General features: G+C 38.0%; 46 protein-coding genes (2 of these 46 only partly in view). 9 read left to right on the forward strand and 37 right to left on the reverse strand.

Annotated elements, in window-relative coordinates; all coding sequences use genetic code 11:
- From folC to fabB, 7 genes are all read right to left on the reverse strand, one after another.
- Positions 1–1,018 carry the 5' portion of a bifunctional tetrahydrofolate synthase/dihydrofolate synthase gene (gene folC, locus CZ809_RS12705; protein WP_080157999.1) on the reverse strand. Its footprint begins 245 nt before the window's first position, so only the first 1,018 of its 1,263 coding nucleotides appear in the window; the start codon lies at positions 1,016–1,018; the stop codon falls past the left edge of the window.
- A 198-nt stretch (positions 1,019–1,216) separates the two neighbouring features.
- On the reverse strand, positions 1,217–2,140 hold the full coding sequence (accD, locus tag CZ809_RS12710) for an acetyl-CoA carboxylase, carboxyltransferase subunit beta (protein ID WP_080158000.1): 924 nt from the start codon (positions 2,138–2,140) through the stop codon (positions 1,217–1,219).
- Between the two features lie 225 nt (positions 2,141–2,365).
- Positions 2,366–3,145, reverse strand: a complete 780-nt coding sequence (gene truA / locus CZ809_RS12715; protein WP_080158001.1) for a tRNA pseudouridine(38-40) synthase TruA — start codon at positions 3,143–3,145, stop codon at positions 2,366–2,368.
- Positions 3,146–4,765: 1,620 nt separating this feature from the next.
- Positions 4,766–7,882 carry a FimV/HubP family polar landmark protein gene (locus CZ809_RS12720; protein ID WP_080158002.1) on the reverse strand — a complete coding sequence of 1,039 codons (3,117 nt, stop codon included), beginning with the start codon at positions 7,880–7,882 and terminating at the stop codon, positions 4,766–4,768.
- A 313-nt stretch (positions 7,883–8,195) separates the two neighbouring features.
- Positions 8,196–9,209: an aspartate-semialdehyde dehydrogenase gene (locus CZ809_RS12725; protein ID WP_080158003.1), complete on the reverse strand. Its 1,014-nt coding sequence runs from the start codon at positions 9,207–9,209 to the stop codon at positions 8,196–8,198.
- The gene (locus CZ809_RS12730; RefSeq protein WP_080158004.1) at positions 9,206–10,381 is read right to left on the reverse strand and encodes a 4-phosphoerythronate dehydrogenase; all 1,176 of its coding nucleotides are present in this window, start codon (positions 10,379–10,381) and stop codon (positions 9,206–9,208) included. The genes CZ809_RS12725 and CZ809_RS12730 overlap by 4 nt, the downstream gene beginning before the upstream one ends.
- 751 nt (positions 10,382–11,132) lie before the next feature.
- Positions 11,133–12,347, reverse strand: a complete 1,215-nt coding sequence (fabB, locus tag CZ809_RS12735) for a beta-ketoacyl-ACP synthase I (protein WP_080158005.1) — start codon at positions 12,345–12,347, stop codon at positions 11,133–11,135.
- Between the two features lie 394 nt (positions 12,348–12,741).
- Between fabB and mnmC the strand changes: the two genes are divergently transcribed.
- Positions 12,742–14,886 carry a bifunctional tRNA (5-methylaminomethyl-2-thiouridine)(34)-methyltransferase MnmC2/FAD-dependent 5-carboxymethylaminomethyl-2-thiouridine(34) oxidoreductase MnmC1 gene (gene mnmC / locus CZ809_RS12740; RefSeq protein ID WP_080158006.1) on the forward strand — a complete coding sequence of 715 codons (2,145 nt, stop codon included), beginning with the start codon at positions 12,742–12,744 and terminating at the stop codon, positions 14,884–14,886.
- 156 nt (positions 14,887–15,042) lie between these two features.
- On the opposite strand, the gene CZ809_RS12745 is transcribed toward mnmC, so the two are convergent.
- The 3 genes from CZ809_RS12745 to CZ809_RS12755 form a co-directional block, all read right to left on the reverse strand.
- A complete protein-coding gene (locus CZ809_RS12745; protein WP_080158007.1) occupies positions 15,043–15,333 on the reverse strand; it encodes a type II toxin-antitoxin system RelE/ParE family toxin in 291 nt (96 codons plus the stop codon).
- Complete coding sequence (locus CZ809_RS12750) at positions 15,326–15,547, reverse strand: TA system antitoxin ParD family protein (protein WP_080158008.1); 222 nt, start codon at positions 15,545–15,547, stop codon at positions 15,326–15,328. The genes CZ809_RS12745 and CZ809_RS12750 overlap by 8 nt, the downstream gene beginning before the upstream one ends.
- Before the next feature lie 137 nt (positions 15,548–15,684).
- A complete protein-coding gene (locus CZ809_RS12755; protein WP_080158009.1) occupies positions 15,685–17,058 on the reverse strand; it encodes an MBL fold metallo-hydrolase RNA specificity domain-containing protein in 1,374 nt (457 codons plus the stop codon).
- 230 nt (positions 17,059–17,288) lie between these two features.
- On the opposite strand from CZ809_RS12755, the gene CZ809_RS12760 reads away from it, so the two are divergent.
- Entirely contained in the window at positions 17,289–18,164 is an 876-nt protein-coding gene (locus CZ809_RS12760) for an alpha/beta hydrolase (protein WP_080158010.1), read from the forward strand.
- On the forward strand, positions 18,161–18,790 hold the full coding sequence (locus CZ809_RS12765) for an N-acetylmuramoyl-L-alanine amidase (protein ID WP_162841604.1): 630 nt from the start codon (positions 18,161–18,163) through the stop codon (positions 18,788–18,790). The genes CZ809_RS12760 and CZ809_RS12765 overlap by 4 nt, the downstream gene beginning before the upstream one ends.
- 136 nt (positions 18,791–18,926) lie before the next feature.
- Here CZ809_RS12765 and rfbB (CZ809_RS12770) read toward each other — a convergent pair whose 3' ends face one another.
- From rfbB (CZ809_RS12770) to CZ809_RS21480, 3 genes are all read right to left on the reverse strand, one after another.
- Entirely contained in the window at positions 18,927–19,970 is a 1,044-nt protein-coding gene (gene rfbB / locus CZ809_RS12770) for a dTDP-glucose 4,6-dehydratase (protein WP_080158012.1), read from the reverse strand.
- Between the two features lie 26 nt (positions 19,971–19,996).
- Positions 19,997–21,070, reverse strand: a complete 1,074-nt coding sequence (gene wecA, locus CZ809_RS12775; RefSeq protein ID WP_080158013.1) for a UDP-N-acetylglucosamine--undecaprenyl-phosphate N-acetylglucosaminephosphotransferase — start codon at positions 21,068–21,070, stop codon at positions 19,997–19,999.
- 519 nt (positions 21,071–21,589) lie between these two features.
- On the reverse strand, positions 21,590–21,724 hold the full coding sequence (locus tag CZ809_RS21480; protein ID WP_255418394.1) for a hypothetical protein: 135 nt from the start codon (positions 21,722–21,724) through the stop codon (positions 21,590–21,592).
- A gap of 386 nt (positions 21,725–22,110) precedes the next feature.
- On the opposite strand from CZ809_RS21480, the gene CZ809_RS12780 reads away from it, so the two are divergent.
- Positions 22,111–22,791, forward strand: a complete 681-nt coding sequence (locus tag CZ809_RS12780) for a Crp/Fnr family transcriptional regulator (protein WP_080158014.1) — start codon at positions 22,111–22,113, stop codon at positions 22,789–22,791.
- Positions 22,792–22,843: 52 nt separating this feature from the next.
- Here CZ809_RS12780 and tsgA read toward each other — a convergent pair whose 3' ends face one another.
- The 21 genes from tsgA to CZ809_RS12885 all read right to left on the reverse strand — a co-directional run bounded on the left by tsgA (position 22,844) and on the right by CZ809_RS12885 (position 49,016).
- Positions 22,844–24,010: an MFS transporter TsgA gene (tsgA, locus tag CZ809_RS12785; RefSeq protein ID WP_080158015.1), complete on the reverse strand. Its 1,167-nt coding sequence runs from the start codon at positions 24,008–24,010 to the stop codon at positions 22,844–22,846.
- A 74-nt stretch (positions 24,011–24,084) separates the two neighbouring features.
- Positions 24,085–24,795 (reverse strand): purine-nucleoside phosphorylase, encoded by a 711-nt coding sequence (deoD, locus tag CZ809_RS12790; protein WP_235865955.1) that lies wholly within the window; start codon positions 24,793–24,795, stop codon positions 24,085–24,087.
- 611 nt (positions 24,796–25,406) lie between these two features.
- The gene (locus CZ809_RS12795; RefSeq protein WP_080158017.1) at positions 25,407–27,350 is read right to left on the reverse strand and encodes a nucleoside-diphosphate sugar epimerase/dehydratase; all 1,944 of its coding nucleotides are present in this window, start codon (positions 27,348–27,350) and stop codon (positions 25,407–25,409) included.
- Between the two features lie 300 nt (positions 27,351–27,650).
- Positions 27,651–28,202, reverse strand: a complete 552-nt coding sequence (locus CZ809_RS12800; protein WP_080158018.1) for a sugar transferase — start codon at positions 28,200–28,202, stop codon at positions 27,651–27,653.
- Positions 28,199–29,119, reverse strand: coding sequence for an NAD-dependent epimerase/dehydratase family protein (locus tag CZ809_RS12805; RefSeq protein WP_080158019.1), 921 nt, complete (start codon positions 29,117–29,119; stop codon positions 28,199–28,201). Before CZ809_RS12805 ends, CZ809_RS12800 begins: the two co-directional genes overlap by 4 nt.
- A complete protein-coding gene (locus tag CZ809_RS12810) occupies positions 29,109–30,029 on the reverse strand; it encodes a glycosyltransferase (RefSeq protein WP_080158020.1) in 921 nt (306 codons plus the stop codon). Before CZ809_RS12810 ends, CZ809_RS12805 begins: the two co-directional genes overlap by 11 nt.
- A 15-nt stretch (positions 30,030–30,044) precedes the next feature.
- Positions 30,045–30,896, reverse strand: coding sequence for a glycosyltransferase family 2 protein (locus CZ809_RS12815; protein WP_080158021.1), 852 nt, complete (start codon positions 30,894–30,896; stop codon positions 30,045–30,047).
- Entirely contained in the window at positions 30,893–32,191 is a 1,299-nt protein-coding gene (locus tag CZ809_RS12820; protein WP_080158022.1) for an O-antigen polymerase, read from the reverse strand. The genes CZ809_RS12815 and CZ809_RS12820 overlap by 4 nt, the downstream gene beginning before the upstream one ends.
- Positions 32,172–33,023: a glycosyltransferase family 2 protein gene (locus CZ809_RS12825; protein WP_080158023.1), complete on the reverse strand. Its 852-nt coding sequence runs from the start codon at positions 33,021–33,023 to the stop codon at positions 32,172–32,174. The genes CZ809_RS12820 and CZ809_RS12825 overlap by 20 nt, the downstream gene beginning before the upstream one ends.
- Before the next feature lies 1 nt (position 33,024).
- Positions 33,025–34,119, reverse strand: a complete 1,095-nt coding sequence (locus tag CZ809_RS12830; protein ID WP_159447951.1) for a polysaccharide pyruvyl transferase family protein — start codon at positions 34,117–34,119, stop codon at positions 33,025–33,027.
- 263 nt (positions 34,120–34,382) lie between these two features.
- Positions 34,383–36,119: a thiamine pyrophosphate-binding protein gene (locus tag CZ809_RS12835; RefSeq protein WP_080158025.1), complete on the reverse strand. Its 1,737-nt coding sequence runs from the start codon at positions 36,117–36,119 to the stop codon at positions 34,383–34,385.
- Positions 36,120–36,136: 17 nt separating this feature from the next.
- Complete coding sequence (locus tag CZ809_RS12840; RefSeq protein ID WP_080158026.1) at positions 36,137–37,198, reverse strand: NAD-dependent epimerase/dehydratase family protein; 1,062 nt, start codon at positions 37,196–37,198, stop codon at positions 36,137–36,139.
- A gap of 495 nt (positions 37,199–37,693) precedes the next feature.
- Positions 37,694–38,683 carry a glycosyltransferase family A protein gene (locus CZ809_RS12845; RefSeq protein WP_080158027.1) on the reverse strand — a complete coding sequence of 330 codons (990 nt, stop codon included), beginning with the start codon at positions 38,681–38,683 and terminating at the stop codon, positions 37,694–37,696.
- Complete coding sequence (locus tag CZ809_RS12850) at positions 38,671–40,206, reverse strand: lipopolysaccharide biosynthesis protein (RefSeq protein ID WP_080158028.1); 1,536 nt, start codon at positions 40,204–40,206, stop codon at positions 38,671–38,673. Before CZ809_RS12850 ends, CZ809_RS12845 begins: the two co-directional genes overlap by 13 nt.
- Positions 40,207–40,393: 187 nt before the next feature.
- On the reverse strand, positions 40,394–40,942 hold the full coding sequence (rfbC, locus tag CZ809_RS12855) for a dTDP-4-dehydrorhamnose 3,5-epimerase (protein ID WP_080158029.1): 549 nt from the start codon (positions 40,940–40,942) through the stop codon (positions 40,394–40,396).
- A 20-nt stretch (positions 40,943–40,962) separates the two neighbouring features.
- On the reverse strand, positions 40,963–41,856 hold the full coding sequence (gene rfbD / locus CZ809_RS12860) for a dTDP-4-dehydrorhamnose reductase (RefSeq protein WP_080158030.1): 894 nt from the start codon (positions 41,854–41,856) through the stop codon (positions 40,963–40,965).
- Between the two features lie 19 nt (positions 41,857–41,875).
- Positions 41,876–42,748 carry a glucose-1-phosphate thymidylyltransferase RfbA gene (rfbA, locus tag CZ809_RS12865; RefSeq protein ID WP_080158031.1) on the reverse strand — a complete coding sequence of 291 codons (873 nt, stop codon included), beginning with the start codon at positions 42,746–42,748 and terminating at the stop codon, positions 41,876–41,878.
- A 1-nt stretch (position 42,749) separates the two neighbouring features.
- The gene (gene rfbB, locus CZ809_RS12870; RefSeq protein ID WP_080158032.1) at positions 42,750–43,829 is read right to left on the reverse strand and encodes a dTDP-glucose 4,6-dehydratase; all 1,080 of its coding nucleotides are present in this window, start codon (positions 43,827–43,829) and stop codon (positions 42,750–42,752) included.
- A 546-nt stretch (positions 43,830–44,375) separates the two neighbouring features.
- On the reverse strand, positions 44,376–46,553 hold the full coding sequence (locus CZ809_RS12875) for a polysaccharide biosynthesis tyrosine autokinase (protein ID WP_080158033.1): 2,178 nt from the start codon (positions 46,551–46,553) through the stop codon (positions 44,376–44,378).
- Positions 46,554–47,197: 644 nt separating this feature from the next.
- Positions 47,198–47,638, reverse strand: coding sequence for an arsenate reductase/protein-tyrosine-phosphatase family protein (locus CZ809_RS12880; protein WP_080158034.1), 441 nt, complete (start codon positions 47,636–47,638; stop codon positions 47,198–47,200).
- A 235-nt stretch (positions 47,639–47,873) separates the two neighbouring features.
- Positions 47,874–49,016 (reverse strand): polysaccharide export protein, encoded by a 1,143-nt coding sequence (locus CZ809_RS12885; protein ID WP_080158035.1) that lies wholly within the window; start codon positions 49,014–49,016, stop codon positions 47,874–47,876.
- Between the two features lie 559 nt (positions 49,017–49,575).
- On the opposite strand from CZ809_RS12885, the gene CZ809_RS12890 reads away from it, so the two are divergent.
- The 5 genes from CZ809_RS12890 (at position 49,576) to CZ809_RS12910 (ending at position 55,072) form a co-directional block, all read left to right on the forward strand.
- Positions 49,576–49,866: a hypothetical protein gene (locus CZ809_RS12890; protein WP_080158036.1), complete on the forward strand. Its 291-nt coding sequence runs from the start codon at positions 49,576–49,578 to the stop codon at positions 49,864–49,866.
- A 134-nt stretch (positions 49,867–50,000) separates the two neighbouring features.
- A complete protein-coding gene (locus tag CZ809_RS12895; RefSeq protein WP_080158037.1) occupies positions 50,001–50,738 on the forward strand; it encodes a YjbF family lipoprotein in 738 nt (245 codons plus the stop codon).
- A gap of 25 nt (positions 50,739–50,763) precedes the next feature.
- Positions 50,764–51,522 (forward strand): capsule biosynthesis GfcC family protein, encoded by a 759-nt coding sequence (locus tag CZ809_RS12900; RefSeq protein WP_159447952.1) that lies wholly within the window; start codon positions 50,764–50,766, stop codon positions 51,520–51,522.
- Positions 51,522–53,747 carry a YjbH domain-containing protein gene (locus CZ809_RS12905; protein WP_080158039.1) on the forward strand — a complete coding sequence of 742 codons (2,226 nt, stop codon included), beginning with the start codon at positions 51,522–51,524 and terminating at the stop codon, positions 53,745–53,747. Before CZ809_RS12900 ends, CZ809_RS12905 begins: the two co-directional genes overlap by 1 nt.
- 353 nt (positions 53,748–54,100) lie before the next feature.
- Positions 54,101–55,072, forward strand: coding sequence for an OmpA family protein (locus tag CZ809_RS12910; protein ID WP_080158040.1), 972 nt, complete (start codon positions 54,101–54,103; stop codon positions 55,070–55,072).
- A 298-nt stretch (positions 55,073–55,370) separates the two neighbouring features.
- Here CZ809_RS12910 and CZ809_RS12915 read toward each other — a convergent pair whose 3' ends face one another.
- The 3 genes in view from CZ809_RS12915 to CZ809_RS12925 are tightly spaced (at most 47 nt apart) and all read right to left on the reverse strand, a layout consistent with a single transcriptional unit that may run on beyond the window.
- A complete protein-coding gene (locus CZ809_RS12915; protein ID WP_080158041.1) occupies positions 55,371–56,597 on the reverse strand; it encodes an exopolysaccharide biosynthesis polyprenyl glycosylphosphotransferase in 1,227 nt (408 codons plus the stop codon).
- A 47-nt stretch (positions 56,598–56,644) separates the two neighbouring features.
- Entirely contained in the window at positions 56,645–57,400 is a 756-nt protein-coding gene (locus tag CZ809_RS12920; RefSeq protein WP_080158042.1) for a glycosyltransferase family 2 protein, read from the reverse strand.
- A gap of 33 nt (positions 57,401–57,433) precedes the next feature.
- A protein-coding gene (locus CZ809_RS12925) for a glycosyltransferase family 2 protein (protein ID WP_080158043.1) crosses the window boundary here: on the reverse strand, positions 57,434–57,671 show its 3' end. The gene runs 527 nt beyond the window's last position; 238 of the gene's 765 nt are visible here — the last part of the coding sequence; the start codon falls outside the window, past its right edge; its stop codon occupies positions 57,434–57,436.

A 57,671-nucleotide genomic window follows, 5' to 3' on the forward strand; every position in this document is an offset into this window, starting at 1 on the left:
CTTTATCATGCAGCATTGCAACCACAGCATGGACTTTGTTTTTACCTTGTTGTGCTTTAATAGTGGCTAGTTGGGTCGCAAAATATTGTGCAGAATGTGGATTATGTGCCACATCCATAATAATTAATGGTTGTTCACTTACCCGCTGCATCCGCCCGGGTAAACGTGCATTACGCAAACCATCAACAATATTTTGATCGCTAATATCGAGCTCAGTGACCGACAACGCCATTAATGCTGTCGCAGCATTGGGTAAAGGTAGTTGTGGTAAAGGCAAGTCCGTCAGCGCAAAAGCACCAGATTGCCACTGCCAACGATCCCCCTCAACATGATAATCAAACTGATAACCCACTTGGTAAAGCTCAGCACCAATATCATCAGCATGTGCAGGCACTGTTGCTGGCGGATGTGGCTGTCCACAAATCGCAGGCTTGCCACCACGAAAGATACCCGCTTTTTCATAACCAATAACATCAATGTTATCGCCAAGCCAATCAACATGATCAATTGCTAAGCTAGTGATCACACATACATCATGATCAACAATATTGGTCGCATCCAAGCGGCCACCTAAACCAACTTCTAATACCACCACATCAACTTGATGCTGCTTAAATAATGTCAGCGCAGATAACGTACCAAATTCAAATAAACTTAAACTGGTTTCACCACGTGCCGCCTCTACACTCGCAAATGCTTGGCAATGTTCACTATCATCAAGTTCTTGGTTGTTAATTCGTACTCGTTCGTTATAACGCACTAAATGAGGCGAACTATAAACCCCGACTTTATAACCAGCAGCCAATAGAATAGCTTCAAGCATGGCGCAGGTTGAGCCTTTACCATTGGTTCCCGCAACGGTGATCACACACGGAGCAGGCTTGATAAGCTCGGCACGTTGCGCGACTAAGCGAACGCGGTCTAGTCCTAAATCAATGGCGCTAGTATGAAGTTGTTCAAGATATTGTAGCCATGTTGAAAGCGCGGCTGTCGCTTGAGGAGGAGTCAATCCTGACATTGAAATCATTCACTTGTAGTAACGAACTGAATCATTAATTTACCACTGAATGCTAAAGAACTTAATCATCAAGGGTAATAAATTGCAGATTCGACCTAGAAAAAAAATGCCACACTAATAATAATTCATTAGGGTGGCATTTATTAACATTAATCGTTGTGATTACTAAACGTAAACCACACTCGATTAAAGGCAATATTAGTCTTCTTTTTCTGCAGCGTTAGCAACAGGTTGAGCCTCAGGCTTACTATCAACAGACACAACCAGCGGTGATGCTTGGTTCATCATTTTAGCCATTAAGCCTGCAATACGTTGACGCATTTCACGGCGGTCAACAATCATATCGATCGCACCATGCTCAAGCAAAAACTCACTACGTTGGAAGCCTTCTGGTAGCTTTTCACGTACGGTTTGCTCAATAACACGCTGGCCAGCAAAACCAATCAGTGCTTTTGGTTCACCAATATTGATATCACCTAGCATAGCAAGAGAAGCTGAAACACCACCCATTGTTGGGTCAGTTAATACAGAGAAGAACGGTAAACCTTTTGCAGATAAACGTTCTAATGCCGCACTGGTTTTCGCCATTTGCATTAATGACATTAGCGCTTCTTGCATACGAGCACCGCCACTGGCTGAGAAACACACCAATGGACAGTTCTTCTCAATAGCAGAATCAACTGCGCGCACAAACTTAGCGCCAACAACCGATCCCATTGAGCCGCCCATAAAAGAGAATTCAAAGGCACAGGCAACAACAGGTAAACCAAGTAACTCACCGTTCATCGCAACTAAAGCATCTTTCTCACCGGTTGCTTTTTGGGCTGCATATAAACGATCTTTGTATTTCTTAGAATCACGGAATTTAAGCTTATCTTGTGGCTCTAATTCTGCTGCGATTTCCACTTGCGTATCAGCATCAAGAAATGTTTCAAGACGGCGACGTGCTTTCATACGCATGTGATGGTCACATTTAGGGCAAACTTCAAGATTGCGCTCGAGATCTGCGTGATACAGTACCTGATCACAAGACGTACATTTCGTCCAGACACCTTCAGGGATTGATACCTTACGCGAAGATACGATATTACTTTTCGTTAGAATCTTTTCAAGCCAGCTCATGAATGACCTTTCTTTTTTATTCTTCCGCCAATAATGACCGAAGAGACAAATTCATTAAATATTATCTACGATTAAAACATAATCTTATTAATCTGTAGATAAAAAACTGGTATTACCTTTATAAGTCACTATGACATTTTGGAATAAAAACATCAAAAATCGTTAATAACAGTCATAACACGGTGAATTATTCACCAACTTTTTAGTCTGTATTAACGGTATCACTTACAAAAATAATGGACCTAAAGCCGAACGCGGCAAATTGTATTCTGCAGGATAATCAACATCGACTAAATACAAACCTGCTGATTTTGCTGTTGGCCCCGCAATTCGACGATCTTTTTGCTCAAGTACCCACTTGATCCAATCAGGTTGCTTCTCACCTTTACCCACTTTAATTAAGCTACCTGCGATGTTACGCACCATGTGGTGCACAAACGCATTAGCTTTAATGTCGATAACGATAAAGTCACCTTTACGGGTTACGGTCAAATGCTCTAATCGACGCCACGGACTGCGTGACTGACATTGGCTGGCACGAAATGAAGTATAGTCATGCTCACCAATTAAATATTGCGCGGCTTCATGCATTTTTGCTTCATCAAGATGACCATGGTAATGGCTAACACCGTGTTGGAAAATAGCCGGACGCACTGAATGATTGTAAATCACATAACGGTAGCGACGAGCGGTAGCAGAGAAACGTGCATGGAAATCTTCATTAACTTCATGTGCCCAACGAACAGCAATATCTTTAGGAAGGTATGCATTCACGCCCATGGTCCACGCGGCCATTTTACGTTCAATATCAACATCGAAGTGAACCACTTGTCCAGTACCATGAACACCAGTATCGGTACGCCCTGCACAAAAAACAGCAATCGGCTGATTAGCAATGTGTGACAACGCTTTTTCTAAACGCTCTTGAACACTATCCACATCGACTTGACGCTGCCAACCACAATATTTAGCACCATCGTATTCTATACCTAACGCTATTCGCATAATCTCACTTCGACTTAATTCAACATAAACACACAGGCGATGTTATTTAAGCGCCTGTTCAAAACAGAGGGTGAAGTATAGGGGATTTCGAGGGGTGAGGAAAGTAGGGACGAGGAAGAGCTAAAGATATCGAGTTTCGAGATTATTAGTGTCGAGATAGCCCAATATACGTCATCTCGGAAGGTGAGGCACGGAACTATCAGAGATCTACTCACCGCGTTATTGAGCCTTAAAGAAACCAGTGAAAATAATAACTCTACAACGCGTGAATAGCAGATTCCCTATCGCCCTCGCGGGCATTCGCTGTAGGGAATGACGGGGTTGGAACGGACATTCACTGTAAGGAATGACGGGGTTATTTCCCGTCATCCCGGAAGGTGAGGTACGAAGCTATCCGGGATCTACTCACCACGTGCTTGAGCTTAAAAGAAACCAATGAAAATAATAACTCCACAACGCGCGAACAGTAGATTCCCTATCGCCCTCGCGGGCATTCGCTGTAGGGAATGACGGGGTTAGGACGGGCATTCACTGTAAAAAATCACGGGGTTATTTCCCGTCATCCCGGAAGTTGAGGCACGAAGCTATCCGGGATCTACTCACCACGAGCTTGAGCCATAAAGACACCAGTGAAAATAATAACTCTACAACGCGTGAATAGTAGATTCCCTATCGCCCTCGCGGGCATTCGCTGTAGGGAATGACGGATTGGGACGGGCATTCACTTAGTCCATTACCCGTCATCCCGGAAGTTGAGGTACGAAACTATCCGGGATCTACTCACCGCGTTATTGAGCCTTAAAGATACCAGTGAAAATAATAACTCTACAACGTGTGAATAGCAGATTCCCTATCGCCCTCGCGGGCATTCGCTGTAGGGAATGACGGATTGGGACGGGCATTCACTTAGTCTATTACCCGTCATCCCGGAAGTTGAGGCACGAAGCTATCTGGGATCTACTCACCGCGTTATTGAGCCTTAAAGAAACCAGTGAATTCAACGACTCCACAACGCGTGAATAGTAGATTCCCTATCGCCCTCGCGGGCATTCACTGTAGGGAATGACGGGGATGGAACGGACATTCACTGTAAGGAATGACGGGGTATTTCCCGTCATCCCGGAAGTTGAGGCACGAAGCTATCCGGGATCTACTCACTGCGTTATTGAGCCTTAAAGAAACCAGTGAAAATAATAACTCCACAACGCGTGAATAGTAGATTCCCTATCGCCCTCGCGGGCATTCGCTGTAGGGAATGACGGGGTTGGGACGGACATTCACTGTAAGGAATGACGGGGTTATTTCCCGTCATCCCGGAAGTTGAGGCACGAAACTATCCGGGATCTACTCACCGCGTTATTGAGCCTTAAAGATACAAGTAAATTCAACGGCTCTACAACGCGCGAATAGTAGATTCCCTATCGCCCTCGCGGGCATTCGCTGTAGGGAATGACGGGGATGGAACGGACATTCACTGTAAGGAATGACGGGGTTGGAACGGACATTCATTGTAAAAAATCACGAGGGTTTAGGCACAAAAAAAGCGACAGGCTTTCACCCATCGCTTTTTATCTCGAAACTCGAAACCTCGTCCCTGCTGTTCCTCGCCCCTAAATACGCCTACTTCTTCGCTTTAAACTTATCTAGCAAGGCATTGGCTTCTGCTTTTGTCTCGCCGTCACCTTTTAAAACGATATCTTGTAGCAAATCAACTGCGCCACCAATATCGTTCATTTCTAGATACGCTTTCGCAAGATCCAACTGCCCTGCATATTCCCCCGCACTATCAACATCAAATTGACGGATATTGGCGAACATATCAGGGAAATCCTTTAAACCCACATCAAGGTTTAACGGTTTTTCATCAGGATCGTCTTGATGATAATTCGGATCATCTGCTAGCAACTCATCAATACTGATGTAGTTTGATAATGTCGATGGCGCTGTTTTAATATCAGCTTGTGCAAGATCAGGCTGTTTAGACCAATCTTCACTCACAAGTTCAGGCTCTGCTGCTACGCCCTTCCAAACTGCCGCTTCATCTTCCGCTAATACATCTTCATTATCAGCAATATCGCTATCAACAGTCGTGGCTAATAACTGATCACGTTCATCATTATTCAGTCCACGCTGCGGTGTTATTGTTGTTGCATCAGCATCATCAAACAACAACGCATCCATGTCTAAGCCAGCAGAATCAACCCGATCTTGTTTCGCTTCAGGTGATTGATCAACCTCAGCGGCATCATCGGCGCCTGCTTGTGATTTAAAACCACACTCAAGTGCGTATTGCTCTAGCTCATGTTGCTCTTCAAATGATGCAAATAAAGCCTCATTTTCGTCAAACTCAGGTAACGTACTAACATCAATGTTATCAAACGCATATTCCAAATGGCGCGCAGTATCAAACGGAGAGTATTCAGACTCTGTAGTCGTCGTGCTTGCTTCTACTGGTGCAGGTTGACGTTGTTCCGCGGCTTGTGCTGCTTGTTGTAATTGACGCGTAACATTATCGATTGCAACTTGCTCATCAATCTCAGAGCGATCATCCATTTGCTCTAATGGTGAGGCTTGTGGATCATCAAAAGCAGAAGTTTCATCAAACTCAGGTAAGTCATCAAGGCTTAAAGGTGCGTTATGTACCGCATCGGCCGCTGGCAACGCTGACATTTCATCATCATAGTGATCAAACGCGGCTTGCTCATCAAACTCGGGCAAATCATCAAGATTAAATGCGGTTGTTGCGGGATCAGCCGCTAACAGCTCATCTAATAAATCAGTACTATTTTCGTCAAACTTAATGTCAGATGTTACAGCTTGAGCATCACTTTCATCGGCAAGTAATTCATCTAGCAATGCAGTACTGTTTTCAGCTAGCTCAATCTCGCTATCCAATGACTTAGCATCATCATCTGCAACTAAATCATCTAATAATTCAGTGCTATTTTCAGCAAATAATGAGTCGCTGTCGTTAGTTTCTGTTGGTGTCGTTGTTGAAGTAATATCCGGTAAATCATGATTAAATTGGGTAAATAACGCATCCAACTCATCTTGAGAAACAACCGTCGTTCCTTCTAACTCAGCTTCTGACTTCTTAGCATCAGAGCTTGATGCTTGCGCTTGTTGCAGAATCTCATCTAATAACGCTTGATCAGAAAGTTGCTTCTCAGTATCACTATCCTCTGCTGCCACTAAAGCTGTTGAGGATGGCGTTACTTCATCATATTCAGACAAATCAAAATTAGCATTATCTTCTTCGCTTAGGGATTTTTCCCATAACGCAGCCAACGCTTCATCGGCACTTGGCTCAGGCTTGGCATCAAACTCATCCAATGCCCGTTCCATATCTTCTAGACCGATAGCATTATCGTTAGAGACCGAAATAGAACCAAAACTGTTATCAAATGCATCATCATCAAAATCTGTCTTTGGTGACGCATTTACAGCTTGAGAGGCTTCTGTTTCTGCTGTGTTAACAACCTCTGTTGCCGGTGCGACAACGGTATCTTGTTTTTTATCAAGTTGGTTAGGCTCTATATCTGCAAACAAATCATCATCGGCAAATAAATCATCAAGGTCGTCATCATGATCATTACCAACGAAATCTATCGGTGGCACAACAGCGATCGTATTGTCGTTATCATCCGTCGTTGGTGCTGGTAATGATGGCTGTTGAGGCTCATCTTTTTTACGACGGAAGAACAATAATGCTAATAATGCCGCTATCAAACCACCAGGAATAATGCCAGCAGCAGCTAATGCCCATGGATTACTAGTGAAGCGCTCAAGCCATGTTGTTGCGACTGGCGTTTCAAGTTGTTGAGGCTGTTGTTGCTCTAAAAACGACACCATTTTTTGACGAATGCTGTCACTTTCCGTGATTTGATCTTTTAATGCATCCATATCTTGCTGCATAGCGGATAATCGTAACCGTAATGCATGGTTACTTTCTACTAGCGCATTCATTTTAACATCAGTGACATCAACTTGTGGCTGTTGTGGTTTCAAAGGCACAACTGTCGAGTTACCCTCATCAACTTCACTTACATCGGTTAACACTGCATCTTTTACGATAGCGGCCGTGGCAACATTTGCCGCTGTTGATGCTACTTCTGAATCAATATCGGTTTCAGGTGTTGTGTTAGGCTCGGCCTTAACTGGGGTTAACGATGGCTTCGGTGATAACTTAATCACTCGCGGGGCTTTAGCGGCAGCAGCTTGCTGTTTGGCTAATTGTTCTTCAGCTAGACGTCTTTTTTCTAATTCCGTAGCATAAGGCGCACGTAATTGATCTGCCGCTAATTTACGGCTGACTGAACTCACACGTTGTTGTTGGATTTGATCCATTGTCGGTAATTTTAGGTAACTACCCGGCAACAATGAGTGAATATTATTATTTTCAAACGCATCACGATTTAAATTATAAATAGCGCCAATAACTTTAAAAATAGACACGTTTTTATTGGGTAAATGGCGTGAAGCAATGCCCCATAACGTTTCATTTTCATAGGTTGGGCCATAATTACGCGCCATTGACGACGATGTTGAAAACTGTTTTGTCGGTATGGTCAACTGACCCGTAGTCGCATCTCGATTAAGAGTTGCGTACGAGCTATCTTCACTCTCGGGACCGACGATACGTATAGTATTGGCATTCACTACCGGTAAGTAAGAAGAAATAGTAACAAAAGCTACCGGTAGTACCATACGTTTAAGTATTTTTGGGATGTTAGACACTGCCTACATTCCTCTTTGGCAGAGATAAAATTGCCCGAAATCGTCGCATGGCAACAAATTCGAAATAATAGTTTCTGGTGATAACGACCTAATAATAACGACCAATATCAATAAAGCTTGAATAGCTATATTTAATCATAATAAGCGCCATATTATGTCAAGTTATCAGCAAAAGAAAAGCAAGCAGCTAACGAAATAAAAAAGCGACAGGCTTGCACCCATCGCTTTGTTATTGTGTTAGCAAGTTTGTTCGCACTATTCGTGTTGATACACAGTAATAACGCGATCTAGACCTTACTTTTATTGCTGTTAATTACAAATAGTCTGCAATTAATTTTTCAGCAATCTGAACACTGTTAGTTGCCGCGCCTTTACGAACGTTATCAGCCACAATCCACATGTTTAGACCACATGGGTGACTAATATCTTCACGAATACGACCAACCATTACATGATCTTTGCCTACTGCATCGGTAACTTGAGTTGGGTATTCGTTGCCAGGGAAGACTTCGATACCATCAGTATTTTCAAGTAAGTTAATGGCTTCTTCTAATACGATTGGTTGATGTGTTTCAACATGCACCGCTTCGCCATGACCAAAGAATGAAGACACACGCACACAGGTTGGATTCACACGAATACTAGCATCGCCTAAAATCTTTTGTGTTTCCCACACCATTTTCATTTCTTCTTTGGTGTAGCCGTTGTCCATAAACTCATCAATCTGTGGAATACAGTTAAATGCAATTTGCTTATCGTAAGCTTTAGTTTCGATAGGCAAACCATTAAGCAATTTCGCTGTTTGCCCTGCTAGTTCATCGATACCTTTACGACCAGAACCAGAAACTGATTGGTAAGTCGCAACGTTAATACGATCAATACCGTAAGCATCTTGAATCGGCTTCAGTGCAACTAACATTTGAATCGTTGAACAGTTAGGGTTAGCAATAATGTTACGGTTACGGTAATCCGCAATCGCTTCAGGGTTTACTTCTGGAATCACTAACGGTACATCATATTCATAACGGAATTCAGAAGTATTATCGATAACAACTACGCCTTGCTCTGCGGCAATCGGTGCCCAATGGCGTGATGCTTCAGCACCCGCTGAGAACAAAGCAATTTGCACTTGGCTCCAGTCGAAATCTTCTACATTACGAACGCGGGTTGATTTACCTTTAAAACGTAACGCTTTACCTGCGCTACGATCACTTGCCAGCAAGTAAAGATTGCGAACAGGAAAATTGCGTGCTTCTAGCACTTCGACCATAGCTTCGCCTACTGCGCCTGTTGCGCCGAGTATTGCGATATCATATTCCTGACTCATTGAGTGACCTCTACTACTGTAAAACCTAATTTAGCCAGCGACTCTACCGCAAACTCGGCCTTCGCCGCTACTGTAATCGCACTATATTCACGTCGATCCCAGTAATTTTTACGCATTAGATCAAATGCGGTAGCCATTTTGCTGTTATCGTCACCAGCCGCTAACATTTCACGACGGAAAATACCGTCATCTTTACGAACATCATAAACTAATTGGATCAAGCTAAATAACGTCGCTTCATCCCATTTTCGGCTTAATTGCACCTGAGGTACAGGTGCAATCGGTAATAAATCACTCGCTAACGCATGGTGATCATTACTTAAAAACTGACAAAAACGGTTAAACACCATTGTAGTGCCACGTGCTTTGCCTTCAAGGCCGTATCCCGCCACATGGGGAGTAGCAAATGCTAATAACGGTAATAATGCTAAATCAACTAACGGCTCTTGTTCAAATACATCTAATACAGCCGTTAATGCTTTACCACTGCCATCAACTGAAGCTTGTAATGCCTGTTTTAACGCTTGGTTATCCACCACAGGACCACGAGCAGCATTAATTAAAATCGCATTGGGCTGCATTGCCGCTAAAAAGTGAGCATCGATTAAATGATGAGTTGGGTATTCACCACTACGTGTAATCGGGGTATGGGCTGTGATCACATCACACTCAGCCAATAAACGCTCAAGTGAATCAAACTGACGTTCATCACCTTGAGCTTGCTTTAAGGGATCGTTTAATAAATAACGAATACCCAAAGCATCCAAACATTTCGCTAAATACGTTCCCACATTACCAGCACCAATAATGCCAATAGTGCGATCAAAAATTGAAAAATCCTGCTGCTGACCTAGTACCATCAAGCTACTTAACACATATTCAGCCACACCCACTTTGTTACAACCAGGTGCTGCGGTAAATGTAATGCCCTTGGCAGCTAATAAATCCTGATCAACATGATCTTGACCCGCGGTTGCAGTACCCACAAATTTAAGTTTGTCGGCTTTAGCAATCAGATCAGCGTTTACTTTGGTTACAGAACGGATCATTAAAGCATCAATGCCAACTAAATCATCAGCGGTTAATGTACGTCCAGGTTTTGCAATAACGTCGCCTAACTGGCTAAATAATTCCTGAGCATAAGGCATGTTTTCATCGATAAGGATTTTCATATACGTCCTGTAGCAAAAATTCAAAATAAAGGTTCGCGCAGGAGATTATATAGGAGAGAGGAACAGGTGGCGAGAGTTCGAAGTGACGAGTGGTGAGAGTTCGAAGTGGCGAAATTATAGAAGTAAAAGAACAAGCCTAACACTTATTCCTAATTTATCTTAAATGTCATCTGGCATGTTGATAATACTCAAAATAATAAATGAACAACATATAACAAAGTGATTATCAAAAGTGATCAAAATAAAGCAGAAAAATAATATAACTCACTGCATATATCGCACTAAATAATAAAAAAAAGTAAAATATTTTACTGTATATATTTTTTTTAAATGGATAATACAAATAACAACAAGGACAACAAGTCGCGGTTGTAAATAAAAACTTCCCACACTTACGACACGGTTTTAATCTATCCATAACCCATCCCCCGCACAGATAATACTAACAAAACATATACTATTTATTTATACATCATATCCCCATAAAAAAATGTAGAACTATCCGCACTTCATATATCTGAATAAAATAGGCGTTATTATATATACCGTATTACCGTCTTCGGCTCTCCACCAACCCTAAAACCTCGTCTCTGTTTTTGTTTTATTCTCGAAACCTCGCCCCTGCTCTTCCTCGCGCCTCAAAACCCACACATACAAAAAAGCGACAGGCTTTCACCTATCGCTTTTTTATGCTGTGGATTATCAGACACAAAGCCTCGCTACTCGAAACCTCGCCCCTGCTCTTCCTTAATTACGCTTCGTACTTCTTAATCACTAGCGTTGCGTTTGTGCCACCGAAACCAAAGCTGTTAGACATAACAGTCTTAAGTTCAACATCGCGCTTTTCAGTCACGATATCAAGGCCTTTAGCCGCTTCGTCTAGGTTTTCAATGTTGATACTTGGCGCAACAAAACCATGCTCAAGCATTAGCGTTGAGTAGATAGCTTCGTGAACACCAGCCGCACCTAGTGCGTGACCAGTCATTGCTTTAGTTGCAGAGATAGCAGGGCTGTGATCGCTAAATAGCTCTTGAATAGCACCAAGCTCTTTTAGATCGCCAACAGGTGTTGATGTACCGTGAGTGTTGATGTAGTCAACAGGTGCATCAAGATCTTTCATTGCCATCTTCATACAACGCACTGCGCCTTCACCTGATGGTGCTACCATATCGTAGCCGTCAGATGTTGCGCCATAACCTACGATCTCACCGTAGATTTTTGCGCCACGCGCTAATGCGTGCTCAAGTTCTTCAACAACTACCATGCCGCCGCCGCCAGAGATAACGAAACCGTCACGGTCTGCATCGTAAGTGCGTGATGCTTTTGATGGATCATCGTTATACTTAGTAGACAACGCGCCCATTGCATCAAACATCATGGTTAGTGACCAATCAAGCTCTTCACCGCCACCAGCAAAAACAACATCTTGTTTGCCTAGTTGAATAAGCTCAACCGCGTGACCGATACAGTGTGCAGATGTTGCACATGCAGAACTCATAGTGTAGTTAACACCACGAATTTTAAATGGTGTTGCTAGACATGCAGAAACAGTTGAAGACATAGTACGTGGTACCATGTAAGGACCTACACGCTTAACGCCTTTTTCACGTAGTGTGTCGACTGCATGGTATTGGTTGTATGATGATGCACCACCAGAACCTGCAACTAAACCAGTACGCTCGTTAGATACTTGATCTTCTGCTAGACCAGAATCCGCAACCGCTTGTTCCATAGATAGGTAAGCAAACGCAGCCGCATCACCCATGAAACGCATTTTTTTACGATCAATGTGCTCAGACGGTGTGATTTTTAGATCACCCCAAACATTTGAACGCAATTTCATTTCAGCGAATTGCTCAGAGTAGTTAATACCTGATTTGCCAGTTTTTAGGGATTCTAATACTTCAGCAACGTTGTTACCGATACTAGATACAATACCCATGCCTGTAATTACGGCTCGTTTCATGATGAATTCCTAGTGATATTAATGGAAATACCTACTCATTTTATAGAACAATGACTGCCCTATCTCAATGACTAGAATACGTCCCAAACGGCTTTAAAATCTGCGCTCACATTCCCTATTTCGTTTGCTATAGCGAACGAAAACACGCGATATTAAAGATGTTTGGGCCGATATTGTCTAATTTAACCTTCTTCTTTAAAAATAAACAAAAAAGTTAACGATTGTTTAGTACGAGAACTATAACGGCTTTGCTCCTGAAAAGTGGTCAGCTTTCCTGTATTTCAGGTACAATCTAATCAAAATTGCCCTACAATCGCATTTAGAACCCCTAATTGATGCATTTTTATGCATAAAATGGTGGCAAAATGCTCAGCAGCTAAACAAGAGGTTCGTTTTGTCTCGTCCTACCCCTGCACAGTCTACACTCCGGATTGAAAATGCCATCCTTGATTGGAATGACGTTGGTAGCCCATTATCCACCGACTTTGATGATATCTATTTCTCAAATGACGACGGACTAGAAGAAACACGTTATGTGTTCATCAAACAAAATGGTTTACCTGAGCGCTGGCATGATTTTGATCGACGTCGATTTGTCGTTGCAGAAACAGGGTTTGGTACTGGACTTAATTTTTTTGCACTGTGGCAAACATTTAAAGCCTTTCGTGAGCAACACCCAGACGCAACCGTCAAAGAATTACACTTTATTAGCTTTGAAAAAGCCCCAATTACTAAACAAGATCTCCTCAAAGCACACCAAGTATGGCCAGAACTAGCCGAGTTCACTCAAAAGCTTGATCAACATTATCCCCCCGCAGTTGCAGATTGTCACCGTATTGTGCTTGAAAATGGCATGATCACCCTTGATTTATGGTTTGGCGACATTAAAGACTGTATGCCTCAAGTTTGGGTTGGCAATAACGGCCTTGTTGATGCTTGGTTCTTAGATGGTTTTGCACCAAAGAAAAACCCTGAAATGTGGAGTCAAGATCTGTTCAATAATATGGCGAATATGGCGCGCCCAGGGTGTACCGTTGCAACCTTTACTGCGGCAGGTTTTGTCCGTCGAGGCCTCAGTGAAGCGGGCTTTGATATTCAAAAAGCGAAAGGTTTTGGTGTTAAGCGTCACATGACCGTGGGTACAATAATTAAAAACCACCAGCAAGCGAATTTTAAACCGTGGTTTGCTCGTAGTTCACAACAAACCGCGCAATCAGAGCCAACTGACATCGCCATTATTGGTGGTGGTATTGCATCAGCTACAACCGCTATTTCACTGATCCGCCGCGGTCAAACAGTCAGCTTATATTGTGCTGATAGCGAATTAGCCCAAGGCGCATCAGGCAATCGTCAAGGCGCAGTCTACCCGCTTCTTAACGGTAAACATGACGCTCTCTCTCGTTTTTTTGCGCCTGGCTTTATTTATGCACGTCAATTTGTTGAACAAGCGGCTCAATACTGCCAATTTGATCATGATTGGTGTGGCGTCACCCAATTAGCGTGGGATGAGAACGGTAAAAATCTCACTGAAACAGAAAAACAACACGCAATCACAACTAATGATAAAAAACTCGGTCGCCAGACCCAAAAATTAGATTGTATGTTAGCGGGTGGTTTTCCATCATCATTAGTGCAAAGTTTAACTGTTGAACAAACCCTTGCAATCACAGGTGTTGAAACTGATTGTCGCAGTGTTAATTATCCGCTCGGTGGCTGGTTATGCCCACAACAGTTAACCCAAGCATTAATAGAATCTGCCGTTAAAACAGGCAAACTGACATTACACCTTAACCGTGATGTTACGGCACTAGAGCAAATTAAAACCGAATCTAATCACTCACAATGGCAACTAACCTTTGCTGATGGTACTACGGCAGATCACACCACCGTTGTTGTGGCTAATGGTCATCGTTTTAATCAATATCCTCAAACAGCACCGATTCCAACCTCATCAGTACGCGGCCAAGTTAGCCATGTACCAACAAATGCACAATTAACCAAACTGGAAACAGTATTGTGTTACGACGGCTATTTAACGCCAGCTAACACCAATACAGACAGTCATTGCATAGGCGCTAGTTATGCACGTCGTAATTGCGATCTTGATTACAATGAAGTAGACCAACAACAAAACAAGCAACGTTTATTAGACAGTGTTCCTGCAACAACCTCATGGGCGAGTGAGATTGATGTTGACGCATTCGATCAACCCTCACGTGCGCGCATTGGCGTCCGTTGTGCCAGTCGCGATCATTTACCGTTTGTTGGCAATGTGTGTCGCTATGATGATTTGATTAAGCAATATCAGGATCTAAAAGATAACCAGCTTTACGCTCAAAATGTCCCTGTTTATCAAAACTTATTTGCGATTGTTGGTTTAGGCTCGCGCGGGTTAAGTTCAGCACCTTTACTAGGTGAATTATTAGCATCACAAATTTGTGGCGATCCACTACCATTACCACACACAGTGCTAGATGCGCTCCACCCTGGGCGAATGTGGGTGCGAAAATTAGTGCGCGGGAAAGAGGTGAGATCATAGGATTAGAGGGGCGAGATTTTTAGGGGCGAGGAAGAGCAAAATTAAAGATAGCGAGTGTCGATAGATTTAGTACCGAGACTCGTTATCTCGCTACAAAGACTTATAGGGTAGATTTGGTATCCACTCAGTCTATTATCCACCATCAGAATTACAAACTTAATAGATTACCTTTACATCACGATAAAAGTTTTCATGTGCTCCTAACGCTATTAATTCTAAAGTAACCGTTCCATCTTCATAGCTATATCCAAGTAATGTTAATTGTTTTACCATTTTAAACTTGTAAACACGTAAAAATGACAGATCACCTTTTTTCTGTTCTCCGAGGTAAGGATCTGTCAAAAGCTGACGAATAGCATTATCAAGATCCATTTTTTGATTTTTATGTAGTTTCTTCACCGCTTTTTTAAATGTAGGAGTTTGAAGAATTTGAGTAATGTTAATCAAAACTATAACTCTCTAATTTACCTGCTTCTTTTTCTGCTTTTGCAATAATAGCTTGCTTTACAAACTCGTACGGCAAGTCTGGATTATCTTCCATCATTTCACCAATTTTTGCCCAATGCTCAATTTGCTTAGGTGTTGTACGATTAAGTGCTTTCGCGATAATTGTTGCTTTATCAAAAAGTGCTTGGTCAATTCGAACGCTTGCTGTCGCCATTGTTCTATTCCTATTAAATAAATTCTCAACATTAACTGTAGCAAGTTGCTACAGTTGATGCAACTCGCTACTCAAAGGCAGAGACGAGAAGGAGCAACCTCATCCCTGCTTTTCCTCGTCCCTGCCCTTCCTATCTCTTACTCACTCGCGGCAATGATCACCGTTGCCTCAGGCTTAACCTTCCTCAACTCTGCCGCTAATGCCGTCTGTGCTTCAAGATCGCCATGCACCACTTTAATCACTTGTGGGCCTTGCTCAATATCGGCCACAAAACTGACCAGATCCTCTTGTGCAGCATGGGCAGAATAGCCTGATAATTGGTGAATCTGCGCCGCAACATCAATCACCTTATCGTCAATTTTAATCACTTTTTCGCCATCGACTAATGCGCGTCCAGTGGTGCCTTGTGCTTGATAACCTGCAAAAATAACATCGGTACGTTTATCTGCTAACAAAGCTTTTAAATAATTTACCACTCGCCCACCTGAGCACATACCGCTGGCGGCAACAATGATCGCAGGCTCACCTGAATGTTGAAGACGATTAACCAATTCAATATGATCTGCATGACTATCAATGGTAATGCATTGTTCAAATGCTAATGGATGTCGCCCCATATAACGTCGTTGCTTGGCTTCTTTAGCCCATAGCTCATGAAAATGACGATATTGTTCCGTTACCTTTTGTGCCAATGGTGAATCCAATATTACGGGTAATGTTTTCCACACCCTTTTAATGGTTTGATCTTCATTAGGATCAACATCCACTTCTGCAATAATATTTTCGAGATCAAATAACAATTCTTGGGTGCGACCGACACTAAAAGCAGGAATAACAATTGCGCCACCATCTTGCAATGAACGCTCAATGATCTGTTTTAATACCCGTTGTCGATATTCAAGCGGGTGGTGAGGTTTATCGCCATATGTACTTTCAATTACCAATGTATGCGCAGATGTCGGTGGAATAGGATCAGTGAGTAATGGCGTATTTTTAGGTCCAAGATCGCCACTAAAAACCACTATTTCATTGGTCGGCAATTTAATTTCAATATAGGCCGAACCTAAAATATGCCCTGCCGGACGAAAACAAATCTTAACTAACTCACCCGTGGGTAATACAATTTGTGCCCAGCAATCATAAGGTACCGGACGAATACGCTGGTGTATTAATGCCAATGCTTTTTCACATTGCTTATTATTGAGCCCTAACTGAATTTTAAGTCCATCTTCTAACATCAAGGGGACTAAAGCTGCTGTTGCCTCGGTCGCGTAAATAGGCCCAGAAAACCCAGCCGCAAGTAACCACGGCAAGCGGCCTATATGATCAATATGGCTATGAGTCAGTAATAATGCAGCTATATTATTAATATCAAATTCAATATCTAACGTATCACGGGCTTCTTTTCCTTGGAATAAACCACAATCAATTAATAAACTATTATCCCCCATAATAAGCTCATGACATGATCCTGTTACTCCCGTTTTCGCGCCATGATGAACAATATTCACTGCTATCCCCTCTGCTTATAATAAATAAAAGTCCTATAATGCCAGCGTACTGATATTGTTAGAAATGTTAACAGATAGAACTAGGAAGCATCCGCCGTTACAATGTTAATGTAATGTAACAAACATTAAGGAGTACATATTAGATCACAAAAAAACGCCCCAAAATATACAACCAAACACATATCAACTGTAATAGCGCTCTAATCATCAATTAAGAGAGCTTGTCGATTATGTATCCGATCATTATTGCTATTCATGGCAGAGGAAATAAACTGCCGACAACAACGCTAAGTGCGCATTGGCAACAAGCACTTAAACATGGCTTACAACGCTATAACCAATCCCAATTACACCCTCAAATTGATTTTAAAATGGCCTATTATGCTGATCACTTTTACCAACAACCTTTAGTGTTATCAGCAGCCACTACCACCGCGATTGCGCAGATTCACACCATAAAACCGTTACCTACTTATAACCGTCATGACAAAGAGCAGCCAATTCCCCTTCCTACACCGCCATATTGGGCAACTAAAATGGCAGAGTGGATGGAAGATAAATTCAATCTCTTCTCTTTTATCTCTAAGCCATTTTTAAAATCATTACTGCCAGATATCCATTACTATTTTCATGATCCAAGCTATCAGCGAGCTGTCGAACAACCATTAATAAAGCTGCTTAATCAATACCAACATCGACCAATCATTTTACTTAGCCATTCAATGGGCACCGTGATCGCTTATAACGTTCTCCACCAGCTTAGTCGCCAAACTACCCCGCCACAAATCAGCACTTGGTTTACCTTTGGCTCGCCACTGGGTCTTACGAGTGTTAAAGGCTTTTTACCTAAAATCACTCACCAGCCCAGTGTCAAAAAGTTAGCCACGCCTGATTGTGTTACTGAGCAATGGATCAACGTCAGTGATAAAACCGACATCGTGTGTATCGATCATGATTTAAGCGATGATTACCTTGCTAATCGTCATCAAATACAGCCTCAAGATTGTTACATTACCAATCACTATCCGGGTAATTCACACAAATCTTATGGTTATTTATGGAGTGATGTTATCGCGAAATATGGTATTCCAAAGGTGACATTATGAAGCCCTTTATTCTGTTAGATCCCGGTCATGGCGGCATTATTAATGGTATTTATCAAACCGCAGGCAAACGCTCACCATTATGGTCCAACGGTAAACAATTATTTGAAGGGGAATTTAATCGTGCCATCACTCAAGGGATCAGCCAAACACTGACTTTACACGGCATTGAAAATAAAATTATTGTACCAGAGCGAGAAGATATCAGCCTTCGCACTCGCGTTAATCGTGCCAACCATTTAGCAACCCAATACCCTCATCATCAATGTTTATTAATTTCAGTCCATGCCAATGCTGGCGGAGGCAAAGGATTTGAGATTTACACCAGCCGCGGCCAAACCAGCAGCGACATTGTTGCCGATCATATCACCCACGCTTTTACGCAAGTGTTTCCCAATAAACCACTTCGAAGTGATTATAGCGATGGCGACAGCGATAAAGAGCGCGGCTTTTATATGCTCAGAAAAACACACATGGCAGCGGTATTAACTGAAAATTTCTTTATGGATAATGAAATCGAATGTTGTTTGATTTTAATGTCACCGAAAGGCCGACAGAAAATTATTGATTATCATGTGCAGGGGATTTTAGCGTGGGTGGAGGGGGGAAGGCAGGGAAACAAGGGATGAGGAAGAGCAGTAGCGAGTGGCGAGGAAAGGCAAGGAAATAAGGGGCGAGGAGGAGCGGTATCAAGATAAAAGCATCATCTGTTGTGACGCTTTTTTCTTGATACTTAAGTGGCTCTACTTCACGGTGCTATTAATATTAATTATTGTCACACTCTTCCAGCACTGGTTGCCACCACGTGGGATTATTTAAATACCATTCAACGGTTTTACGCAGCCCAGATTCAAATGTCTCTTGCGGATACCAGCCCAATTCGCGTGTAATTTTAGATGCATCAATCGCATAACGAATATCGTGCCCAGGTCTATCTGCAACATAACAAATTAAGTCTTGATAATCATTCACGGCTTGGGGTTTATTAGGGGCTAATTCTTCAAGTAACAGACATATTGTTTTAATAACATCGATATTTGTTTTTTCATTATAACCACCGATATTATACGTCTCACCAACACAACCTTCAGTTAACACACAATATAAAGCCTGTGCATGATCATCAACATATAACCAATCACGCACTTGCAAACCATCACCAAAAATGGGCAATGGCTGACCTGCAAGTGCATTTAATATTATGCGAGGTATCAATTTTTCAGGGTGATGATATGGTCCGTAATTATTAGAGCAATTCGTAATAATTACGGGTAATCCATAAGTACGGCACCATGCGCGAACTAAGTGATCACTCGATGCTTTAGATGCAGAATATGGGCTTGAGGGATTATAAGCCGTATTTTCATTAAATAATAATTTCGAATTAGCTAAATCACCAAACACTTCATCTGTTGAAATATGATGAAACTTAAAGGCTTGTTGGCGTGATGCTGATAATGACTGCCAATAACTACGTGCTACCTCAAGTAAAGTATAGGTACCAATAATATTAGTTGTTATAAATGCAGCGGGTTCATCAATAGAACGATCCACATGGCTTTCTGCAGCTAAATGCATGATTACATCAGGTTGATAAAAAGAGAAAATACGTTCTAATTCACCACGATCACAAATATCAACCTGTTCAAACGTATAGCGTGGATTTGATACAATAGATTCTAATGTAGATAAATTACCTGCATACGTTAGTTTATCCACATTAATAATATTATTTTCTGTATTATCAATAATATGTCGAATAACAGCAGAACCAATAAAACCAGCCCCACCCGTCACCAAAATATTCACGATATGATCCTTTATAATGATATAGCTTACGCTTCGTGTATTGTCGGAAGACCAAATAAGCGCTTAACAACAGCGGTAATACGCCAAATATAATTAATCACCGTAAAGTAACAAACAAACATCACTAAGAAAGCAATAAACATGGTTGATTCATTAATTCTGGCCGTTTCAGCCCAAATACCAATCGCGGCACAATTAATCGCAAGCAGACAAATAACAAACAGTGTTAATCGTGACGATAATCCCATGCGCTGACAAATATGGTGTAAATGTTCACGATCAGGTTTAAACGGTGATTGGCCTTTACGTACTCGACGGATCATTATTGTTGCCATGTCCATCAATGGAATCGCAATTAACCACAATGCAGTAACTGGTTTAAACGCGACGATATTTGTATCTTGCGTACCACGAACCAATAACCATACCACGGTAAATCCGATAAACACACTGCCTGCATCCCCCATAAAGACTTTAAAACGTCGTCCAAAAGGCAACCCAAGGTTCAGCATTATATATGGCACCATTGCCGTTACTAATAAGCCACAGAAAAGAGCTAATTCATTATTACCATTAATATAGAACACATACCCCATGGCGGAGAATGTGACAGAGGCTAATCCCCCCAGCAAGCCATCAATACCATCGACCATATTGAAAGCATTAATCGCTCCAATAAATGCGACCACGGTTATAATGCCACCAATAACAGGAGACAATTGTAGAGTTTCACTGCCCATTAAATAGCCGAGGTTATCTAATGAAAGTCCACCGAAAGTAATCATTGCTAACGCGATACCCGCTTGTACAACTAATCGTATTTTAAAGCTAATATCGAAATAATCATCAACGACACCAACAACCAATAAAATCAAACTACAACCGAGATACAACAAAAGGGTTAAATTAACAGGTAAAATCAATAACGCGGCAATAGAAAACGCAATAAAAACGGAGATACCACCAACTAAAGGTATAACACCTTGATGATGCTTACGTGCATTCGGCTTATCAACTAAACCAATTCTCTTTGCGACCTTACGCATAATAAATAAAGTAACAAACGACAACACAAAAACAAATATATATGAATATTCCATAATTAAATATTTACCTGTGATTTAAAGTAAAATTTATTATCAATTTAAACAAAGATATTCATTTAAATGATAACTTTGAAATTAACTTAATAACAGAAACTACAGGCACCATATTACAGAGAAATTAATAGCTAAAGGAATAAAAACGCAAAACTGTCAAAGCAAGAATCTTTAAGATAAATTAAACATAATAAATAATAAAGAAAAAGAAACAACCAAGAAAAATATATTATAAACAATTGGTTAAATTAATATTTTTATAATCAAATAGCTATTCAGCGCCAATAAAACAAAAGCAATAAAACGCACTTAAAAACAGCAGAAATTAATCCAACAAATAAAGACAGATACACACATACAAATAACATATGGATATTTTAATAAGTATTAAATAACAAACACAAAAAAACCACAATCATTCAATAAGAATATGAATTGTGGTTTCTTAAATATTATATATTAGGCTGTAACTGTTATTGTTGTTTTATAAATTGATATAACAACAAATTAAAATAATGACTACTTTTTCGTTTTTATAAGTTCTGAACTGTAGTCATATTCGCCAAGACGATCTTCACGACGCATTTGCTTTGCTTGCTTATCGTACTCATCAAGTTTGCTTAACCACGCCATAAATTGCTTTAACAGTTGCATATCACTTCACTCTTAAATATATAAATATTCTGAACAACGTCCTGTTCTATTTGCACAGTATATGCACAGCATTAATCATGATCCACACAAAAGAATACATTTAAGGTATATTTGTGACAAAAAGCATAGTCGTCAAAAATATGACGATAATACACAACAGTAGTTATAACTTATTTTTATAGTAAGCATTTTAGTGCTTATTTAATGAGTCAAAAAGGGAACGAGGAGAAAGGTGTCGAGAGGCGAGGTTTTAGGGACGAAGAAGAACAGAATAGTATCTAAAAACATTTTCCATATCGAAACCTCAGCTCTTCCTCTCCCCCTTACTCTATCCCAAACCAAATCAATGCAGTATCATTCATAGGAATAAATAATAGGTATTTGATATGCAACTTAAACCATTACAAAAAGGTCGTTATCAGCAATCTTGGGTTGATGAATATACCAAGATAGAAAAAATAGTCTTAGATTGTATTAGCGAGAAAAGATTTATCGATGAAGGGCAGTTAGTCATGCAACAAGGGCAGCCACTCGGTGCACTGATCTTAGTTAAACAAGGCCGTATAGCATTGAAATATAGCACCCGTAGTGGGCGTACTTTTCAGCTGGGGACAATTTATTGCGATCACCAGATTTTTGGAGAAATGGAGTTTTTTTCTAATTACCGATGTCAGATGGATATCATTGCATCTGAAGCACTCGAAGTGTGGATCATTAACCGTGATAAGCTGCAACAGGCACTGAATCAAAATCCACAACTAGCGTTATTCTTTGCCAGTGCTATCGCTATTGATTATCAAGATACCGTTGAAATTCTAACGCGGCGTTTGCTCTACCCTATTGCTTATAATATTGCCTACGATCTTTATCACCAGCACTTAAATGATCTGCCCATTGATGGCTTTACCAAAGGCTATTTAGAAGCAGAACGCTTTGGTACCTCTGATAGAGTCTATCGTCGTTCAGTACAACAATTGATCACATTAGGCTTAATCAATAAAGAAAAGAAAAAATTAGTGGTTGTGAATATGGATAAGCTCAAAGCCTATTTAGACGCAGAAGAGTAAGCACATAAGTCCTTACTCTTCATTTAATAATCATACTTTTGGTTGTATTAAATTAACGGCATAACATCGCTTGGCGCACTTGGTAACGCTGGCATAGCAATAGCATCACCAAAATAATCGCGTAAATAACCGGAATGGCATACATCACCGTTTGAAGACCGACCACACGCTCAAATACAGAACTGATTGCAGGACTAAACATAGCACCAGCACTGCCACTGACTAAAATGTATGACACATTCTTACTGCTGGCATTGCGAACAAACGACACCCCATAAGCAATAAAAGCATTATAAAGCGCGGCACACACAAAACCGTAGCCATAGGTTAAGTAAGATAACCATGACATCTTATCTGTGGTCACGATAACCGCCGTGATCACCATCGCCAATGAAATCACCACCAATAAGAAATGTTGAATTTTCATGCGCGATACAATCACCGTCGACACCAATGCGCCCACTAACGCAGCAGACCAGTATTGAGTGATAATGCTACCTGCGTCTTCAAATGGAATCGCAAACTTATCTTTAACAAAGATAGGCGCCCAAGTTAAGAAGGTATAAAGCGCAAGCATGCCAAGGAATAAACCAATACCGCCACTAACAATACCAAAATTCCATTCAGACTGTTCTTTCTCGCCATTGATCCCTGAAGTTTCACAAGCTTTAAAGTTAGTGAATACTGCAATAATCGCAGTTGCAATTGCGACCATACCAACAGCTAAGTAACTGTAGCTCCATGATAGACCTTGCGTTAAGGCATAAGTGGTGATCAAAGGGAAGATAACCCCAGCAATGTTAAACGTAGCATCTTGCACCACTAACATTGTACTTTGAATTTTATCTTTCCACACCGATACCACAATGGTACCCGCGATACATAAACCGACACCGCCACAAAAACCAATCGCAGTCATCGCCATCATCACCACCGTTAAACTGGTGGTCAGATGCAAAATAACCGCCGCAATGGCAATCAATGAATAACAGCCCATTGTCATACGTTTAATACCGATTTTTTCAATCAGGAAAAACGCAGCAATCGTACCTGCTAGTGCGCCACCATTGAGTAATGAAAATATCGACGCAACTTCGTTTACATTGGCTGCAAACTTGGTGGCGATAGGTTCAATTAGCATTCCAAATTGAGTGGCAAAACCTGCCATAATAAAATTGGCAAGGAAACTAAGGGCAGTAAGGGTGATTTTATTCTTCATTGATTTCACTCCATGAGTCAGCGGCGAAGCAACGGCTCTTTAATGTTATTCAAAAAAGAGCCATTGCAGAATGATTAAGGCTGTAATGCGGTTTCCAATGCCAATTCAATCATATTATTGAAAGACAATTGACGTTCTTCAGCGGTGGTTTCTTCACCGGTTAGACAGTGATCAGACACCGTTAAAATAGCGAGGGTTTCAATATTAAACTGATGCCCAAGGCCATATAAACCCGCCACTTCCATATCAATCCCTAATACTCCAAAACGTTCTAACGCTGGAATCAAATCTTGATCAGGATCGTAATACATATCACCTGTGAAAATGTTGCCGACCTTTACATCAATGTTTTTCTGTTGCGCTGTCATATAGGCATTGTGTAATAAACCAAAATTGGCTGAGGTTGCCATTTGATAACCACTACTACGTTTAGCATTGGTTGGAGAATCAGTACCCGCCGCTTGTGCTAAAATAATATCGCGCATATGAACATCTTTTTGAGTGGCACCAATGCTGCCAATACGAATAATGCGCTTCACCCCAAAATCATGAATCAGTTCGTGACCATAAAGCACCATTGAGGGAATACCCATACCGTGTCCCATCACCGATACTCGCTGACCTTTGTAATAACCGGTATAGCCCAACATATTACGAACATCAGTGACTAACACTGCATCCGTTAAATAGGTTTCAGCAATAAACTTCGCCCGCAATGGATCGCCTGGCATGATCACAGTTTCAGAAAAGTCACCCGGTTGAGCATTAATATGTGCAGTCATGATATAAACCTTCAAGTGTTTGTCTGCGCTCATAGTAAACAAACACCCTCTCAATATTTCAGGACTAAAGTCCGCTTTTTCGGTTTGATATCTCAATTTTATTATTCTTATTTAAATTGAACTTTTGGGCATATTTACAATAATCTTTCAACTTAGAAATAGTAACAAAAACCAAAATAAAACAATAACATAATCACCAAGCACGAGCTCAAATCATAACAACTCAATAATCAACACATAAAGCGATAAACGCTACCAATACCAACCCCGTCATTCCCTACAGAGAGGTTACGAACGAGATAGGGAATCTACCGTCCTCACGTTGTGGAGTTATTGAATTCACTGATATCTTTAAGGCTCAAGCACGCGGTGAATAGATCCCGGATAGCTTCGTGCCTCACCTTCCGGGATGACGGCTAATAATCCCCCCGTCATTCCCTACAGTGAGGTTACGAACGAGATAGGGAATCTACCGTCCGCGCGTCAAGGCGTAATTATGCTTCAATTGCTCGCCACTCAAAATTTCACAAAAAAAAAGCGATAGATTCTCATCTATCGCTTTTTCTCAAAACTAGCAACCTAGCCCCTGCTCTTCCTCGCCCCTTAATACAACACTATGCACTAATCGGTTGATGTGGAATCACTTCAGCCAATTGTGGACGCGGTTTGATGTTCCACACGATGTCACAAATACCATCAGTAGGAACAAAGCCCGTTGGCGCTTCAAGCAAAATATTACGTACTGTTTCATGTTCAAAATCATGACATGCAGCATCAAGGCGTTGTAATAACGGTTCTAACTGTGACCACGGTAAGTAAATCTCATCCGCCGTCATAATACGCTCATGGCGAGTTTGACCGACATTATCGCCAATCAATAACTCTTCATACAGCTTCTCACCAGGGCGTAAACCTGAATACTGAATTTCAATATCACCGTTAGGGTTTAGTTCATCTTTGACTTCCAAGCCTGATAGCTTAATTAACTTCGCCGCTAATTCTGCAATCTTAACTGGCTCGCCCATGTCTAACACGAACACATCGCCGCCTTTACCCATTGCGCCCGCTTGAATTACCAACTGTGCCGCTTCTGGAATAGTCATAAAGAAACGAATGATATTAGGATCAGTTACCGTAACAGGGCCACCTTCAGCAATTTGACGCTTAAACAGTGGAATAACCGAACCTGATGAACCAAGAACATTACCAAAGCGCACCATACAAAAACGGGTTTTGGTTGATGTTTCTGCCAAGGCTTGCAAAGAAAGCTCAGCCATACGTTTAGTGGTACCCATTACATTGGTTGGGCGTACTGCTTTATCCGTCGAAATCAAAACAAAGGTTTCAACCCCTGCATTCATCGCCGCTTGTGCAGTATATAATGTACCGAAGACGTTATTACGTACCCCTTCGACCACATTAAACTCAACCATCGGCACATGCTTATAAGCCGCAGCATGGTATAAGGTTTGAACTTGAAATGCTTCCATTACTGCTTGCAGACGGTTCTCACGCTGAACACTGCCCAACAACGGATAAATCTCAACCGTTAAACCTTCTTTTTTAACTTTCTCAACCAACTCTTTTTCTATTGCATAAAGGCTATATTCAGACACTTCAAACAAGATTAACTTTGCGGGTTTTTGATTTAAAATCTGACGACAAAGCTCAGAACCAATCGAACCGCCCGCACCTGTTACCATAACTACTTTATCGGTAATGTTGGCGGTAAATAATTCAGCCACAGGCTCAACCGGATCTCGACCTAATAGATCTTCAATCGGCACTTCACGCAATTCATCAATTTTTGATTTACCACTGACAATATCTTCGATATCTGGCACGGTACGTACTTCAATTGATAAATGCTGTAAGTGATTTAAAACCGCTTTACGCTCAGAACGACTAGCATTAGGCAAGGCTAATAACACTTGATCAGCATGATATTTATCCAGCACTACTGCTATTTTATTGGCAGGATAAACGCGCAGCCCCATCATGGTGGTATTACGCAAGCTGTCATCATTATCGACAAACGCTACCGCTTTATAATCATTACTCTGACGCAATGCCAAGCATAATTGACGCCCAGTAGTACCCGCACCATAAATAACCACAGATTTACGTTGGTTTTTAGGATGATTAAAATTGGCGATATAAGTACGCATAATTAAACGCGCACCACCCGCTAATAACGCTAAGAATGCACCATAAATAATTGGTACCGTACGTGGAATACCAACATCTAAATAAAAACCTAATCCTGAAAAGGCAATCGCAGAAAATATAGCCCCTGCACTGACAACCACTAATGCATGGAAAGTTAAATAACGTAATATCGCGCGGTATAAACCTAATTGGACAAAAATAAATAACGTTGCAACAGTGAGAATAACTAAGCATTCCCATAATGCAACATTAAGAAAATAATCATAGTGACCATAACGGACACCAAATGCGCCCCAAAAAGCCACGAAAATAAATAACACATCACAAGCTAAGCTAACAAAGCGCTTGTTACTGCGAGACAGTGAAAAAATAAACTGTTCCACTTTCATAGAGGAGCCTATAAATTAAAAGGGTTAACTAAAGAGGTAATACGAATTAGTACAGTATTTATGGTGTAACGAATTTAAACGATAACATTACACTATCGTTTAAATTTAAATAAATTATTTTCAAATAAATAACTTTAATAATATTTCAATATTACAAAATAAATCATACTGGTATTCTATACCGATATTACTCCATAATAATATATCAGTTGCATATCATCAATACATAATGAGAGCTAGGTATGATTTCCAAAAGACATAATATTAAAGATGTGTTTAATCAGCACTAAAAAGGATAAATTAAGGTTTAACTGCATCACCACTGCCACTTCCCGTAGCAGTCATTAAAATATATTTAAAATAATCTTTAAGCGTTAAACTATCGATCATCTTTTTATCAGTTTCAGCTAATAATTGTGGTGTCGACATATCAATATTTTGAACCTGAGCCAAACCAGTAACACCAGGTAAAACATTATAAACACCTAACTTATCGCGTTCAGCTATTAACTCTTCTTGATTAAATAAATTAGGACGAGGGCCAACTAAACTCATGTCACCTTTTAAAACATTAATTAATTGCGGTAGTTCATCAATTTTTGTTTTTCGCAGAAAAGCACCAAGTTTAGTGATCGATGCATTACTGGCTAAATGACTAGCTATAGACTTAGTATCAACTGACATAGTGCGAAACTTAATTAATTTAAATGGCTGCTTATTTTTACCTACACGAGTTTGAATAAAGACGGGTGATCCAGTATCAAATAAACCAAGAACAACCACAATTAATAATATCGGCCATAAAAATAGTAAACCGAAAAAAGCGGCAAAAAAATCAATTAAACGAATCATTTCATTTCCTTTGATAATAAATTCATAGCTTGTTCCATTGTATAAGGTGGTTTCCATCCCATTACATCAAATGCATTTGATGAATCCACTTCTAAATTATCTAACAATTGTTCAGCCATTGATTGTTTACCTATCAATTTAGCGCCTAAACGCATGATACTTGCAGGCACTGGTAGCTGATAAATTGATTTATTTAACCCTTTTGCAATAGCATTGGTAAACTCTTTAGTAGAGATGGATTTACCATCTGACGCTAAAAAAGTATGTCCGGCAGCATCAGGATGTTTAGCACATGTTAATAACAAATCAGTTAGATTTTGAACAGCAATAAAACTACGCTTATTGTTAACTAGCCCAAAAGGTAATAATGGTAATTTAGTCACTAGTTTAGTTAACAACCCAAAATTACCCGGAGCATTGGGACCATAAACTAATGTTGGTCGAACTATTACAACTTCTAAACCCGTTTCTTTAGCTATCTTTTTTAAACCGATCTCTGCATCTAATTTAGATTTAGCGTAAGTATTATGTGGTTCAACTTCAGAGTAATAACAAAATGGCTTTTCATATTCAGTTGATGAACCATTAACCCCAATAGAACTAACAAAAACGAAGCGTTTAACACCAGCTTTTGCTGCATCACTAGCTAATTTTAAAGTTCCTTGAGTATTAACTGCAATATAATCACTTTCAGAAAAACTATTAGAATGAGCAAGCCCAGCTAGATGAATAATACTATCAATATTATTAAATGCATTATCCCAACAAGTATTTTCAGTTAAACCATCTATTTCATAATTAGGCTTACAATTATCAATTTCATTTTTTCTGATTACTATAGCTAAAATGTCATCAGATTTTTTCAAATAAGAGCCAATAAACCCAGAAGCACCAGTAAGAAGAATTCTATTTACCATGAAGTAGTCGCTTAAAAGCTAAAAGTGAAACCATAATAAAAAAAGCGAATTGCTCAGTCTTTTTTCTTCTACATTGTTTAGCCATCACTGCAAGTAAAAATAAACTTTTCGCTGAATTATCTTTCAATAATTGTATTGGCTTTGATTCTATTTTAATAAAATCAGATTGAGATAAAACTTTTTTAAAAGCATCCTCAGACAAAACTACTTTTACTCTATTAATTATTTTAATAACACCTGAATTTGCACCAACTTCATTGTTTTCATGTTGTCGATACATCATTAATGATTCATTATCTATAAACCATTTATATCCATGAAACCTTGCAAATGAATAACAATACCAATCATGTAACCAAATATTTTTAATACTTTCCTTTCTATCAAATAAAGATGCCTTAAGTGCTAAAGAAAACTCTTTAGTCATAACAAAAGTACATCCAGGTCCTGCTGATTCAAAAAGATAATCGAATTCAACTTGTGGATCATTTTTAACAACTTCTTTTTTCCGTCCATCTTCCCAAAAAGCAGTAACATTTCCAGAATAACAATCAGCATTATTTTTATTTAACGCATTAATTCCTTTTATTATTTTATCGTTATCCCATATATCATCTTGATCAGAAAAAGCCACATAATCATAAGATGAAAAATCAACATCTTTTATTAATCTAAAAAAGTTCTGACCAGCGCTTCCATATTTATTGCCATAAGAAAGTAAATAAATATTTTTGTGTTTTTGAATATATGATTCAATTATATTAATTGTATTATCTGTAGATAAATCGAGACTAATATATATATCATTCTCTATATTATTTTGATTCAATAAACAATTTAGCTGCTCTTCAATATAAATTTCACCATTATATGCAGCCAATAATATTGCAACTTTATGACAACTATTCATATACAAACTCAAACTTCAATTAAAACGAGAAAAAACACCATCGAATAGCCCTCTAAATAAACTTTTTACATATTGATAGCGGAGTCCTTTTGAGAAAAATATAAGAATTATTTGGTGTCCAATTGAAAATATTATCTCTCTAATAGCCATAACTTTAGGTATATAATCACAGCGTAGAAGGTAAAATGAATTTCTTATCCTAAAATAACGTCTAAAAGGACTATGCTTAGTAACATTTAGGCCAAAAAAAGAAAATGACTCATCACCTATAGAATGTATCATTTGAGCTGATGGTACAACAAGAACATTAAATCCAAACTTACTAGCTCTCAAACACCACTCAGTATCAACATAATCAATAAATAAATCATCTATCATTACACCTACATGTTTGAATATATCTACACTTACCATACATCCTGATGAAATAACATTATTAACAAAAAAATTATCATGATTATTCGTCGGGTAATGTTTCGTCCTACTTCCATTTTTATTTATATTAACTATTGGATATGTATATCCTCTTGCTCTATCTTTAAAAATAGGAGCTGTTATTTTTGCCTCATTTTTTAGTAACGGAGAATGTAATTTTTTTATAAACTCAGCATCAGGAATTAATGAATCTTGATCAAAAAAAACAACATATTTAGCACCCATATCAATTGCTCGTTCAATTCCTATATTCTGAGCTTTTGCTATACCTTTATTATTACTTAGCCGAATATTCTCACAGTCATAAAAGTGTTCAACATCACTAGAATTATCAACAACGACAGGAATAACAGATGCTTTCTTTAACTCTACAATTAATTTTTCCACATCCTCAATTACAGGGTTAAACGTTATAATAATAGAAAAAATCATAATTTAGCCTTGCTGCGACTTATTAACAAAAAAGACAATAAAAATACAATCCAAGAAAATAAAGTATTATAGAAATTCGTAAATACAGACATAACCATAATAAATGAAGTCAAACTCCATAGTAATATATATCTTATATTGTCGGAATATATATAATATAAATAAATAAAAGTGTTAATCAAACCATATAGAAAACCAAATAGAGCAGTTCCGACTAATCCGAAGTCAACATACGGATCAGCAATAATAGTCCCTAACCTTGAAAAACCATCTAAATTTTCAGGGTATTCAATATTAAAAAGTTCATCAAATTTAAAAGTTTTTATAATTGGCTTTAATAAATATGAACCGAACCCAAAATCATTAGTAGAGGAAATTATATTATTTAATGTACTGATGTTTTGTGATGCATATAGGTTAAATGTAATATCAAACGTGTTTACATCTCTATCTAATGGTACGCCAGAATATACTTTAAGATACTCTAACTGTGAAACATTATCGTTAATAGACTGGATTCTAATAAATCCTAAAACCATAAAAATTATAGCTGCACCTATAGAAAACCTTACTACATACTTATTAAGATTAAGCTTATTTTCTTTAATATACATATATATAAAGAAAACTAATGACATAATGACAATTTGTCTTGACATTATATTAAGAAGAATAAAAATAGAAATAAAAGATACAAATATAAAATATATTTTAGTTATCCTATTTTTTTTAAATAATGAATAATATACTGCTGGATAAACTGCCACTAGCATTACTAAATAATGTAGAATAGGGACATAATACATATCTGCATATATATTAACCTTATCAAAAAGAGCTATAAAAAAAGGAAAACCTCCAGTGAAATAGCATTCAAATAAGAAAACCCCTAAAGATAAAAATAACATAAAATCTAAAGCTGATTTTTTTATCTCAACATTAATATGTTTATTATTCTTAACTTTACTAGAATTTATCATACAAACGTAAAAACCTATCATATAACAAATTATAAACAAAAATATAGCAGATATTGTCATAAAACTTAAGATTTCTTGCTTACTAGAAATCTTAAATTGATAATAATAAAAACTAAGAACGAATGGAAATAACAGTGATAATGGGTTAACTATTTGACGACAAGAAAACAACATTAAAACAATATAAAACAACAATAAAAATGAGGAAGTCAAAAAAAACAAATCATGAGTTAATGATAACCCATAAAAATAACAACCAATAAAAATCAAAGAAAAAATTATTTTTAACTTAGATTTACTTGCTAATAATTGCATTTTTAATATAACCCAGATAGTTAATTATAGGATATAAACTTCTACACACAAATGTAGCTCGAATAGCTTTCCTTAATCCATATTTATTCATAGATCTAGCTATTTGAATTTCAATCTTTTCTTTCCAAACTAAACCAAACTCTGAACTATAATTATTTAATATCTTTTCTAACCCGATATAGTCATTGTTAGATACTCTATTATTTGAGATGTCATTTTTAACTATATAACTAAATGATTTTAATTTATAAGCGCCACCGAGTTTTAAAGCTCGAATTATAAAATCCCAATCTTCAAGATTCTTATAAGATTGATCAAAACCGTTTAACTCTAAAAAAAAGCTTTTTCTAACCATAAAACCAATATCTATATCATTATGAATATAAATATCTTTAAGATTGATTTTACCAAATAATTGACGCCCAACTATTTCTAATTGAGAATAATTTTCATATTGATAAACTCTACCGGTTGAGATTAAATGTATTCCTTTAGATTCTAACTCAATAAAAGCTAAGTACATTTGTTCTAAACGGCCAGGAAGAATGAAATCATCATCATCTAAAAATGTTATCAATTCACCAGAAGAGTAATTAACAGCATAATTTCTAGCAGAAGCAGCTCCTTTCTCTCCTGTATTATATAAAAATTTAATAGATGCAGAGCTATACCTTGAAATAAGAAAACAGAAATCATCAAAACTATTAGTACGATTATCATTAACTACTATAATTTCGATATTATCATAACCATTCCAAAGTACAGAATCGATGGCACGTATTAATTCACATTCAGAACGGAGGCAGGTGGGAATAATAATACTTATCAACATATCAACTTAAACTTTTACTTAAAAAATTAATTGATTTTTTCCTTTCATCAGAAAGTTTTTGTTCAACAACACACCAATCAATATTTTTCTTACTAATAGAATCAATTAAATCAGGCTTTACACATAGCCTATCACTCAAACCAAGCATCTCTAATAAACTACTTAATCTAGCAATACCACGCTCAGGGTTAGCAATACATACAAAGTCAATATTAAATAAAATACTGAAACAAACACAATGAAAAGAATCTGTTACAACTAAATCTGAGCTACTTATTAACTGTAGCCATTCCTCAACAGAATGATATTCTTCCTCACCTTGTGAATTTTTTTCATGATAGATATTTTTTGATTCGCTCTTTCTATCGACAGTTAAACGACTAATCACTTGTAAAAAATCATCATCAATATCTAATTTATAATACGATACCAACTTCAATTTGGAGTCAGATGAGCGAAATTTGAACATTTCCCTAAAATAGTCTGCCCCTACCAACAAAGTAGGATCTAGAACATGATGCGCCTCAACCTCAAATACTTCATTACATATAGTAACTCCCGAGTCCTCTCTGACTGAAACAGCGCTAAAACCAGATAGCAGTCGTGTAAAGAGTCTAGCATCTTTAGTGTAAACATTATTCTCCCATTTATCTGTACCAAAACTAGCTGCGTACGAGATTTTTATTGCTCTCGGGCAGAAATCTAAAAAGTACTTAGTCGCGTTATGCCTTGTCATTGCAGGCCTAAAAACTTGATCACTGCCAACAAGAACATGTGTATATTTTAATGATAAATCAGAGAGTTCAACATCAGTTTGACATAAACTAGAAGTACTTAAAAACTTGTCTCTAAAGCTTTGAAACTTACCGTTATGTTTAACATTCTTTCTAGCCTCCGTCTTCCTAAGGCCACAAATGCGTAATATATCTCCAAGATAATTTTTAAACGTTTTCTTTTGTTCCAATGGTATGTAGTTAATGTTTTCAACATCATAACCATAACTGCGTACAACCTCCTGAATAGCACAAGCTTGCAAAACAGCACCATAATTATTATTTGAATAATGGAAATTTAAAATGCCAATTTTTTTTTTCATTGCATACCTAATAATTCGTACTCGATAGATCACGACTACCAAGTAAATATACATAACAGACTCAGTGAAATATTTTAAACCTTTAATTTATTCAAAATAAAATACCCCGTCATCAAAGATATATAAACCATCAAGTTGATAACAAGATTAACTTCACATCGAATAATAAGAGTAAATATTATATTTGACAAAGTTAACAGTAAAATAGAAACAAATAACGATAAATAATCAATAGGAAACATCCCAACTAAAATTACTAACCATTAACTCTTTAATATTTTTTTCGCAAGACTAATTCCATTCTTCCCAAGAATTTTCTTAGTAATACTTTTCAATTTTGATTTATTATCTTTTTCTATTGTTTGAATAACCTTAAGTGCATCACTTTCTTCTTTGCTATCAGTAAATATTTCAAAAAGCATTGGCTTTGATGTAACATCTAAAGAAATAAAGCGCTCATATACAGATTTGAAGTCCTCTTTATTTGATGCAGTTAAATATTCAAAACCCAAATTTTCAGCATAATTTTTAACTAACGTTGGTGATTTCTTGCCAAAATGGTCTGCCGCCGCCATGAAATCATCTGCTTCATCTTTAAAATATGCAGCGTGATGATTATATTGCTTAAATTCTGTACCTTTACCATTATTAATAATCAATATACGTAGATTGTTGCCTAAATGACGATTACCTAGAATATTCATATCATAAAAAAATGCTAAATCACCTAATATACAAAAGAAAAGCTTATTACTTTTATCTAAAGAAGCGCCAACTAATGAAGATAAAACTCCATCAATACCAAAACCACCAACATTAGATGCAGTCGTAACAGAAGATGGAACCTCAAAAAAATTCCAAGAACGTAAGGTATTTAATATCCCGAAATGCACTACAGAGTTATTAGGTATATTTCCAGATAATTCAGAAGCAACCCAGATATTAGAAAATGGTAACTCTGGTATATTTTGCCTAATTTTGTCTAAGGCCGTACTACAAGCCTCAAAATAACTATCATCTCGTTGAGTTCCTCCGCTATACTCTGTGAAAAATTTTTCTTCTGACATTTCAAAAACATATCGTAATTTTCTAAATGTATCTCTTATTTCACCATCTTCACTAACTCGCCAAACTTCCTCACCAACTATAGTTGCGCTGCTATAATCACCACTAACTTCACCAATATGTATTAAGATATCTGGCTTATATTCCGATTTATCTAATAATTCTTGAGCAGCAACCAACGAGAAAAGTAAACGGTATTTCCCCTTGTAACTACTCGTATGATCACAAAAAACAACTGCATTATTTGTCGAACAAAAATTCTCTACAGTCTGCACTTCTGATGAAGTCCATTTTTTATGAGATCCTACAAATATAGCTATTTTACCTAATAGAGGGGGTAATGAATCAGTTCCTTGAATTCGGTCAATCACTCTATACTTAGGCATCAATTTATTTACAAATGGTAAAGTATAATTAGTTGGTAAATTTATATGTACTGGCCCACCTCCGTTACGTTTCAACTCAAGTATTGCTTGATTTACTTTAATCTCACAGTCCCATAAATCATCTTCATCCTTAACAAACGGAAGAAGAACACTTAACTTAACAATATCGTTCTGAAGAGAACTTCTATCAATAACCTGAGCAATATGGTGACCCACACGGGATATTGGCTGCGTTGAAGTAACAGCCAATACAGGTAATTTACGATAATATGCTTCAGTAAGCCCTGGTACATAATTACGAGACGCTGTAGCACCTGTACAACTCAGAACGACTGGTTCTCCGCTTTCTTCTGCTAAACCACATGCCATATATGCAGCTGAGCGTTCATCAACTGATGAATAAACTGTAAAAAATGGGTCTTTTTGAATACTTCCTACAAATGTAATATTAGTTGCTCCTGGCGAAGCTATAACTTTACGGATCCCATGCGCTTTAAGTAATGATATTATGACTTGAACGTTAACTTCGGTGGTATGCAATTTATTCATGAGTTCGTAATTACCATCTATTTTATTCGTAATCTATTAAAAACAAAATATTTTATTCTTTGTTTTATACCTGGCAACTCCTTTAGAGGAGTTCTTACATTTAGTTGTCGGTCTTTAATAGCTTCATTCTTCCAATTTAAACTAAAAAAGTTTGGAGACGTTATAAATCGTTGTAAACACGCCTTCAGAGTAGAGGCTGGTTCACTAAAAGTTGACGTATCAATATATTGCCCAATTTTACTATTATCAAATTTTCTATCATATAGTCGATCATACTGAATTTGATAAAAACCTTGATTCCATTTCAAAAAATTTTCTATATCTTGAAGTACTACTTTTGTTTCTTTCCCCATATGAGTATCTAAAACATCAACATATACTCCCAAGACATCTTTCCACATTATAGATTTTTCACACGTTATATGGAACGCCTCACCTAATGCAGTATCTTGTCTTATAATTGAGGCAATACCTCGAGCCACATCTGAACCGTAAGTAAGTGTTGTTGTTTTATTATAGATATCGTTGGAAAATGCTATAGGCCTACCTTTTAATGCTCTATATAGCCATGATTCTTTTTCTAGTACTCCGAGTTGAAGTCTTTCTTCACCATATGTGATATATGGTCGAATTATAGTCCAGTTCTTTTTAGTTGAATTAAAAAGTAAATCTTCTTGCCGAGCTTTTGTTAATGCATATTCATCTGTTGATAAATATTCACTATCTTGAGTTACATCTAATAATCGAGCTGACTTTTCAGTAATAAGATCCTTTGAGTTTGCATATACTCTAGCAGAGCTTAAATAAATATACTGTTCAGTTGAATTTAATAAAAGATCTAAACGCTCTTGAAACTCAGCTGTAGAATAAGACATAAAATCAACGATTGCATCCCACTCTCCTTGTAAAATTTCTTTTAAGAACCTCGTTTCACGCGCGTCACCGAAAATGAATTTAATTTTAGTTTTATAATCATAGCGTTTTCTCGACGTCACATAAACTGAATTTCCATCATCGACGAGTAACTGAGCCAGGTATTTTCCCATGACCCCAGTTCCACCTAATATAAGTATTTTCATGAATTTCCTAAAATAGCCTCGAATTTATTAAATTAGAAATTTAATGTTAAAGAACCAAATAAGTTTAATATACCAATGTAACCTACATTTGGGCTGGTAATATTCTAACTAAAGTCTCATTCATTGAAACAAAAGAATTTATTTTTATTTTAAATTCAATACCTAAATTAAAGAATTAAATTTCATATCGTCACATTTTAACCTTAATGAATCTCGAGACCTTTTGTAGCTGTAATAACTTTTATATTTTTATTAATAATTTCATAGCTAAATTTTAAATCATTTCTTCTTGTAAGTATTATTTATACTCTTTTAAATTGATATAGTTCTTCATCGCTAATGACTTCAAATAATATAATTCTTTTTCTGTATAAATAAGTTTTCTATTAATACGAACAACGTCATATAGCCTGATAATCAAAGACTTACAATAGTCAATTCATGGTAATTTATCATTAACTACTTACTATGGTATTCCACTAAAATTATCTACCTTTAATATGATCTCAAGGACATAAATTTAGAACGAAACAATCTCAACAAACGAATAATAACCTTGAAAAATTGATAAAGATTAAACTTAAGTAAACCAATCTTAACAAAGTCAAGTAACTTATGGTTATTTAACTTCCGGTAAAACTTTGTAGCTAATGTAACATTACCTTTAGCACATGCGATATTAAACTGTTGTCTTGCACGCTTTTCTAAAATTAATGGCATATATTTTTCTAAATCGACATCGATATTCGACAAAATATTCAGTGAAATATCAAGTTGCTGATCACACCTCAATATTTCATCAATCCCGGTAGAACGAGAATGGCTATCAGACCTCATTACAATGTGATATAAAGGCTGGTCTATGAACCCGCACAAATATTTATTCGAAATTGGCAATATCAATTGTAAATTTTGTCCCGCACGTGTTTCATAAATTTTTCGTTCAGGTATAACAGATAAGAATTCATGAGTTCTAACTAAATAGCAACCGTTACACATGAAGATATCCTCCTCCATGAGCAAGGCATGAAAAATATCTTCTTTATATTTATCATTTATATTATCAGTTGCCAAAGCAACCCTTGTACTCAAGTCATCCTGTTTATAAAATGCTGCATCTGAACGAACGAAACCATAAGTAGTATTTTGTTCAAGAAACTTCACACGTAGACTAATAGAGTTATTCGAGAGAAAATCGTCCGAATCAGGCCACGTGAGATACTCACCTTTGAATATTTTTAGAGCTTTATTAATTGCGCTAGCCTGACCTTGATTAGCCTGATAAATATATTTTAGAGAATACCCCCTATCTATAAACCTTGATTTATAACCTTCAACTATATTTTTAGTATTATCCGTTGACCCATCATCAATAATAATCAGTTCTATATTATTATAATCTTGGGAAAGTATAGATTCTATAAATCTATATATATATGACTCGCCATTAAAGCATGGAGTTATAATACTAACTAACTTCCCCATGAAGTCACCTTTACATATTGATATTTAAAATAATTTAGTATTTTCAAAGCTTCTTTTCTTTTATAGTTTAGTAATATAAATAATATATTGGGGAGCACAATGCATAACAATATACTTATAAAAAATTGGAATAGTGAATTTATTATAACCGTCGTTATTTCATCTACTATAATTTTAGTTATTACTGCAATTATAAAAAATGATAATGATAGAAACACCAACTTCTTATAATATTCTAATGGCGATTTTTTAAATAAATATTTATATACTACATATGGTCTATGCCATAATGGAACAAATAAACTTGATAATAGCGTCCCTAACAACACACCTGTAATACCAAGTGATTTAACCAATATTAATGATATGATTAAATTTACAGCTCCTTGAATTAATGGGGAGTACTTATCTTGAGTATATATTCCTCCTGCGGACTTCACAGCACCCAATGACGCTCTAGGCCCCAGTAAAAACAAATTAACAGCAATTAAAATCACAACAGTATTATTTAATAAAAAATCATCATTCAACCACAGAGAAATAAAAGGTTGAGCTAAAATATAAAAACAAATACTACCCCAACCAAATAACCAACATGACATAAAATCAACAGTATCAAATACTTCTTCTGAGCGCTCTATACTTTCGGTAGCAATAACATTTCCTAAGCTTGCGATTGACGAGTTAATTATCAAGGCAAACAGTGAAATTACAATTCCGATGATCATAGCGTAATTAGAGTACACTCCAAGTGCAGCAACTCCAATAAACGATGATATAATTAAGTTATCAGTACCATTAACTGATATGTCACCCAGCTTATGCATCATCATTGCTTTTACATTTTTCTTTATTACACTTAACTCACTACTACAAATTCTATTATCATTAAACTGAATATAATCATATTCTTTATCTATATATCTATTTATAAAAACATTCTCAAAAAACTTGACAAACAACTGAATAACTAATGCAAATACAAAACTATTCATAATCAATAAGCAAATAATACGAAGTGAAATGTCTGATATTTGAGATACTGTTGTAAAAGGAACTAATTTATATTCTTTTTGGTCTGCTATTATCAAAGTTCTTTTATATCCCCAAAAATATGTCAGAGAACTATTAAAAAGAAACAATATAAAGATTAGATATATATTTTCAAGACTTGATGTACTCGGTATTAGAATGTGAATAAATGGCATAAAACCAATACCGAGTATTAAAACACCAATTCCAATATAACGATATACCTTTTTGTAAAATTGAATTAATGCATTAACTTTTTCTTTATCGTTAATAGAAATTGGTTTATATAGACTAAAAGCTATTGCTTGTCCAACTCCTAATTCTGCTAATGAAAGAATCATTAAAATATTTGTATAAACAGCGTTCAAACCAAGATATTCAACACCTAATGTTTGTATAAAAACAGTTCGATATATGAATGTCAGCATAATAGTAATTATCATATTAGCTGAAGAAAACATGGCATTTTTTATAGTACTTTTTGTACGCATATCATACTCAATAGTAAACAAATTGAAGAGTAAAATTCATCCATAAATATTCCTAATTATTACTGAGTCTCGGCTAGTTTAAACAACCGCTCTGATATCGGTGCTGTTTAAACACTTGAGTAAATAAATCAAACATTCTGATTTTATTAGATGATATAGGTGTCTTATAGCATTAATTATCAATATATTATAAAAAAATATTTGCAGAAAACTCAACTCCGGCCTTATCTTTATCAGACAAAATAGGTAGCTCCTTTCCCAAAGGCCAATTAACGTCTATGACTGGGTCAGCCCATCCCAACGAAACTTCAGACTCTGGACTGTAATAGTTTGTACATTTATAAACAAACTCAGCCTCATCACTAGTTACATAAAAACCATGTGCAAAGCCTTCGGGTATCCACAATTGACGTTTGTTTTCAGCAGAAAGATAAACCCCCACCCATTTACCAAATGTAGGCGAGTCTTTACGAATATCAACAGCGACATCGAACACTTCACCAGAAATAACACGGACTAATTTACCTTGGGTATTTTTTGTTTGATAATGAAGTCCGCGTAAAATCCCTTTTTTAGATTTAGAGTGATTATCTTGTACAAATTGAGTTGGTTTACCAGTAACTAATTCTTCAAATTTATTTTGGTTCCATGTTTCCATAAAGAAACCACGTTCATCACCAAAAACAGCTGGCTCAATAATTTTCACATCTGGAATATCTGTTTCAATAACTTTCATTGCTATTCTCTACATTATATTTAAGCGTAATCACTCAAGTGATTTAATGCTGATTGCCAATCGCTTGCTGGGATATTAAAGACTGTTGTTATTTTTTTAGTATTCAACTTTGAATTGCCAGGGCGCTTCGCTGGGGTTGGATATTCTTCAGTTTTAATCCCCTTTACATCAGGAGATTTAACAAAAACGTTTTGTTCAACCGCTTTATCAAAAATAGCTTGAGCGAATTCACACCAACTAACATGTGGCATACCAGAAAAATGATAAATACCATAATTATTAGAATTAAATGCGTTTTTTGTATCAGTGATAATTTTAGCTATTTTAATTAATGCTGCCGCAATATCACCAGCATAAGTAGGACCGCCAAATTGATCAGCAACAATACCTAAAGAATCTCTTTGCTGACCTAGTCGAAGCATGGTCTTTACAAAGTTATTACCATCTTCACCAAATACCCATGCGGTACGTAAAATAATATGACGAGAGCAAGCATTAATAACCGCTTCTTCACCCGCTAATTTACTTTCACCATATACACCCTGCGGGTTAACGGTATCAGATTCACTGTACAATCCTTGTTTATCGCCTGCAAAAACATAATCTGTTGATATATGTAATATTGCAGCACCAACTTGTTCGGCAGCTTGGGCTAAATACTTAGGACCATCTCGATTAATAGCATAAGATAATTCAACTTCATCTTCTGCTTTATCGACAGCAGTATGAGCGGCTGCGTTAATAATAATATTTGGTGAAAAATCTAAGACGGTTTTTATTACCTCTTGCTTAGACGTAATATCAAGTTTATCTCTATCAACGGCTAAAAATTCAATCTCAGGGCAAGATTGTAGCTGTTTAACTAAACAGCTACCCACTTGACCATTGCTACCTGTAATTAATACTTTCACAATGTTTATTCACTTCTTATTTTTATTCAGAAACAACACGCATTAAATACTGACCGTATTCATTTTTCATCATTGGTTCAGCTAACAACTGCACTTGCTCTACAGTTAACCAATCATTACGCCATGCTATTTCTTCTAAGCAGGCAACTTTTAAGCCTTGAATATTTTGTACAGTTTCAACAAATGATGCTGCTTGTTGCAAGCTCTCATGAGTGCCTGTATCTAGCCATGCAAAACCACGACCTAATAGTTCGACATTAAGTGTTCCATCATTTAAATACATTTCATTTAATGTGGTAATTTCAAGCTCACCACGATGTGACGGTTTTACTTGCTTTGCCATTTCAACAACACGATTATCATAAAAATATAATCCTGTAACTGCATAATTTGACTTAGGTTGTTGCGGTTTTTCTTCAATAGAAATAGCTTTCATATTATTATCAAATTCAACCACACCGAAACGCTCAGGATCATGAACTTGATAACCAAATACAGTTGCGATTCCTTGTGTTGTTAATTCTTTAGCATGATTTAACTGTTGTCCAAATGACTGACCATAAAAAATATTATCGCCAAGCACTAAGCAAACGCTATCATCACCAATAAACTCTTCACCAATAATAAAGGCTTGCGCTAAACCGTCAGGAGAAGGCTGAATCGCATACTCTAAGTTAATACCAAAATCAGCACCATTACCTAATAAACGACGAAAACTGTCATTATCTTCAGGCGTAGTGATAATTAAAATATCTTTTATACCTGCCAACATTAATGTTGATAGCGGGTAAAAAATCATTGGCTTATCGTAAATAGGTAATAATTGTTTAGATACACCACGTGTAATAGGGTAAAGACGTGTACCCGAACCACCCGCTAAAATAATTCCTTTCATTTTATTTCTCACTCTTATTCATTGATGTACCTAAACGTTCAAAGCTATATGAGCCATCTAACACTCGGCTCCACCATTTTTGATTTGCTAAATACCACTCAACTGTTTTACGAATACCAGATTCAAACGTTTCAGCAGGTTTCCAGCCAAGCTCACGTGCAATTTTAGAAGCATCAATCGCATAACGGACATCATGCCCAGGGCGATCTGTTACGTAAGTAATTAAGTTTTGGTATTCCGTTACACCTTGTGGCTTATTTGGCACTAATTCTTCAAGTAATGAACAAATGGTTTTCACCACTTCAATATTGGCTTTTTCATTGTGACCGCCAATATTATAGGTTTCACCAATCTCGCCTTTAGTGACTACGGTATAAAGCGCTGATGCATGATCTTCTACATATAGCCAATCACGAATTTGCATGCCATCACCGTAAACAGGTAGTGCTTTACCGTCTAACGCATTGAGAATAATTAACGGAATCAGCTTTTCAGGGAAATGGTACGGGCCGTAATTATTTGAGCAATTAGTTACAATCGTTGGTAAACCGTAAGTACGCAGCCATGCACGGACTAAATGATCGCTAGATGCTTTAGAGGCTGAATACGGACTTGATGGCTCATACGATGTTGTTTCAGTGAACAAGTCATCAGTGCCTTCCAAGTCACCATATACTTCATCGGTTGAAATATGGTGGAAACGAAATGCCGTCTTATGTGTAATATCTAATTGATTCCAGTAAGCACGTGTCGCTTCTAAAATGGTATAAGTGCCAACAATATTGGTTTCAATGAATGCTGCAGGACCATCGATTGAGCGGTCAACATGACTTTCAGCGGCCAAATGCATAACCGCATCCGGTTGATGCTCAGCAAAGACGCGATCTAACTCAGTGCGATCACAAATGTCCACTTGCTCAAAGGTGTAACGCTCATTATTTTCAACGGTAAGTAATGATTCTAAGTTTCCTGCGTAAGTTAATTTATCAACATTGATTACGCTATCTTGAGTATTATTAATAATGTGACGAATAACAGCTGAGCCGATAAAACCAGCACCACCAGTGACCAAAATTTTCACAGAAAACGATCCTTTTTGTTTATAATTACAGCACCAATATTCATCATCCATTGGCACTATTGATGTGAATTTCACGATTTTTCGTGACTCATTTATTGAATAATTTCATCAGGCCAACTCAGTATTTTTAAGGGCCTGAGACACAAACACTGAAATTTGAGCCATAAAAAAGCACTAGCTATCTCAGCTAATGCTTTGTTATGAAACAAGTTTAGTTATTATTTGGGGTGTTGAGGGAATAGGTCCAATCTAGGGTCTAGGGTCTAGGGTCTAGGGTCTAGGGTCTAGGGTCTAGGGTCTAGGGTCTAGGGTCTAGGGTCTAGGGTCTAGGGTCTAGGGTCTAGGGTCTAGGGGAAGATTATTCCTTCTCAATCGTCAATCAGTGAAAATATTAACTCTACAACACGTGATAAGTAGATTCCCTATCTCGTTCGTAATCTCACTGTAGGGAATGACGATGGTTAGCTCGAACATTCACTATTAAGAGTGACGAAGGTTTAGGCGCTTTTTCTCGTACCTAGACCCTCGTCCCTCTAAACCTGTTATCTACTTATTATCACTCGCGTAACTGTAGTTGTAATAACCATAGTTACCGCCATAGGTTGAGCTTGCCTTGCGAACCACCGCGTTCAGAATACAGCCTTTGACTTCAATACCATTTTGTTCAAAACGGTTTTTAGTCACTTCAATTTCTTTAACAGGGTTTAAACCAAAACGCGCCACAATCATGGTTGTGCCTGCATGAGCACCCACAATAGCTGGGTCGGTTACCGCTAGAATTGGCGGGGTATCCACTAACACTAAGTCATAGTTTTCAGATGCCCAATCCAATAATGTTTTTAAACGCGGATGCATTAATAACTCAGATGGGTTAGGTGGCACTGCGCCACGGGCGATAAAATCAAGGTGTTCAACACCAGGTGATTTAACCACTTGCTCAATGGTTTGTTGACCACTTAAGTAATCCGCCAAACCGGGTTTGCTATCAACACACATTTGGCGTTCCATACGACCTTTACGCATATCGGCATCGATTACTAATACACGCTGTCCGCCTTTGGCCATTACTGCAGCCATGTTAGCAGATACAAATGACTTACCAATACCCGGACTCGGACCTGAAATCATTACGATATTATTACGCGCTTCCATCATCGCAAAGTGCAAACTGGTACGTAAACTGCGCAGTGCTTCAATCGATAAATCCGCAGGGTTAGATACTGCTAGTAATGCTTGATTTACTTGTAGTTGCTGTTTTGATTTAAATTTCTTTTCTAAATCGGTTTGCCAATTTGATAATGGAATCGATGCATAAACAGGTAAACCTAATGCTTCAATTTCATCAGGACTTTCAACACCACGGTGCAATGCTGCGCGTAGAAAAGCAATCGCCACACTTAACATGCCACCTAATAAGGTCGCTAATACCACAATTAACGCTTTTTTAGGCTTCACTGCTTGGCTATAAACTTGAGCGGTATCTAATATGCGTACATTACCGACCGTACTGGCTTTAACAATGTTCAGCTCTTGCACTTTATTAAGCAGTTGCACATAAATCTGTTGATTAACTTCAACATCACGGGTTAAACGTAAAACGGCGCGTTGAGTTTTTGGTAAGGTCTCAATACGTTTATTTAACCGTTTTTGCTCTTTAATTAATGTTTTACGTTTATCCATTAATGAAAGGTATGCTGGGTGCTCTTTAGTAAAACGTTGTGAAATATCGGTTTCTTTAAAGGTTAACTGATTTAGCTGTGATTCCAATGCCACCATGGTTTCAAGGGCTGATTTTGCTTCAAGGCTTAAATCAACCGATTCATTCTGTTGGCGATAACTATTAAGTTTATCTTCCGCCGCCATTAATTGAATTTTAATTTCAGGTAGATGTTGCTTTAAAAACACTAAGCTATTTTCAGCTTCTGCTGAGTTGCGCTCTACGTTTTGTAGAAAGTAGTTTTTACTGATGTCATCAACAATCGCTTTAATATCGGCGCGGTTTTCACCGGTCATTGATAATTGCAAAATCCCGGTTTGTTTACCTTGCTCTGCAACAGCTAAATTACGTTGTAAATGTTGAATCGCATCTAAACGGCTAATTTTTGCTAATGCAAACTCAGCACCGTTCACTGCTTGTAAATCGGTAATGAATAGTTGGTAACCATTCACTTGCGCTAACTCACCCACTTTACCGATTAATACTTTGCGGCCATCACTGTCGTTTAGTTGATATTGACCTTGCTTGGCATCCGTTACTACGATTTGATAACCGCCTTGTTCACGACCATTTGCAACAGTAAAACGCGAAACATGAATAAAGTGTTGCTCGCCCATTAAGCGCGCCCAACCTTTACCGACGACGGGGAAATATTCAGGACTAACGACTGTAGTTAAGTTTAACTTATCAACCGTTTCACCTAATACCATCCGTGATTTGATGATTTCTGTTTCAGTAGTTGCGCTTGATTCACCGCCACCAAACATATCCGCCATATCACCACCAAGGGCTGGCATGCCTGAACTTTTCGCTTCAATCTGAATGAGCGCATCAGCTTTATAAATGGGTGTCGCTAACAATGCATAGCTAATACCGACAATAGCAAAGATAAAGGTAGTAATAATAATGAACCAACGGTGATCAATTAAAATACCAAACAGTTTACCAATATCGACTTCATCCGTTCCTGGAGAAATATTCGGTTGAGGGTTTTGAGCAATACTCATTAAGTAAAGATTCCGATGTTAAATTTTTAAGAAGATGAGGAAGAGCCAAAGCATCATCCAAAAGTTAAATATGGTTTACAGCGCGTGGTTAGTAGATTTCCTATCGCTCTCATAACTTCACTTAGCCCATTATTCGTCATCTCGGAAGAGAGGGACGAGCTATCCGTGATCTACTCACCACGTCATTAAGCTTTAAAGAAGCCAGTGAATTCAATAACTCTACAACACGTGGATAGCAGATTCCCTATCGCCCTCGCGGGCATTCACTGTAGGGAATGACGGAGGGTTATGATCGAGCGTTAAAGAAGCCAGTGAATTAAATAACTCTACAACGCGTGGATAGTAGATTCCCTATCGCCCTCGCGGGCATTCACTGTAAGGAATGACGTAGGGTTATAATCGAGCTTTAAAAAATCTATTAAATTCAATAATTCTACAACACGTGGATAGCAGATTCCCTATCGCCCTCGCGGGCATTCACTGTAGGGAATGACGGAGGATTATGATCGAGCGTTAAAGAAGCCAGTGAATTCAATAACTCTACAACGCGCGGATAGCAGATTCCCTATCGCCCTCGCGGACATTCACTGTAGAAAATGACGGAGGGTTAGCATTCACTCTAAGGAATAACTGACGTTAGAAAGTTACAATTTCTTCGCCCACGCTGTTGCAGCTTGATCAATTAAATCATAAGCATGATCAAAGGCTTCTTTACTTAGTCGATAAGGATCGGGAATATCCTGCTGACCAATCCATTGTCCAAACAACATCGTTTTTCCGCGAGCTTCTGGCGCAATGCTGGTTACTGCGTCGATATGGCCTTTTTCCATCACTAGAATTAGATCAAAGTCACGGCATAAATCGCTGCTAAGTTGCTGTGCTTGGTGACCTTCAAGAGAATAACCATGAGTAAGTGCCACTTCAGCTGCCATTTTATCGGCAGGTTTGCCCGCTAAACCACTTTTTGCAGTGCCAACACCCGCTGAGGCGATATGTTTATTCGGTAGTTTTGCTTGCAGAATACGTTCGCCAGACGGTGAACGACAGATGTTACCCACACAAACAACAAGAATTTTATTGAACATAGGAATAGGGTTCGAGTAAATAGGGTTTAAGGGACGAGGAAGAGCAGGAGCAAGCAAAAGCAAAAATAAGGGTTTAAGGGACGAGGGACTGAGGAATATAAAGATCAGGAACGCGATTTTTAGGGACGAGGGAACAATGTTTGCTTGTTACTCTTCCTATTTTTACCTTCTTTTCCTGTTATTCCTATTCTTACCAGCCCTTACCTTCTTTTCCTTTTTTCCCTTCCTCAAATCATTACTTCAAATTCATGTAGTAATTCATACCTTCAGAAAGCTGATTAAAACTGCTGATGGTTGGCACTAACTGTTGAATCACGCGGTTCCAACGTGCAATAGGCGCCGCTGTCACATACACCACATCATATGGCTGTAATTCAAATTCAGTACCAATCACTAATGCGGTCGCATCTTTAATGTTTAACTGATAAAGGTTAATCGCCGGCACATGAGGGGTTTTATTTAAATCCGCAGGGTTAGTACGAATAACAAATACCCCAGTTGCATCTGCTTGTAATTCATTAATGCCGCCAACGCCACTTAACGCTTCGGTTAAGCTCATGCCTGCGCGATCAATCTTAAGTAATTTAGGTTCTTTAACTTCGCCTAACACAAACACTTTTTGTGCATCATTACGTGGCACATGAACAATGTCGCCATTACGTAATAATCGGTTTTGAGTTAAATCACCACGTTGCATTAAAGCATATAACGATAAGGTTTGATCTTTACCATTTCGGGTTAACGTTACATGACGCCAATCAGCATCTGTTGCTAAACCGCCTGATTTATTAATCGCATCAAGCAAGGTTAATGGCACATTGGTAATCGGTTGTTGAGCTGGGTTTTTCACTTCGCCCGTGACATACGCTTTTTGTGCACGGAATGCCGCTACGTTGACATCAACTTGTGGTTTTTCAACATATTCAGCTAAGCGTTGAGCAATGTCACTGCGCACTTGCGAGACAGTTTTGCCTGCAACTTGCACTTTACCAATGTAAGGATAAAAGATAGTGCCATCAGCATGAACCCAGTTACCCGCTTCACTTGCGCTACGGTAAGAACCTGCTGGAATGGTTAATTCAGGGTGATCCCAAATCGTGATATTTAAAATATCACCAGCACCAATATGGTATTCATAATCCGCTAATTCTTGTTCAAGTTGAACGTTAACCTGCGCAGCAACTTTAGCGACTTTAAATTGGCTAATATTATTAACGGTTAGCGGAAATACATTCACTTGTTGATCAAGTGTTGGTTGCTGAGGGTTAACTTCAGTAACGTGTTTACCATCAAGACTTAGATGCGATCCCGGCATACTACAGCCCGCTAACATTACAGAAGCGACTGCTGTGACAAGTAATTTTTTTGATAATTCCATTAGATTAAGTTCATTTCAGCATTGATGGAAGAGAATTGAAAAGCAAAAAGGCATGCTACCGCCCTAAGGTTACAGCCCCTCATTTGCTTTAAAACGATAAGTTTTTTTTATTGATAACAGATAACAAAGATACCGAACACTCGGCGACAACCAACAGCATACTTACTCAAAACAGTCTAAATAAATATCATACATAGCATTTACACTAGTTATGTAGCAGTGGGATTCTACTTAATTTATATATAAAAAGAAATATAAAAATATGTCCATTTTATATCCTTACCACATCAAAAAAGACATGTAACTAACTGTAAACAAAAGGCGAACATAAAATAACTAACTTTTCAATGCATTCACAAGTAGAATTACAACAAAAACACCATAACCTAGATCAATGTCACACTTTATACACATGAATGCGCATAAAGCAAAAAAATGTCACACTGGTTCATGCTGTTATTCAGTATAATTACTCACTTAATGCAATAATAAAAAGCAGTAAAGAAACGCCATTTTATTGGCGACCTATATGTTATTTTTATCAATAAGGATTTACATCATGAAAAAGAACGCACTTGTTCTTCTAGCCGCTATCGCTATGTCTTCACCAGCATTTGCTGGCGGTTTTGTTGCAGACGACGCTGCACCAGTAGAAACATCAGTAGCACCAACAGGTGAAGCTGCTGGCGTAACAACAGCTGGTACAACAGCAGCTGGCACAACAGCAGCTGTTGTTGTTGGTGGCGCAGCAGCAGTTGCAGCAATCGCACTTGCAGCATCAGATTCAGGCAACACTAACTCAACAACAACGTCTACATCGACGTCAACTTCAGTTAGCTCAGCACAGTAATTGATGACGTTTAACCTGATAAACATTTAGGTTAATAAAGGAATAACCGTGCTCGCCACGGTTATTCTTTTTTATCAGCTATTCGATTATTGCAATCTATAGCTCAATTAGAATGGCATATCGGAAGCAACCCCATGCTTAAAAAACTTATTTCTCATCCCATTTCAAGGTTGTTGCTGTTATCTGCGACAGCATTATCAATTACTGGTTGCAGCCAAAAAATAACCAGTGTTAACGATACGGTACGCCTTGCTGTACAAGGTACCGCTGATGTTCATAAATCAGCTTATGACATTGCTCAGCTTCCTTATGCCAGCACCTATGTTCGTATAAATAACCAATCGCAGTTGTTTATGGTGCTCGCACTAGCAGAATCAGCGTCAGGTGAAACCATCACTCATGCTGCTTCTAAAGCTTCTGCCCCACACGTTTCGCCCCCGCAACTAAAATGGCTTGCCAGTGATAACGGTATGCTAGTAACTCAAAGTGGACGGATTATAAAAACCGTTAATTTAAGTGAGGGGAATTTGTTAGCAACCCACAGTAATAGTGCAGATCCGTTAGCTTTAGGATTGCATCTAGCAACAACTCCAAAGCAATGGCAGCGCAGTGTTGACTGGCAACCGGGTTACCACAGTGGTTATCAATTAGATTCAGTGTTTGTGTTTGATCATGCAGAAGTATTAACCATTAATGGCAAATCAGTTCCAGTGCTGCGCTTTAATGAAAATGTGTCGGTTAAACAATTAAATCAACATTACAGCAACACTTTTTGGGTTGAACAGCGTACGGGTAAAGTCATCAAGAGCCTGCAATATATTGCGCCGTCTTTACCGAGCGTTGAAATGACAATTCTGAAACCTTTTAGCTAACGGTAGCGTATTTATGTTTTCACTTATGTCTCTCTTTTCTCACTACCGCCGTTATGTGCTAGCGAGCCTGTGTTTATTATTTTCTATGCCAAGCTTTGCCCAAAGTGTGATCACCTTACATGCCAACGGTAATTCAGCAGCAGTCACATTACATTACGCAGAACCCGTACGATTAGCCCAAGTTGTTAGTGATAGTCTCAAACAACGCACGGTTGCTACAGTCCCTTATTGGCTTGGTAGCAGCTTAAGCACCACCACTGAACCAAAAACCAAACAAGCCTTAATCACTCAACTAACGCAATTAAGCCAACAACACCGTGACGATGCTGTCGTTAGTGAAAGTTTTTCTAACACTACGCAATGGTTACAACAGCACATTCTTTACCAACGTCTGCCCGTTAATATTGATATCGATAAAGTGCGCTTAAATAAAGCGGATAATCCGTTATTAAACGGTGATTACCAACTGCAATTAGCCAATCGCCCAACGTCAGTAACCGTGATTGGTGCGATTGAAAAGCCACAAACACTTAACTGGCAGCCTCGTATGGCAGCGAAAGACTATTTAGCGCAAGTAACCCCTCTTGCCATCGCTGCAAATAGCGAAGTAACGGTTATTCAGCCTGATGGTGTGGCGCAACAACACCCCATTGCGTACTGGAATAATAATCACAATGACATTGCACCAGGAGCAATCATTTACCTTGGCTACCAGTCGCTGTTTAATGATTACAGTGACTTAAATCATGCTATTTCTTCAATGCTAATCAACAGGACGTTGTAATGAACTCTGTCACATCGGCTTCTCATCGCCTCCCTTTATTAGGCCAACGTCCTTTATTTGCTTTCTCAGCATTGGCTATCGCGTTACTGCCCTTGTGTCATGCACAGGCAGATGAATTTAGCTACCCTCAAATGCGCTATTCTAATAGTGATTTTGGTGGTGTGGGTTTAATGCAAATGCCAACAGCGCGTATGCAGCCTGAAGGCGAATTTACTTTTGGTACCACCATTAGCAGTGATTACCATCATTACTGGACATCTTTACAATTGTTGCCGTGGTTAGAAGCCACTATCCGTTATACCCAAGTACCGGATCTTTATTACAGTGGCGATCAAAGTTTTAGTGGCGATACGTTATATACCGACAAAGGTATTGATGCCAAAGTACGCTTATGGCAAGAATCTTATTGGTTACCTGAAGTGGCGATTGGTATTCGTGACCTTGGTGGCACGGGTTTATTTGATGGTGAGTTTATTGCTGCCAACAAACGTGTGGGACCGTTAGATTTCACCCTTGGTTTAGGCTGGGGCTACATTGGTCAGCGCGGTAATATCACCAATCCATTATGTAAAATTGATGATGCGTTTTGTGATCGTAATAATGGCTATAAATATACTGGCGGCAGTTTTGAGACTGGCAATTGGTTTAAAGGCAACGCTGCCCTTTATGGTGGTGTCGAATACCAAACACCATGGCAACCATTGCAGTTAAAACTGGAATATGATGGTAATGATTATAGCGATGATTTCCTTGCTAATAATGGTCACGACATGACACCCAAAACCCCGTTTAACTTTGGTGCTGTTTATCAATTAACTGACTGGGCGACAGCGAACATCAGTTATGAGCGTGGCACCACAGTCAGCTTTGGTTTAAGTGTTAATACTAACTTTAACCAGTTAAAAGCCAGCTGGTTAGATGAACCGATGCCAGCGGTAACAACAGCACCAACAGCTAAGACACTTACTACAGAGCAATGGCAACAGCTTGCTCAAGATGTAGAAGACATTGCTGGCTACAAAAATCCAACTATTTACCAAAATGGCGATGACAGCATTACTGTGGTTGCCGAGCAAGTTAAATATCGTGATCGCGATCAAGCTCAATTACGTGCAGGAATATTACTTAATAACCAAGCCCCAGCTGTTGAGCAATTCACTATTATTGAAACGGTCGCTAACCAACCGATCACTGAAACGGTATTGAACCGTAAGCAACTGCTGCAAGTGGCAAATAATGATTATATCGGCAGTCATATTGATGATAGCCGCACGACAGCTGCACCAACGAATGTTCAAGGTCAGCAAATGGCAGATCTTAACCAAAACTGGAACGTCGGTATTGCACCAACACTACAGCAGTCGTTAGGGGGTTCTGAAGGCTTCTACATGTTTAACGTCGGGGTCACGGCCAGTGCTGATTATTGGTTTAACAACCACTTCACTGTCGGCGGCTCAGTTTATTTAAACCTTTACGATACCTACGATAAATTCAAATATGATGTGCCGCCAGATGGTACCCATAATAAGCGCGTTCGTACACTTGTGCGTCAGTACATTACTGATAACACATTACGTATGAATAACTTACAGCTAACGTGGCTAGATCAAGTCTCTAGTGATTGGTATGCACAAGCGTATGCAGGTTATTTAGAAGTGATGTTTGGTGGTGTTGGTGGCGAGGTGCTTTACCGCCCTGTTGGCAGTAATTGGGCACTAGGACTGGATGTTAATTACGTCAAACAGCGTGATCCTCATTCTGCATTTGGTTTCTTTAAAGATCAAAACCAATACGATGATCACCTTGGCCGTTCATATGAAGTTCAAACGGGGACTGCGACCGGTAATTTGACCGCTTATTACCAACCGCAATGGCAGTGGTTACCCAATACTTTATTAAAAGTCAGTGCTGGACGTTACTTAGCTGAAGATACTGGCGTAACTATTGATTTCTCGAAACAATTTGATAGCGGCATTATTGCCGGTGCTTTTGTTACGAAAACCAGTATGTCGGCAGAAGAATATGGTGAAGGCAGCTTTAACAAAGGTTTTTACATCTCGATTCCATTCGATATTTTAACCGTGAAACCAAGCACTAGCCGCGCTCATATTTCTTGGTTACCGATGAACCGTGATGGTGGTCAGATGTTAGGCCGTCAATATCATTTATATGACTTAACCGATGGCCGTCAACCATGGAGCGGACGCAAAGCGTTTAATAACTAAATGAGCATTGTAAATCGGCAACACATTTATGAGTTGTCGATTTTCGTCTCCATTTAACTCATTTTTATAAATAGTCATTTAACAGTCGTGCTTTGAAAGCAATTTAACACTTAACATATACTGCAAAGGGATATCAATATTCTTTACTAACAGTTTGTTACATTAAAAACGACATTTTAAATGAAACAGTGTTTAATTACTATGTCATTCAAAAAAAATGCATTATTATATATGAAAAATATATCCTAATAGCATTTGTTATTGTAGGGTATAGACAAGCACTTTCATATAATAGTGCGAAAATTACCGGCTTAAGTCGGATCTATTACAATTAGGAAAATACGGCAAATATTATGAAAAAAACTTTTCTAGTACTACCACTTGCTCTTCTTGTATCTGGCGCGGTAAATGCTGCAACAGATAACCCATTTTATGCTGGTGCTCGTTTAGGTAATAGCTTCTACGACATCAAAGACAGCACAAATAACATCGAGCTTGATAACACAAACCTTTCTGGTGGTGTTTTCGCTGGTTACCAAATCACACCTTGGTTCGCAGGTGAGATTGGTTACACTAACCTAGGTAGCGCAAGTGTTACTAATGGCCAAGGTAAATTTACAGCTCAAGGTGCAGACCTTGTAGGTAAGTTCTCTTACGCTATCAACGACAAAATCGATCTATTTGGTAAGCTAGGTGCTTTCTACTACGATTGGAACGCTAAGAATGGCGCAACTGCTGATGACAACGGTTGGGCTGGTACTGCGGGTGTTGGTGCTGAATACTACATCAACAACAACGTATCTACACGTGTTGAATACCAATACTACAAAGATGTAGGCGGTGCTGACATTCAATTCGCTGGCGTTGCACTTGCATACCACTGGGGCGCTCCAGCACCAGTAGTTGCTCCTGAAGTTGTTTACGTTGACCAAGTTTCTGTAGCAACTATTGACGAGCTAAAACTAACGGTTCCTTTCGCATTCGATAGCACTAAAATTACAACTGGCGATGCAAGCAAGTTAGTACCTTTCGAAGAGCGTCTAAACCAATACCCTGATGCAACTATTACTGTTGTTGGTCACACTGATAGCACTGGTCCTGAAGCATACAACCAGAAACTATCTCAAGAGCGTGCAGAAGCTGTTGCTAGCGCACTACGTACTCACCTAAATGTTGGTGCAGATCGCGTAATTAGCGAAGGCCGTGGTGAGCTAGATCCAATCGCTCCAAACAACACTGCTGAAGGTCGTGCTGAAAACCGTCGTGTTGACATCATCGTTCCTGAGCTAAACGTAGAAACAGTTACTCAAGTTGTTGCTGAGTAATTTCTACTGCTGATAAAGGTTAATCCTGCGTATTAATTACGAAGACAGGTATTGACGAATAATCCGCCCTAACTTCACGGTTATGGCGGATTTTTTTATAGAGCAGGGAAAAGCAGGTTTTTAGGGACGAGGAGAAAGCAGGTAAGCAGGTAAGCAGGTAAGCAGGTAAGCAGGTAAGCAAATAATAAGAGCTGATATAAGGAAAATACAGTGTGTGGCAGAGCTAAAATCAAAAGCAAAAAAAAGCCCAACTCATTATTTAAATTGGGCTTTTATTTATATCTAAAACACGCTTTAATTATTGAGCACCAAAGCCTGTTAGCATGGTGCGAATAGTTTTAAATACAATATTAATATCTAACCAAAAAGATAGGTTTTTTATATAATATAAATCGTGTGCTAACTTCTCTGATGTCGATTCTGTATCATCAGCATAACCTTGAACTACTTGAGCCCAACCAGTGATACCTGGTTTCACCATATGGCGGTAACCATAAAACGGTATCTCTTGCTCAAACTGTTTAACAAAACTGTCTTGCTCAGGACGAGGGCCAATTAACGCCATATCCCCTTTTAGTACATTAAAAAATTGAGGTAATTCATCAATACGAACTTTACGAATAATCTTACCAATTCGAGTTACACGCGCCTGTTCAGCCGTAGCAAACTTATCTTCAGCATCCGCTTCTTTTACGGTCATGCTACGGAACTTATAGATTCTAAATAAGCGACCACCTTGACCCACACGCTCTTGTATAAACATAGCAGGGCCTGGGTTCTCAAGCTTAATCAAAATAGCCGTTATAGCCATAATCGGTAACGTAACCGGAAATGTTGCGATAATAATTAATGACTCCCAAATACGTTTAAAAGTCATATAAAGCGGATTTGGCTGTAATGAACCAATCGCATTTTCCATTAAATGCTTAGTTTGAACCTTACCTTCCAGCATTTCACGAATACTTTCAGCATGGAAAACGGCGATATTATTTAAACTACAATCAGCAATAAATTTTTCACCTTCGGCTGATAAGTTACGATGTAGATCAACAACTAAGCTACCTTTAATATTACGAATATCATAAGGTTTTTTTAATTCGATTACCTGTACTCTTCCCTCTTTATTTAATGAATTAACATCGAAATTAGAAATAGCAAAGAGCACCAATCGTTGTGATTCTTGACGAATAATCGCTGTAAAAAATAGCCATACAAAACTTAACAGCCAGCCGTAAAAAACAATACTACGAGAATATTCAATACGAACCATAAACATAATAGTTATAGCAATACCAAATACGCTAAGTAAAACGGGGAGAATATAAAACTTCCGTTCAACTAATAGATAGCTAGTAATACGTGGGAGTGTCATTGCTGTTGCTAAATAACAAATTCCAACCATCCACATTGAATTGATTACACTTTCTCGCCCATTAATAGGGGCGACAAACAACTGCAATACTACCAGAACAAAAATAATTCCTATGCTATGGCAAAGATAAGAATTTGATAATAACTTTTTCATAATAAAACTTTATCTACTCTAAGTTATACTGAATAGCTCATATAAGGTTATGTTGATTTTTTAAATCCCAAATATGCATAAAAACAAAAATAATATAAGCTTCGTGTAACACTTAATTTTTCAATTTCTCGATATAATCGCCATTGATATTTAGCTGCATTTTTTTTATTGGAAGACACACTATTAGGCTGTATCGCTAAATAATCAGCAAGAATATCATCCAGTCCCCAAGCATAATCAACTTTTTTCAATATCTTTAACCACAATCCTAGATCCTGTCTCTTTGATATATTAGGCATATAAACTTTACCTAATTTATCAGCATCATAAATAGCAGTTAAACAACCTATACGATTACTCTTCAGCATATCAATATATGATACTTGTAATTTTGGATGATATACACTGAGTATATTACCCATTGAATCAATTCGATTATATGCGGTATATGATAGTGCAATATTTTTTTCTTTCATAAATGAAATTTGTTTTGTTAACTTTTCAGAGTGCCACAGATCATCACTATCTAAAAATGCTATATATTGCCCTTTTGCTTTTTCTATAGCAATATTTCTTACAATAGCGGGTCCTGCATTCCAATTTTGTTTAATAAGTTGTATACGTGAATCTATACTCATATACTCTTCAATAATCTGACAAGAATTATCCGTTGAATTATCATCAACAATAATCATTTCCCAATCAATTAATGTCTGATTAATAACTGATTTTATTGTTTTTCTAATCGTCAATGCAGAATTATAAGATGGTGTAATAATCGATACTAAAGGTTTTATGGACATATTAATTCTCAACTAATGTCATCTAAATATAAGTTAGACAAATGATTTTATTACATTCTTTATTGCATTTTTTTTATATATTATTTTTATCTTCTTTATACAAAATAGAATATATAATAAATTACCTCTAATTAAACCATTGGCAACCTTGAACATTTCTAACTTTGTTTTAAGCTTAATTGGTGTAGAGTAAAAATCTTGCCCTGATGAAATAAGAGGATGATAAGTACACACCTTGCGTGTCTTAATAATTTCCTTGCCCTTATCCAAC

The organism is Photobacterium piscicola (assembly GCF_900166965.1).
In the GTDB taxonomy this organism is placed as follows: Bacteria; Pseudomonadota; Gammaproteobacteria; order Enterobacterales; family Vibrionaceae; genus Photobacterium; species Photobacterium piscicola.

Excerpts from the sequence above, each read along its gene's own strand:
- CZ809_RS12760 (WP_080158010.1), top strand. The coding sequence starts at position 17,289 with ATGTATCCGATCATTATTGCTATTCATGGCAGAGGAAATAAACTGCCG.
- CZ809_RS12800 (WP_080158018.1), bottom strand. The coding sequence starts at position 28,202 with ATGATTCGTTTAATTGATTTTTTTGCCGCTTTTTTCGGTTTACTATTT.
- CZ809_RS12815 (WP_080158021.1), bottom strand. The coding sequence starts at position 30,896 with ATGATTTTTTCTATTATTATAACGTTTAACCCTGTAATTGAGGATGTG.
- fabB (WP_080158005.1), bottom strand. The coding sequence starts at position 12,347 with ATGAAACGAGCCGTAATTACAGGCATGGGTATTGTATCTAGTATCGGT.
- CZ809_RS12875 (WP_080158033.1), bottom strand. The coding sequence starts at position 46,553 with ATGAGTATTGCTCAAAACCCTCAACCGAATATTTCTCCAGGAACGGAT.
- CZ809_RS12750 (WP_080158008.1), bottom strand. The coding sequence starts at position 15,547 with ATGGCGACAGCAAGCGTTCGAATTGACCAAGCACTTTTTGATAAAGCA.
- CZ809_RS12900 (WP_159447952.1), top strand. The coding sequence starts at position 50,764 with ATGTCTCTCTTTTCTCACTACCGCCGTTATGTGCTAGCGAGCCTGTGT.
- CZ809_RS12845 (WP_080158027.1), bottom strand. The coding sequence starts at position 38,683 with ATGGGGAAGTTAGTTAGTATTATAACTCCATGCTTTAATGGCGAGTCA.
- CZ809_RS12725 (WP_080158003.1), bottom strand. The coding sequence starts at position 9,209 with ATGAGTCAGGAATATGATATCGCAATACTCGGCGCAACAGGCGCAGTA.
- CZ809_RS12825 (WP_080158023.1), bottom strand. The coding sequence starts at position 33,023 with ATGTTGATAAGTATTATTATTCCCACCTGCCTCCGTTCTGAATGTGAA.
- CZ809_RS12885 (WP_080158035.1), bottom strand. The coding sequence starts at position 49,016 with ATGGAATTATCAAAAAAATTACTTGTCACAGCAGTCGCTTCTGTAATG.
- truA (WP_080158001.1), bottom strand. The coding sequence starts at position 3,145 with ATGCGAATAGCGTTAGGTATAGAATACGATGGTGCTAAATATTGTGGT.
- CZ809_RS12820 (WP_080158022.1), bottom strand. The coding sequence starts at position 32,191 with ATGCAATTATTAGCAAGTAAATCTAAGTTAAAAATAATTTTTTCTTTG.
- CZ809_RS12880 (WP_080158034.1), bottom strand. The coding sequence starts at position 47,638 with ATGTTCAATAAAATTCTTGTTGTTTGTGTGGGTAACATCTGTCGTTCA.
- CZ809_RS12895 (WP_080158037.1), top strand. The coding sequence starts at position 50,001 with ATGCTTAAAAAACTTATTTCTCATCCCATTTCAAGGTTGTTGCTGTTA.
- wecA (WP_080158013.1), bottom strand. The coding sequence starts at position 21,070 with ATGGAATATTCATATATATTTGTTTTTGTGTTGTCGTTTGTTACTTTA.
- CZ809_RS12840 (WP_080158026.1), bottom strand. The coding sequence starts at position 37,198 with ATGAAAATACTTATATTAGGTGGAACTGGGGTCATGGGAAAATACCTG.
- CZ809_RS12795 (WP_080158017.1), bottom strand. The coding sequence starts at position 27,350 with ATGAAAGTGGAACAGTTTATTTTTTCACTGTCTCGCAGTAACAAGCGC.
- accD (WP_080158000.1), bottom strand. The coding sequence starts at position 2,140 with ATGAGCTGGCTTGAAAAGATTCTAACGAAAAGTAATATCGTATCTTCG.
- tsgA (WP_080158015.1), bottom strand. The coding sequence starts at position 24,010 with ATGAAGAATAAAATCACCCTTACTGCCCTTAGTTTCCTTGCCAATTTT.
- CZ809_RS12905 (WP_080158039.1), top strand. The coding sequence starts at position 51,522 with ATGAACTCTGTCACATCGGCTTCTCATCGCCTCCCTTTATTAGGCCAA.
- CZ809_RS12730 (WP_080158004.1), bottom strand. The coding sequence starts at position 10,381 with ATGAAAATCCTTATCGATGAAAACATGCCTTATGCTCAGGAATTATTT.
- CZ809_RS12805 (WP_080158019.1), bottom strand. The coding sequence starts at position 29,119 with ATGGTAAATAGAATTCTTCTTACTGGTGCTTCTGGGTTTATTGGCTCT.
- CZ809_RS12780 (WP_080158014.1), top strand. The coding sequence starts at position 22,111 with ATGCAACTTAAACCATTACAAAAAGGTCGTTATCAGCAATCTTGGGTT.
- rfbC (WP_080158029.1), bottom strand. The coding sequence starts at position 40,942 with ATGAAAGTTATTGAAACAGATATTCCAGATGTGAAAATTATTGAGCCA.
- CZ809_RS12765 (WP_162841604.1), top strand. The coding sequence starts at position 18,161 with ATGAAGCCCTTTATTCTGTTAGATCCCGGTCATGGCGGCATTATTAAT.
- CZ809_RS12915 (WP_080158041.1), bottom strand. The coding sequence starts at position 56,597 with ATGAAAAAGTTATTATCAAATTCTTATCTTTGCCATAGCATAGGAATT.
- rfbA (WP_080158031.1), bottom strand. The coding sequence starts at position 42,748 with ATGAAAGGAATTATTTTAGCGGGTGGTTCGGGTACACGTCTTTACCCT.
- CZ809_RS12835 (WP_080158025.1), bottom strand. The coding sequence starts at position 36,119 with ATGAATAAATTGCATACCACCGAAGTTAACGTTCAAGTCATAATATCA.
- CZ809_RS12910 (WP_080158040.1), top strand. The coding sequence starts at position 54,101 with ATGAAAAAAACTTTTCTAGTACTACCACTTGCTCTTCTTGTATCTGGC.
- CZ809_RS21480 (WP_255418394.1), bottom strand. The coding sequence starts at position 21,724 with ATGCAACTGTTAAAGCAATTTATGGCGTGGTTAAGCAAACTTGATGAG.
- CZ809_RS12920 (WP_080158042.1), bottom strand. The coding sequence starts at position 57,400 with ATGTCCATAAAACCTTTAGTATCGATTATTACACCATCTTATAATTCT.
- CZ809_RS12810 (WP_080158020.1), bottom strand. The coding sequence starts at position 30,029 with ATGAATAGTTGTCATAAAGTTGCAATATTATTGGCTGCATATAATGGT.
- CZ809_RS12850 (WP_080158028.1), bottom strand. The coding sequence starts at position 40,206 with ATGCGTACAAAAAGTACTATAAAAAATGCCATGTTTTCTTCAGCTAAT.
- CZ809_RS12890 (WP_080158036.1), top strand. The coding sequence starts at position 49,576 with ATGAAAAAGAACGCACTTGTTCTTCTAGCCGCTATCGCTATGTCTTCA.
- CZ809_RS12830 (WP_159447951.1), bottom strand. The coding sequence starts at position 34,119 with ATGAAAAAAAAAATTGGCATTTTAAATTTCCATTATTCAAATAATAAT.